The organism is Delftia sp. S65 (assembly GCF_016516495.1).
GTDB classification, from domain to species: domain Bacteria; phylum Pseudomonadota; class Gammaproteobacteria; order Burkholderiales; family Burkholderiaceae_C; genus Comamonas; species Comamonas acidovorans.
This window is the reverse complement of the sequence record NZ_JACVUR010000026.1, coordinates 1-57,257: the sequence shown is the minus strand read 5'-3', so window position 1 is coordinate 57,257 and position 57,257 is coordinate 1. Positions and strand designations below refer to the sequence as shown.

General features: G+C 65.8%; 48 protein-coding genes (1 of these 48 running past the window's edge). 26 read left to right on the top strand and 22 right to left on the bottom strand.

The genetic code is table 11. From position 1 onward, the window contains the following. Together IAE24_RS19500 and IAE24_RS19495 are read right to left on the bottom strand one after the other, a co-directional pair. Positions 1-905 carry the 5' portion of a protein adenylyltransferase SelO gene (locus IAE24_RS19500; RefSeq protein WP_199961518.1) on the bottom strand. Its footprint begins 640 nt before the window's first position, so only the first 905 of its 1,545 coding nucleotides appear in the window; its start codon is at positions 903-905; its stop codon lies beyond the left edge, outside the window. 69 nt (positions 906-974) lie between these two features. After that, entirely contained in the window at positions 975-1,991 is a 1,017-nt protein-coding gene (locus tag IAE24_RS19495) for an AraC family transcriptional regulator (protein WP_043822774.1), read from the bottom strand. Between the two features lie 190 nt (positions 1,992-2,181). Here IAE24_RS19495 and IAE24_RS19490 point away from each other — a divergent pair, with 190 nt between their 5' ends. The 14 genes from IAE24_RS19490 (at position 2,182) to IAE24_RS19425 (ending at position 21,487) form a co-directional block, all read left to right on the top strand. Continuing rightward, positions 2,182-3,894 carry a carboxylesterase/lipase family protein gene (locus IAE24_RS19490; protein WP_199961517.1) on the top strand — a complete coding sequence of 571 codons (1,713 nt, stop codon included), beginning with the start codon at positions 2,182-2,184 and terminating at the stop codon, positions 3,892-3,894. Between the two features lie 78 nt (positions 3,895-3,972). Continuing rightward, a complete protein-coding gene (locus tag IAE24_RS19485) occupies positions 3,973-5,808 on the top strand; it encodes a CocE/NonD family hydrolase (protein ID WP_065346705.1) in 1,836 nt (611 codons plus the stop codon). 111 nt (positions 5,809-5,919) lie between these two features. Next, entirely contained in the window at positions 5,920-7,557 is a 1,638-nt protein-coding gene (locus IAE24_RS19480; RefSeq protein ID WP_043822739.1) for a 3-(methylthio)propionyl-CoA ligase, read from the top strand. 169 nt (positions 7,558-7,726) lie between these two features. Beyond that, a complete protein-coding gene (locus IAE24_RS19475) occupies positions 7,727-8,962 on the top strand; it encodes a branched-chain amino acid ABC transporter substrate-binding protein (RefSeq protein WP_013802774.1) in 1,236 nt (411 codons plus the stop codon). Between the two features lie 241 nt (positions 8,963-9,203). Beyond that, positions 9,204-10,439, top strand: a complete 1,236-nt coding sequence (locus IAE24_RS19470; protein ID WP_012205146.1) for a branched-chain amino acid ABC transporter substrate-binding protein — start codon at positions 9,204-9,206, stop codon at positions 10,437-10,439. 52 nt (positions 10,440-10,491) lie between these two features. After that, positions 10,492-11,445 carry a branched-chain amino acid ABC transporter permease gene (locus IAE24_RS19465; RefSeq protein WP_013802772.1) on the top strand — a complete coding sequence of 318 codons (954 nt, stop codon included), beginning with the start codon at positions 10,492-10,494 and terminating at the stop codon, positions 11,443-11,445. Between the two features lie 4 nt (positions 11,446-11,449). Continuing rightward, a complete protein-coding gene (locus IAE24_RS19460) occupies positions 11,450-12,814 on the top strand; it encodes a branched-chain amino acid ABC transporter permease (protein WP_013802771.1) in 1,365 nt (454 codons plus the stop codon). Between the two features lie 3 nt (positions 12,815-12,817). Further along, on the top strand, positions 12,818-13,645 hold the full coding sequence (locus IAE24_RS19455) for an ABC transporter ATP-binding protein (RefSeq protein ID WP_012205149.1): 828 nt from the start codon (positions 12,818-12,820) through the stop codon (positions 13,643-13,645). Positions 13,646-13,655: 10 nt separating this feature from the next. Further along, on the top strand, positions 13,656-14,351 hold the full coding sequence (locus IAE24_RS19450) for an ABC transporter ATP-binding protein (protein WP_012205150.1): 696 nt from the start codon (positions 13,656-13,658) through the stop codon (positions 14,349-14,351). Positions 14,352-14,450: 99 nt separating this feature from the next. Continuing rightward, the gene (locus tag IAE24_RS19445) at positions 14,451-14,879 is read left to right on the top strand and encodes an SPASM domain-containing protein (RefSeq protein ID WP_082848169.1); all 429 of its coding nucleotides are present in this window, start codon (positions 14,451-14,453) and stop codon (positions 14,877-14,879) included. Then, on the top strand, positions 14,872-16,017 hold the full coding sequence (locus IAE24_RS19440; protein WP_199961516.1) for a radical SAM protein: 1,146 nt from the start codon (positions 14,872-14,874) through the stop codon (positions 16,015-16,017). Before IAE24_RS19445 ends, IAE24_RS19440 begins: the two co-directional genes overlap by 8 nt. Before the next feature lie 170 nt (positions 16,018-16,187). After that, positions 16,188-18,299 carry a 3-hydroxyacyl-CoA dehydrogenase NAD-binding domain-containing protein gene (locus IAE24_RS19435; protein ID WP_199961515.1) on the top strand — a complete coding sequence of 704 codons (2,112 nt, stop codon included), beginning with the start codon at positions 16,188-16,190 and terminating at the stop codon, positions 18,297-18,299. A 59-nt stretch (positions 18,300-18,358) separates the two neighbouring features. Next, positions 18,359-19,534, top strand: coding sequence for an acetyl-CoA C-acyltransferase (locus tag IAE24_RS19430; protein WP_013802768.1), 1,176 nt, complete (start codon positions 18,359-18,361; stop codon positions 19,532-19,534). Positions 19,535-19,642: 108 nt separating this feature from the next. Next, positions 19,643-21,487 (top strand): acyl-CoA dehydrogenase, encoded by a 1,845-nt coding sequence (locus IAE24_RS19425; RefSeq protein WP_199961514.1) that lies wholly within the window; start codon positions 19,643-19,645, stop codon positions 21,485-21,487. A 69-nt stretch (positions 21,488-21,556) separates the two neighbouring features. Here IAE24_RS19425 and IAE24_RS19420 read toward each other — a convergent pair whose 3' ends face one another. From IAE24_RS19420 to IAE24_RS19400, 5 genes are all read right to left on the bottom strand, one after another. Next, positions 21,557-22,057, bottom strand: a complete 501-nt coding sequence (locus IAE24_RS19420) for a hypothetical protein (protein WP_199961534.1) — start codon at positions 22,055-22,057, stop codon at positions 21,557-21,559. Between the two features lie 2 nt (positions 22,058-22,059). After that, a complete protein-coding gene (locus IAE24_RS19415; RefSeq protein ID WP_233626298.1) occupies positions 22,060-22,992 on the bottom strand; it encodes a hypothetical protein in 933 nt (310 codons plus the stop codon). A gap of 555 nt (positions 22,993-23,547) precedes the next feature. After that, the gene (locus tag IAE24_RS19410) at positions 23,548-24,012 is read right to left on the bottom strand and encodes a GNAT family N-acetyltransferase (protein ID WP_199961513.1); all 465 of its coding nucleotides are present in this window, start codon (positions 24,010-24,012) and stop codon (positions 23,548-23,550) included. Between the two features lie 167 nt (positions 24,013-24,179). Continuing rightward, complete coding sequence (locus IAE24_RS19405) at positions 24,180-24,413, bottom strand: hypothetical protein (RefSeq protein ID WP_199961512.1); 234 nt, start codon at positions 24,411-24,413, stop codon at positions 24,180-24,182. A 15-nt stretch (positions 24,414-24,428) separates the two neighbouring features. Further along, positions 24,429-25,127, bottom strand: a complete 699-nt coding sequence (locus IAE24_RS19400; protein ID WP_199961511.1) for a hypothetical protein — start codon at positions 25,125-25,127, stop codon at positions 24,429-24,431. 149 nt (positions 25,128-25,276) lie between these two features. On the opposite strand from IAE24_RS19400, the gene IAE24_RS30345 reads away from it, so the two are divergent. Both IAE24_RS30345 and IAE24_RS30340 read left to right on the top strand, forming a co-directional pair. Continuing rightward, a complete protein-coding gene (locus IAE24_RS30345; RefSeq protein WP_224985960.1) occupies positions 25,277-25,888 on the top strand; it encodes an AAA family ATPase in 612 nt (203 codons plus the stop codon). Beyond that, positions 25,851-26,309, top strand: a complete 459-nt coding sequence (locus IAE24_RS30340; protein WP_233626297.1) for a hypothetical protein — start codon at positions 25,851-25,853, stop codon at positions 26,307-26,309. The genes IAE24_RS30345 and IAE24_RS30340 overlap by 38 nt, the downstream gene beginning before the upstream one ends. A gap of 86 nt (positions 26,310-26,395) precedes the next feature. Here the strand turns inward: IAE24_RS30340 and IAE24_RS19390 are convergent, their stop codons facing one another. Continuing rightward, positions 26,396-28,471: an FAD-binding oxidoreductase gene (locus IAE24_RS19390; RefSeq protein WP_199961510.1), complete on the bottom strand. Its 2,076-nt coding sequence runs from the start codon at positions 28,469-28,471 to the stop codon at positions 26,396-26,398. 46 nt (positions 28,472-28,517) lie between these two features. Continuing rightward, positions 28,518-29,129: a glutathione S-transferase family protein gene (locus IAE24_RS19385; RefSeq protein WP_034392716.1), complete on the bottom strand. Its 612-nt coding sequence runs from the start codon at positions 29,127-29,129 to the stop codon at positions 28,518-28,520. Between the two features lie 201 nt (positions 29,130-29,330). On the opposite strand from IAE24_RS19385, the gene IAE24_RS19380 reads away from it, so the two are divergent. Then, positions 29,331-30,230 carry a LysR family transcriptional regulator gene (locus tag IAE24_RS19380; protein WP_199961509.1) on the top strand — a complete coding sequence of 300 codons (900 nt, stop codon included), beginning with the start codon at positions 29,331-29,333 and terminating at the stop codon, positions 30,228-30,230. Between the two features lie 166 nt (positions 30,231-30,396). Here IAE24_RS19380 and IAE24_RS19375 read toward each other — a convergent pair whose 3' ends face one another. Together IAE24_RS19375 and IAE24_RS19370 are read right to left on the bottom strand one after the other, a co-directional pair. Then, the gene (locus IAE24_RS19375) at positions 30,397-31,146 is read right to left on the bottom strand and encodes a DUF4377 domain-containing protein (RefSeq protein ID WP_199961508.1); all 750 of its coding nucleotides are present in this window, start codon (positions 31,144-31,146) and stop codon (positions 30,397-30,399) included. A gap of 90 nt (positions 31,147-31,236) precedes the next feature. Then, complete coding sequence (locus IAE24_RS19370) at positions 31,237-31,452, bottom strand: hypothetical protein (protein ID WP_233630781.1); 216 nt, start codon at positions 31,450-31,452, stop codon at positions 31,237-31,239. 157 nt (positions 31,453-31,609) lie between these two features. Here IAE24_RS19370 and IAE24_RS19365 point away from each other — a divergent pair, with 157 nt between their 5' ends. Together IAE24_RS19365 and IAE24_RS19360 are read left to right on the top strand one after the other, a co-directional pair. Next, positions 31,610-32,944, top strand: coding sequence for a sigma-70 family RNA polymerase sigma factor (locus IAE24_RS19365; protein ID WP_199961507.1), 1,335 nt, complete (start codon positions 31,610-31,612; stop codon positions 32,942-32,944). A gap of 186 nt (positions 32,945-33,130) precedes the next feature. Then, positions 33,131-35,464 (top strand): TonB-dependent receptor, encoded by a 2,334-nt coding sequence (locus tag IAE24_RS19360; RefSeq protein ID WP_325100557.1) that lies wholly within the window; start codon positions 33,131-33,133, stop codon positions 35,462-35,464. Positions 35,465-35,488: 24 nt separating this feature from the next. Here IAE24_RS19360 and IAE24_RS19355 read toward each other — a convergent pair whose 3' ends face one another. Continuing rightward, a complete protein-coding gene (locus IAE24_RS19355; protein WP_233626296.1) occupies positions 35,489-36,958 on the bottom strand; it encodes an MFS transporter in 1,470 nt (489 codons plus the stop codon). A gap of 171 nt (positions 36,959-37,129) precedes the next feature. Between IAE24_RS19355 and IAE24_RS19350 the strand changes: the two genes are divergently transcribed. Continuing rightward, positions 37,130-38,101 (top strand): LysR family transcriptional regulator, encoded by a 972-nt coding sequence (locus tag IAE24_RS19350; RefSeq protein ID WP_199961504.1) that lies wholly within the window; start codon positions 37,130-37,132, stop codon positions 38,099-38,101. A gap of 55 nt (positions 38,102-38,156) precedes the next feature. Continuing rightward, positions 38,157-38,660 (top strand): flavodoxin family protein, encoded by a 504-nt coding sequence (locus tag IAE24_RS19345; RefSeq protein ID WP_199961503.1) that lies wholly within the window; start codon positions 38,157-38,159, stop codon positions 38,658-38,660. Between the two features lie 58 nt (positions 38,661-38,718). Here the strand turns inward: IAE24_RS19345 and IAE24_RS19340 are convergent, their stop codons facing one another. The 4 genes from IAE24_RS19340 to IAE24_RS19325 all read right to left on the bottom strand — a co-directional run bounded on the left by IAE24_RS19340 (position 38,719) and on the right by IAE24_RS19325 (position 42,300). Then, entirely contained in the window at positions 38,719-40,023 is a 1,305-nt protein-coding gene (locus IAE24_RS19340; protein ID WP_233626295.1) for a hypothetical protein, read from the bottom strand. A gap of 44 nt (positions 40,024-40,067) precedes the next feature. Continuing rightward, positions 40,068-40,529, bottom strand: coding sequence for a hypothetical protein (locus IAE24_RS19335; protein WP_199961501.1), 462 nt, complete (start codon positions 40,527-40,529; stop codon positions 40,068-40,070). Positions 40,530-40,532: 3 nt separating this feature from the next. Beyond that, positions 40,533-41,141: a peptidoglycan recognition protein family protein gene (locus tag IAE24_RS19330; RefSeq protein ID WP_013802750.1), complete on the bottom strand. Its 609-nt coding sequence runs from the start codon at positions 41,139-41,141 to the stop codon at positions 40,533-40,535. A 211-nt stretch (positions 41,142-41,352) separates the two neighbouring features. Further along, positions 41,353-42,300, bottom strand: coding sequence for a DMT family transporter (locus IAE24_RS19325; RefSeq protein WP_012205172.1), 948 nt, complete (start codon positions 42,298-42,300; stop codon positions 41,353-41,355). A 145-nt stretch (positions 42,301-42,445) separates the two neighbouring features. Between IAE24_RS19325 and IAE24_RS19320 the strand changes: the two genes are divergently transcribed. Further along, positions 42,446-43,378 (top strand): LysR family transcriptional regulator, encoded by a 933-nt coding sequence (locus IAE24_RS19320; protein WP_199961531.1) that lies wholly within the window; start codon positions 42,446-42,448, stop codon positions 43,376-43,378. Here IAE24_RS19320 and IAE24_RS19315 read toward each other — a convergent pair. Genes IAE24_RS19315 through IAE24_RS19305 form a run of 3 tightly spaced genes read right to left on the bottom strand, consistent with a single transcriptional unit; the run spans position 43,375 to position 46,659 of the window. Then, positions 43,375-44,940, bottom strand: a complete 1,566-nt coding sequence (locus IAE24_RS19315; protein ID WP_199961500.1) for a PhnE/PtxC family ABC transporter permease — start codon at positions 44,938-44,940, stop codon at positions 43,375-43,377. The genes IAE24_RS19320 and IAE24_RS19315 overlap by 4 nt on opposite strands. Then, positions 44,931-45,755, bottom strand: a complete 825-nt coding sequence (locus IAE24_RS19310) for a phosphonate ABC transporter ATP-binding protein (RefSeq protein ID WP_013802746.1) — start codon at positions 45,753-45,755, stop codon at positions 44,931-44,933. The genes IAE24_RS19315 and IAE24_RS19310 overlap by 10 nt, the downstream gene beginning before the upstream one ends. Positions 45,756-45,774: 19 nt before the next feature. Next, the gene (locus IAE24_RS19305; RefSeq protein ID WP_012205176.1) at positions 45,775-46,659 is read right to left on the bottom strand and encodes a putative selenate ABC transporter substrate-binding protein; all 885 of its coding nucleotides are present in this window, start codon (positions 46,657-46,659) and stop codon (positions 45,775-45,777) included. A gap of 582 nt (positions 46,660-47,241) precedes the next feature. Between IAE24_RS19305 and lldP the strand changes: the two genes are divergently transcribed. From lldP to dld, 4 genes are all read left to right on the top strand, one after another. Beyond that, entirely contained in the window at positions 47,242-48,924 is a 1,683-nt protein-coding gene (gene lldP / locus IAE24_RS19300; protein ID WP_063326344.1) for an L-lactate permease, read from the top strand. Between the two features lie 185 nt (positions 48,925-49,109). After that, positions 49,110-49,916, top strand: a complete 807-nt coding sequence (gene lldR, locus IAE24_RS19295) for a transcriptional regulator LldR (protein WP_063326343.1) — start codon at positions 49,110-49,112, stop codon at positions 49,914-49,916. Between the two features lie 10 nt (positions 49,917-49,926). Further along, positions 49,927-51,066, top strand: a complete 1,140-nt coding sequence (lldD, locus tag IAE24_RS19290; protein ID WP_199961499.1) for an FMN-dependent L-lactate dehydrogenase LldD — start codon at positions 49,927-49,929, stop codon at positions 51,064-51,066. Next, complete coding sequence (gene dld / locus IAE24_RS19285) at positions 51,063-52,817, top strand: D-lactate dehydrogenase (RefSeq protein WP_199961498.1); 1,755 nt, start codon at positions 51,063-51,065, stop codon at positions 52,815-52,817. Before lldD ends, dld begins: the two co-directional genes overlap by 4 nt. 191 nt (positions 52,818-53,008) lie before the next feature. Here dld and IAE24_RS19280 read toward each other — a convergent pair whose 3' ends face one another. From IAE24_RS19280 to IAE24_RS19270, 3 genes are all read right to left on the bottom strand, one after another. Then, on the bottom strand, positions 53,009-54,562 hold the full coding sequence (locus tag IAE24_RS19280; RefSeq protein WP_233626294.1) for a S41 family peptidase: 1,554 nt from the start codon (positions 54,560-54,562) through the stop codon (positions 53,009-53,011). Positions 54,563-54,724: 162 nt separating this feature from the next. Continuing rightward, on the bottom strand, positions 54,725-56,233 hold the full coding sequence (locus tag IAE24_RS19275) for an aldehyde dehydrogenase family protein (protein ID WP_199961497.1): 1,509 nt from the start codon (positions 56,231-56,233) through the stop codon (positions 54,725-54,727). A gap of 50 nt (positions 56,234-56,283) precedes the next feature. Continuing rightward, on the bottom strand, positions 56,284-57,165 hold the full coding sequence (locus IAE24_RS19270) for a transporter (RefSeq protein WP_199961496.1): 882 nt from the start codon (positions 57,163-57,165) through the stop codon (positions 56,284-56,286). Positions 57,166-57,257: the final 92 nt, after the last annotated feature.

Below are 57,257 nucleotides of genomic sequence, written 5' to 3'. Positions count from 1 at the left end.
AAGGCGTAGCGGCCCTGGGTGTCACTGTGGTTGCAGATGTGGCCGGGGTTGAAGGCATCGAGGAACTGGAAGGGCCCGTAGTCGATGGTCAGGCCCAGGATGCTCATGTTGTCGGTGTTCATCACGCCATGGCAAAAGCCCACGGCCTGCCAGTGCGCCAGCAGCCGCGCTGTGCGCTCGCTCACGGCCTGCAGGAAGTTGGCGTAGGCGTTGCCGGCCAGTGCCTCGGCGGTGCGGCATTCGGGGTAGTAGCGGTCGATCACGTAGTCGGCCAGTTGGCGCAAAGGCGCTATCTGGTCACGCGCCGCAAAGTGCTCGAAGTGGCCGAAGCGTATGAAGCTGGGCGCCACGCGTGCCACCACGGCGGCGGTCTCGATCTCTTCGCGGCGAATGGGGGCGGGCGATCCGGTGAGGCTCAGCGCGCGCGTGGTGGGAATGCCCAGGACGTGCATGGCCTCGCTGCACAGGAACTCGCGGATGGACGAGCGCAGCACGGCGCGCCCGTCGCCCATGCGCGAGTAGGGCGTGCGGCCTGCGCCCTTGAGCTGAATCTCGTGGCCCGAAGCGGTCTCACCCAGCAAGATGGCACGGCCATCGCCAAGCTGGCCGGCCCAGACGCCGAACTGGTGGCCGCTGTAGACGCTGGCCAGCGGATGGCTGCCGGGCAGCACGGCATTGCCGGTGAGTGCCTGCAGGGCCTCATCGGAGGCCAGCCACTGCGGGTCCAGGCCCAGCAGCTCGGCTGTGCCGGTGCTGGTGGCAATCCAGTGCGGCTCGGGCAGCGGCGTGGGGCGCAGATGGGTGAAGAAGTCCGGGCCCAGGGCGGCGAAGCCGTCTTGCCAGGAGATGGGAGGGCGTGGTGAGGTCGCCGGAGCCTGGCCTTCGGCGGCAGCATGCAGGTTCATGCGGGAATTGTCCCCCAGCGCCTATGCCCCGTGGGGCGCAAGGTTCATGCGCGCATTCACCGCATGCATTCACGCACGCAGTTGCTGCCGGTACTGGCCCGGCGGCATGCCGAACCACCGGCGGCAGGCGCGAAAGAGATTGCTCTGGTCCACAAACCCCAGCAGGTCGGCCACCTCGGCCAGGCTGCGGCGCGGCTCGCCCAGGTACTGCAGGGCCAGCTCGCGCCGGGTTTCGTCCAGCAGTTGCTGGTAGCTGGTGTCTTCGGCCTGCAGGCGGCGCTGCAAGGTGCGGTCGGTCAGGCCCAGCAGGCTGGCCACGTCTTCGCGGCGCGGCTCGCCCTGGGGCAGCAGGCGCGCGATCTCGTGGCGCACGCGCGCGCCCACGCCGGCCTGGCCCAGGTGGTCGAGTTCGGTCTCGACCAGCTTTTCGTGCAGTGCCAGCAGTTCGGGGTTGTGTGTGGGAATGGGGGCGAGCAGGTCGGCCTCGGACAGCAGGAAGCGGTTCGCGTCCTCGCCGAAGCGCGGCAGCAGGCCGAAGGCCGCGCGGTAGGCGGCCTCGTGAGAGGGGGCGGGCGCCTCGGCCATGAATTCCACGGCCAGCGGCCGGACATCGCGCCGCGTCAGCCAGTTGCACAGCACCAGCAGCGTGAGCACGGCGAACTCCACGCGCTGGCGCGGCACGGGCCTTGTGGCGCCGATGTGATGTATGGACAGCCAGTAGCCGCGCGCATCGCGCTCCAGCGTGAAGGACGTTGCGTCCGAGATCACGGCCATGTGGCGTTCCAGGTCGCGGAAGCCGGCCAGCAGGTGCGGGCCCGAAGCCAGCGAGTAGCCGACCAGATCGATGTTGCCGTGGCGCGCGGCCAGTTGCCGGTCCAGCCCCAGCGTGGGATTGGCGGACTGGGCCACGGCCAGCTCCCAGAGCCGGCTCACGCGGTCCACATCGGTACGGGTCTGCGAATGCTGCAGTGCGGCAAGGTCGATATCGGCTGCGGCGCACAGGCTTTGCGGGGCCAGCCCTTCGGTGGCCATCATGTCCAGGATGCCGCGCACCCAGGCGGCGGAGCTGCTGCGCTGCGTTGTCATGACCGGGTTTTCCTGGGCCATTCGGGGCGCTGTTTGCGTTCTGAAGTCACTGTTTTGGCGTGGTTGCGATAGCGGCGTTTTGCCGCGCTGTTCCTAGAATTTTTACAGCGCGGCGAACGACTGCGCAGTGTGACCCATGGGCCCGGCGCGGCCCATACGGGAAACCCCAAAAACCATTCAGGAGACAAGCATGCGCACAGGACAGCGGTGGATGGCCGGCGGCATACGCCTGGCCGTGGCTTCAATGGCTTTGTGGCTCGCGGCCTGCGGCGGCTCGGGCGGCGGAGGACCCGAACTGCGCGAGACGGCCTACGGCCCCTTGCGCGGCGTGGACGATGGCGCCGCCACGGGCACCTATTACTGGAAGGGCGTGCCCTTTGCCCAGGCGCCCGTGGGCGCGCTGCGCTGGCAGCCGCCGGCCGAGCCCAAGGCCTGGGAGGGCGTGCGCGAGGCGCGCCAGTTCGGCAATGCCTGCCTGCAGATCGGGCGCATGTACGGCCCGGGAGCCAACAACCGCTTCGACGACACCATTGCCTCCACCCTGGGCCAGCCCGTGGGCAGCGAGGACTGCCTGACGCTCAATATCTGGCGCCCGGCCAGCGGCGCCGAGAAGCTGCCGGTGCTGGTGTTCATCCACGGCGGCAGCGCCATCTCGGGCTATACGGCCGATCCGCTGTATGACGGCGCGGCCCTGGCACGCGCCGCCAATGCCGTGGTGGTGACGGCCAACTACCGGCTGGACATCCTGGGCTACATGCACATGCCGCAGATGCAGGCCGGCGCGCCGGCCACGGGCAACTTCGCGCTGCTGGACAACCTGCAGGCGCTGCGCTTTGTGCAGCGCAATATCGCGGGCTTTGGCGGCGATCCGGGCAATGTCACGCTCATGGGCCAGTCGGCGGGTGCCACCAATGTGCTGGCGCTGCTGGCGGCCGAATCGGCGCGCGGCCTGTTCCACAGGCTGGTGCCCATCAGCGGCGGGCTGTCGCTTCCATCCAATCTGCCGGCCGGCGTGCTGGCCACGCTCAAGCCGGCTTCGGCCTACGCCACCCAGTCCGCGCTGCTGCTGGCCCATCTGATGGTGGCCGATGGGCTGGCTGCCGATGTGGCGGCTGCCGCCACGGTGGCTGCCGGCTGGACACCGGCGCAGATTGCGGCCTACCTGCGCGGCAAGGATGCGCGCGTGCTGCTGCAGACCCTGGTGGCCAAGGGCCTGACGGGCGCGGGACCGATTCCCGACGGCCTGCTGCTGCCCACCGATCCCATGGCCGCGCTGGCTGCGGGCCAATACAACCGCATGCCCGTGATGGCCGGCTACACCGCCGAGGAGGGCAAGCTGTTCGCGCCCCTGCTGGCTGCGCTGGGCGGCAAGCCGGGCTTCAGGATCGATGATGCGGCGCGCTTTCGCATGATGCAGTCCTTCGATGCGCAGTCGCCCAACGCGCCGGTCCTGGCCGACATCATCGATGCCGCCTACCTGCCCGTCGATACGCCGGTCACCGGCTACAACGCCCGCATGGCGCAGCTGACCCATCTGTTCGCCGACCCCAGCCGCGACCAGTTGCTCAATACGCTGCGCACCCGGCAGGCCGAGGTCTGGAGCTACCGCTTCGACTGGGCGCGCCAGCCCGCCCCCTGGAACACGGTCTACGGTGCGGCCCATGCCTTCGATCTGCCCTTTCTCTTCGGCAACTTCGGGCCGTCCGTGTTCTCCCGCGTGACCAACAGCACGGCGAATGCCCCGGGCCGGCTGGCGCTGTCGAACGCCATGATGGCCAGCCTCAAGGCCTTCATGCAGACGGGCGACCCGCAGAACGCGGCCCTGGGCCAGACATGGAAGCCCTGGCCGTCCAGCCTGATCTTCGACGCCGAGCCGGGCGCGACCAGCATCCGGCTGCAGTGAGAGAGCAGATGAGCGAGTAGGGGCTTGCCGCGGCAAGCCCCGAGAGACAGCCAACAACAACGAAGGAGACAAGTACCCATGACAGTCAAGACCGTTTTCACACATGCCTGGCGCTGGCCGCTGGCGGGGGCCATTGCCGCCGCCGCCGTGGGCCTGGCCGCCTGCGGAGGGGGATCGTCGGGCATGCCCGCGCCCATGGGGCCGGGCCAGCAATCGGGCTACATCACCCTGCCGGACGGCAGCAGGATGCGCTACTCGCTGCTGCTGCCCGAGGGGCAGGGTCCGTTCCCGCTGCTGGTCGAGTACGACGGCTATATCTCGGGCTCGTACCCCAACATCAGCAGTCCCTGGACCAAGGAAGGCTATGCGGTCATGGGGCTGAATGTGCCGGGCACGGGCTGCTCCACGGGGGATGACAAGGTGTTTGACGCCAGCGTAGGTGCGGCCGGTGCCTTTGCCATCGAATGGGCCGGGCGGCAGGCCTGGTCCAATGGCCGCATCGGCATGATCGGCTATTCGTACTCGGGCTACAACCAGCTGTGGGTGGCGGCACACCGGCCCAAGGGGCTGCTGGCGATCACGCCCAGCAAGAATGTGGGCGATCCCTACCGCGACGTGGGCTATCCGGGCGGCATTGCCAACATCGGCTTTCCGGCGCAGTGGTGGAACGGCTTCCCGCGCATCTGGCGCACGGCTGCCGACCTGGCCGTGAAGAACGGCGGCGACACGGAATGCGCCAAGACCGTGGCCGACAACATCGAGAAGATCAAGCGGCCCGAGCTGGACCTCATCAAGTGGCTGGACAACCCCTATGCCGATGGCCTGTACCTGGAGCGCAGCGCCATGCTGCAAAGCGGCAAGATCAATATCCCCACGCTGGGCACGCAGTCCTGGCAGGACGAGCAGATCGGCCCGCGCTCGGGCTACTACGAGGACACCATTGCGCCCGACAGGATGTGGCTGGTCAGCTCCAACGGCGACCACCACACGAACATCACCTCGGACCATATCGACCAGACGCTGAAGCGCTTCCTGGCGCGCTTCGTCAAGGGCGAGGACAACGGCTTCGACAAGGAGCCGCGCGTGCGCCTGCTGCAGGAGATGCAGACCACGGACGCCAAGGCCCCCAATGGCGGCGCCAAGCTCATGCCCACGGGCGAGGCACGGTTTGACCGGCTGCCTGTCCAGGTCAAGCCCCTGCGCCTGTGGATGCAGCCGGGCCAGGCGCTGGGCGACAGCGCACCCGCCTCCGGGACGGCTTCGTCCAGCTACCGCTATCCGGCCCTGAGTCCGCAGGTGAACAACCCGGCGGCCGAAGGCTGGCCCGCTGTGCCCGCGTCGGAAAAGGATGGCCAGCTGGTCTTCACCACGGCGGCCCTGCCGCAGGACCTGAGCTTCTATGGCGAAGGCTCGGCCGACCTGTGGCTCAGCGCCACTGCCGCCAATACCGACATCCAGGTCACCGTGTCCGAGGTGCGGCCGGATGGGCAGGAAATGTTCGTGCAGCGCGGCTGGCTGCGTGCCTCCAAGCGTGCGCTCGATGAGAGCCGATCCACGGCGCTGCGTCCCTGGGGTGCCTACACACGGGACAAGGATGTGCCACTGGTTGCCGGCCAGCCCCAGTTGATGCGGGTGGAGATCCAGAAATTCGCGCATGTGTTCCGCGCCGGTTCAAGCATTCGCGTGACAGTGGATTCGCCATCGCAGACCGGATACTGGATCTTCGGCAACGACAAGACGCCGTCCACGAACACGCTGTGGCATGACGCGGCGCATGCCTCCAGCATCGTCCTAGGGTATATCCCATACGAGCATGCGAAGACGCTGCCGAGTTGCGACAAGACAATGCGTCAACCATGCCGGAAAAACGATGCGCCTGTCCCTGCCGGGATCGGACCCAGGGCGCCGGCCTGAGCCACCCTCCATGCGGGCAGCGGCATCGCGCACCAGGGCCTTGGCCTTGCGCGAATCCGCGGTCCGCAGTTCACGACGTTCACGAAGTTCAATCACCTTAGGAGCCTATAGATGCTGGGTCTGATGCAAAGCCAACCACTGTTGATCTCGTCGCTGATCGACTTCGCCGACCGCCACCATGGCGATGCGGAGATCGTCTCGCGCAGGGTGGAGGGCGATATCCATCGCTATACGTACCGCGACCTGGCACGGCGCTCGCGCCAGCTGGCGAACACGCTGGACGGCCTGGGCCTGCAGCCTGGCGACCGCGTGGCCTCGCTGGCCTGGAACGGCTACCGCCACATGGAGATGTACTTCGGCGTCAGCGGCTCGGGCCGCGTGCTGCACACGGTCAACCCGCGCCTGCACCCCGACCAGGTGGCGTGGATCATCAACCACGCGGAAGACCGCGTCATGTGCTTTGACCTGACCTTCCTGCCCATCATCCAGGCCGTGCATGCCAAGTGCCCCACGGTGCGCCAGTGGGTGGCGCTGTGCGACGCGGACCGCCTGCCCGCCGACAGCGGCATTCCGGGCCTGGTCAGCTACGAGGACTGGATTGGCGGCCAGCCCGACCAGTACCAGTGGCCCGAATTCGACGAGAACACGGCCTCCAGCATGTGCTACACCAGCGGCACCACGGGCAACCCGAAGGCCGTGCTGTACAGCCACCGCTCCACCACGCTGCACGCCTACGCGGCCGCGCTGCCCGATGTGATGTGCATATCGGCGCGCGACTCGGTGCTGCCCGTCGTGCCCATGTTCCACGTCAACGCCTGGGGCATTCCCTACTCGGCCGCGCTCACGGGCTGCAAGCTGGTGTTCCCCGGCCCGGCGCTGGACGGCAAGTCGCTGTACGAGCTGATCGAGGCCGAAGGCGTCACCTACGCGGCCGGCGTGCCCACGGTCTGGCAGATGCTGCTGGGCCACATCAGGCCGGGCGGCCTGCGGTTTTCCACGCTCAAGCGCACGGTGATCGGCGGCTCCGCCTGCCCGCCGGCCATGATCACGGCCTTCCAGGACGAGTTCGGTGTGGAGGTGCTGCATGCCTGGGGCATGACCGAGATGAGCCCGCTGGGCACGCTGTGCACGCTCAAGAACAAGCAGCTGCAGCTGCCCAAGGACGAGCAGATGAAGATCCTGCAAAAGCAGGGCCGCGCCATCTACGGCGTGGACATGCGCATCGTCGACAGCGACGGCACCGACCAGCCCTGGGACGGCAAGAGCTATGGCGACCTGCTGGTGCGCGGCCCCTGGATCGTGGACAGCTACTTCAAGGGCGAGAGCCCGCTGGTCAAGGACGCGCAGGGCCGCGGCTGGTTCCCCACGGGCGACGTGGCCACCATCGACCCGGACGGCTTCATGCAGATCACCGACCGCAGCAAGGACGTGATCAAGTCCGGCGGCGAGTGGATCAGCTCCATCGACATCGAGAACATCGCCATGGCCCATCCGGCCGTGGCCATGGCCGCCTGCATCGGCATGCCGCATCCCAAGTGGGACGAGCGCCCCATCGTCGCCGTGGCGAAGAAGCCCGGCGCCGAGGTCACGCGCGAGGAACTGCTCAAGTTCTACGAGGGCAAGACCGCCAAGTGGCAGATCCCCGACGACGTGGTCTTCGTCGATGCCATTCCGCTGGGCGCCACCGGAAAAATGCTCAAGACCCGGCTGCGCGAGCAGCTGGCCGGCTACCGGCTGCCGGGGCTTTGAGCCGTTGCGGGCGGCCACCGGGCCAGGGCATGCGGGGGCATGTCCTGGCCGGGGCGGCCGGTCCGAGTCTCGTCGGCGATAGCCGCTAGGGGCAATCACCGATCAGGGCAGGGCACAGGGGCCATTACCCTGGGCCTCGCCCAGAAACCACCACAAGAGGAGACGCTTCATGAAGTTTGCGATCAAGGCATTGACGGCATCCCTGGCCCTGGCTTGCGCCACGGGCGCCATGGCCCAGAAGGGCGAGACGGTGAAGGTTGCGTGGATCGACCCGCTGTCCGGCCTCATGGCCGCGCTGGGGTCCAACCAGCTCAAGAGCCTGCAGTACATCGCCGAGGAGCTCAACAAGGGCACGGCCTCGGGCGTGAAGTTCGAAATCATCGGCATCGACAACAAGCTCAGCCCGCAGGAAACCACGGCGGCCCTGCGCTCGGCCATGGACCAGGGCGTGCGCTACGTCTTCCAGGGCAACGGCTCGGGCCCGGCCCTGGCCATCATGGATGCGCTGGAAAAGCACAACGCGCGCAACAAGGGCAAGGAAGTCGTCTACCTCAACTACGCGGCCGTGGACCCGGACCTGACCAACAGCAAGTGCAGCTACTGGCACTTCCGCCTGGATGCGGACACCTCCATGAAGATGGAGGCCCTGACCACGTACATGAAGGACGTGCCCGAGGTCAAGAAGGTCTACCTGATCAACCAGAACTACTCGCACGGCCAGCAGGTCTCCAAATACGCCAAGGAGATGCTCAAGCGCAAGCGCCCCGATGTGGAGATCGTGGGCGACGACTTCTCGCCGCTGGCCCAGGTGCGCGACTTCGCACCCTACATCGCCAAGATCAAGCAGTCGGGTGCCGACTCGGTGATCACGGGCAACTGGGGCTCGGACCTGGCGCTGCTGATCAAGGCCGCCAGCGACGCGGGCCTGAACAACGTCAAGTTCTACACCTACTACGCCATCGCCACCGGCGCGCCCACGGCCATGGGCGCGGCTGCGGCCGACAAGGTCTACATGGTGGGCTACGGCCACATGAACCTGCCCGGCCCGCTGGACCGCATCACCAAGGGCTACAAGGCCAAGTTCAACGACGACATGTACACGGGCTCGCTGTACTCGGGCCTGACCATGCTGGACCAGGCCTTCCTGCGCGCCAAGACCACGGACCCGGCCAAGGTGGCGGCCACCATGGAAGGCATGAAGTTCAACAGCCTCAACGGCGAAGTGGAGATGCGCAAGAGCGACCACCAGCTGCAGCAGGGCCTGTTCATCGCACGCTGGGAAAAGGCCGGCGGCAAGTACCCGATGGATTCGGAGAACACCGGCTACACCTTCGTTCCCGTGAAGTACTACGAGCCCTATGTGGCCAGCACGCCGACATCTTGTGAGATGAAGCGACCCTCATGACGGCATAACTGGCCATTGAACTTCGCAAAGGGGCGCGAGGCGCCCCTTTTTTTGCCCGAAATCAGGCAAAACACGGTTTTCTGGCCTGATCGATGGCGATCTGTCGCCAATGTGTCCAGGGCCGCAGCCAAGTCGCATGCGCGATAGTTTCTAAGGCATTCCCCAGAGGGAAATTGTCATTCAGGCGTTAGTCTGGCGCCAATACAGATATCCGAATCAACCGGAAAAAGGAGACAGAAAAATGAAGTGGATCGTGCATTCGGTGGCCGCCTCGGCCATGCTGGCCTGTGCATCGGGCGCCTGGGCGCAAAAGGGCGAGACGGTGAAGATCGGCTGGATCGATCCGCTGTCGGGTCTGATGGCCGCCGTGGGCACGAACCAGCTCAAGACCTTCCAGCTGATGGCCGAGGAGTTCAACAGGAAAAATGCCTCGGGCGTGAAGTTCGAGATCATCCCGCTGGACAACAAGCTCAGCCCGCAGGAGACCACGGCCGTGCTGCGTTCCGCCATGGACCAGGGCGCACGCTACGTGGTGCAGGGCAACGGCTCGGGCCCGGCCCTGGCCATCATGGATGCGCTGGAAAAGCACAACGCACGCAACAAGGGCAAGGAAGTCGTCTACCTCAACTATGCGGCCGTGGACCCGGACCTCACCAACAGCAAGTGCAGCTACTGGCACTTCCGCCTGGATGCGGACACCTCCATGAAGATGGAAGCGCTGACGACCTATATGAAGGACGTGCCGGAGGTCAAGAAGGTCTACCTGATCAACCAGAACTACTCGCACGGCCAGCAGGTCTCCAAGTACGCCAAGGAAATGCTCAAGGCCAAGCGGCCCGACGTGCAGGTGGTGGGCGACGATTTCGCGCCGCTGGCCCAGGTGCGCGACTTCGCTCCCTACATCGCCAAGATCAAGCAATCGGGCGCCGACACGGTGATCACGGGCAACTGGGGATCGGACCTGTCGCTGCTGCTCAAGGCCGCCAATGACGCGGGCCTGAACAACGTCAAGTTCTATACCTACTACGCCTTCGGCTCGGGCTCGCCCACGGCCATGGGCGCGGCCTCCGACGGCAAGGTCTACACCGTGGGCTATGGCCACTACAACATGGGCGGCCCCATCCAGCCGCTGATGGCCGAGTTCAAGAAGAAGATGAACGACGACCTCACGCAAAGCTCGATCTACCACGTGTTCGCGCTGCTGGATGCGGCCTTCGTCAAGACCGGCGGCACCGACCCCGTGAAGGTGGCGGCCGCGCTGGAGGGCATGAAGCTCAAGAGCTTCAACGGCGAAGTGGAGATGCGCAAGACCGACCACCAGCTGCAGCAGGGCCTGTACATCACGCGCTGGGAAAAGGCCGGCGGCAAGAACCCGTATGACGCAGAGAACACGGGCTACACCTTCGCCCCGGTGAAGTACTACGAGCCCTACGTGGCCAGCACGCCCACCTCCTGCCAGATGAAGCGCCCGTCCTGAGAGCGGCCCGCACCGCCTCCTGTCCCCAACGCACCGAGACCAAGGCCTTTCGATGACGCTTGAGTTCTTCACCATATCGCTGCTCAACGGCGTGAGCTATGGACTGCTGCTGTTCATGCTCAGCTCGGGGCTGACGCTGATCTTCAGCATGATGGGCGTGCTCAACTTCGCCCACACCAGCTTCTACATGCTGGGCGCGTACTTCGGCTACACGCTCAGCGGCATCATCGGCTTCTGGGGCGCGCTGTTCGTCGCGCCCCTGCTGGTGGGCGCACTGGGCGCCATGTTCGAGCGCTACAGCCTGCGCCGCGTGCACAAGTACGGCCATGTGCCCGAACTGCTCGTGACCTTCGGCCTGTCCTACCTCATCCTCGAGGTGGTGCAGCTGGTCTGGGGCAGGGGCACCGTGCCCTACGGCCTGCCGCCCGCGCTGCAGGGCCCGCTGTTCACGCTGTACGGCACGCAGTTCCCGCGCTCGCGCTCCTTCGTGATGCTGCTGGCGCTGCTGATGCTGGTGGCCGTCTGGCTGCTGCTGACGCGCACGCGCATCGGCCTGGTCATCCAGGCCGCGCTCAAGAACCCCGAGATGGTGGAGGCGCTGGGCCACAACGTGCCGCGCGTGTTCATGATGGTGTTCGGCGGCGGCTGCGCGCTGGCGGGGCTGGCCGGCGTCATCGGCGGCAACACCTATGTGACCGAGCCGGCCATGGCCATGTCGGTCGGCTCCATCATCTTCGTGGTGGTGGTGGTCGGCGGCATGGGCTCGCTGGCGGGTGCCTTCGTGGCCTCGCTGCTGATCGGCGTCGTGCAGACCTTTGCCGTGGCCATCGACTGGTCGCTGGCCAGCCTGCTGACCTCGCTGGGCAGCCCGGTCGGCGAGCAGACCTTTGGCTGGCCGCTGCTCAAGCTCACCATCTCCCAGGTCGCGCCCATCCTGCCCTACCTGTTCCTGGTGCTGATCCTCATCTTCCGGCCCAAGGGCCTCCTGGGCACGCGGGGAGATTGACACCATGTCCTCGATCACCAAAACGACCATGACATCCACTGCCGCAAAAGGCGTTCCGGGCGCTTCGGGGGCTGCGGGCGCAGGGCGCCACTACAGCTTCCAGCCGCTCAACATCGGCCGCATCCTGATCTGGGGCGCCTTCGCCCTGGCGCTGATCGTCGCGCCGCTGGTGTTCACCAGCAGCCTGGCGCTGACCATGCTCAGCCAGATCGGCTATCTCATCATCATCTGCCTGTCCTACAACATCCTGCTGGGGCAGGGCGGCATGCTGAGCTTCGGCCATGCGGTCTACACGGGGCTGGGCTCGTTCATCGCCATCCATGCGATGAACCGGGCCAGCTCCGGCGACTGGGGCATTCCGCTGGTGCTGATTCCCATCATCGGCGGCCTGGGCGGCATGTTCTTCGCGGCCCTGCTGGGTTATGTGACCACCAAGAAGTCGGGCACCACCTTCGCCATGATCACCATGGGCATCGGCGAGCTGGTGGCGTCCATGGCGCTGATGTTCCCCGAGTTCTTCGGGGGCGAGGGCGGCATCACCACCGACCGCGTCTATGGCAAGCCCTTCTTCGGGCTGACCTTCGGCTCGGGCATGGAGGTGTACTACCTGATCGCCGCCTACTGCTTCATCTGCACGGCCGCCATGTTCGCCTTCACGGGCACGCCTCTGGGCCGCATGCTCAACGCCGTGCGCGACAACCCCGAGCGCGTGGAGTTCGTGGGCTACAACACGCAGCGCGTGCGCTACTTCTCCTTCATCATCGCGGGCTTCTTCGCAGGCGTGGGCGGGGGGCTTGCAGCCATCAACTTCGAGATCATCACGGCCATGGACAGCGTGAGCGTCATGCGCTCGGGCTCGTACCTGCTGTTCACCTTCCTGGGCGGCGCCACCTTCTTCTTCGGGCCCATCATCGGCGCCGTGCTGCTGGTGCTGGCCTCGGTGCTGCTGTCGGAGCTGACCAAGGCCTGGCTGCTGTACCTGGGCCTGGTGTTCCTGCTGATGGTGATGTACGCACCGGGCGGCGTTGCCAGCCTGATCATGATGAACCTGCGCGTGGCGCGCTTCGGCAAGTGGCGCCGGCTGGCCCAGCCCTACCTGGCCATCGCGGCCAGCGCACTGGTCATGATCGTGGGCGGCGCGGCCATCGTCGAGATGATCTACCACCTGCAGCTCAATGCGGCCCTGGGTCCGCAGGTCTCGTTCATGGGCGTGCAGCTCGATACCAGCTCGGCATCGACCTGGACCGTGGCCGTTGCCATCTTCGTGGTGGGCCTGGGCCTGCTGGAAGTGGCCAGGCGCTGGTGCCTGCGCCGCTGGGAGCGCATCCAGGAAGAAATCGAAGAAGCCATCAAGCGCGGGGAGGGCTGAACCATGTCCAGCATTGCAATCGAACGTCCGGGCACCGCGGCCGCCGCCGCGGCTGGCGAGGCCACCTACGCGCTGGAGCTGCGCGACCTGTACAAGCGCTTCGGCAAGGCAGAGATCATCCGTGGCGCCCAGCTGGCCGTGAAGCCCGGCGAGCGCGTGGCCATCATCGGCCCCAACGGCGCGGGCAAGAGCACGCTGTTCAACCTGATCAGTGGCCGCTTCGAGCCCACCAGCGGCCAGGTGCTGCTCAACGGCCAGCGCATCGACGGCAAGAAGCCCTACGAAATCAACCGCATGGGGCTGTCGCGCAGCTTTCAGATCACCAACATCTTTCCCAAGCTCAGCGTGTTCGAGAACCTGCGCTGCAGCGTGCTGTGGAGCCTGGGCTACCGCTACAGCTGCTGGCGCTTCCTGTCGAAGCTGCGCGACGCCAATGCCCGCGCCGATGAGCTGATGGAGATGATCGGCCTGCACAGAAAGCGCGACACGCTGGCGGTGAACCTGACCTATGCCGAGCAGCGTGCGCTGGAGATCGGCATCACCATCGGCGGCGGCGCCGGCGTCATCCTGCTGGACGAACCCACGGCCGGCATGAGCAACAGCGAAACGGCCCACTTCATCCAGCTGATCAAGAAGGTCACCGAAGGCAAGACCCTGCTGACCGTGGAGCACGACATGGGCGTGGTCTTCGGCCTGGCCGACAAGATCGCCGTCGTGGTCTACGGCGAAGTCATCGCCTACGACACGCCCGAGGCCGTGCGTGCCAATCCGCGCGTGCAGGAGGCCTATCTGGGCTCGTCCGTGGCGGATCAACAAGCTGGTGCACATTGAGGAAGCGCGGATGCTGAACATCAACAACCTGCATGCCTACTACGGCAAAAGCCATGTGCTGCATGGCGTGGACTTCTCGGTGCAGCCCGGCGAGATCGTCGCGCTGCTGGGGCGCAACGGCTCGGGCCGCTCCACCACGGCCAAGGCCATCATGGGCCTGGTGCACTGGGAGGGCTCGCTGGACTGGAAGGGCCAGAGCCTGACCGGCCGCAAGGCCTACGAGATCGCCCACCTGGGCGTGGGCTACGTGCCCGAGAGCCGCGATGTGTTCCCCAACCTCACCGTGCACCAGAACCTGCTGCTGGGACAGAAGGGCAAGGGCCGGGACAGCCGCTGGGGCTTCGACGACATGTATGCCATGTTCCCGCGCCTGAAGGAGCGCCAGCACACCGAGGCCGGCGTGATGTCGGGCGGCGAGCAGCAGATGCTGACCCTGTGCCGCACGCTGATGGGCGACCCCGACCTGATCATCATCGACGAGCCCACCGAGGGCCTGGCTCCCAAGATCGTCGAGCTGGTAGGCGAGTACCTGCAAAAGATCAAGCAGCGCGGCGTGTCCGTGCTGCTGATCGAGCAAAAGCTCACCATTGCCATGAGCATCTCGGACCGGGCCCTGGTCATGGGCCATGGGCGCATCGTCTTCGACGGCACGCCCGACGGGCTGCGCGCCGATCAGAAGGTGCGCAAGGAGTGGCTGGAGGTTTAAGAAAATCGCCTTGCGCCGGGTCTTCAATTGATGGCTTATGATGGATTTTCTGAAATGACATCCCCATGTCTATCAGTTCAACTTTAAAAAATCGACATCATGCTTTCAATTGAAGACTTGAAAAAGCTGCACGATGAAGCCAAGGCGGTTGCAGTGGATAGATCAACGGCGGAACCGGCTGAATGCATATTCATACACCGGACAGCGGTAATCATGGCCGATGGAGAGGTCGTGACTTGTGCGAACATGTACGCTGAAAATGTGGGCCATCTGAAGAAGGATGTCAATTTTTCTTCGCTATGGAACAACGAGCGCATGCAGTCGGTGCGCGGCACGCTCAATACGGAAAAAGAATGGGAGCAATGCAAGAAATGCTGGTTTCGTGAAATCAGATATGCCGAACAGAGAAATATCTGGGCGAACTTTGGAGGGGAAAGAACACAAGCTTCGTTAGCCAAGAAGGTTGAATATCAACCGATTGCCTGGGACTTCATAAAGGAGCAGGGGGAGAGAAATAAAAATGAATAAAATACAACCTCAGCTGAAGAATCTAGGATTGTTCCGTGTCAAAAAAGAGGATTTATACATAGAATTGGCGTTGCGCATAAAAAAGGCTCCCGTCAATCGATATGATTTCAGCAAGCTGTATTTTTCAACCGGCATTCTGGGACGTTACAGCGAAGAGCGCGCCATTTGCTTTCGATTGCAAAACGTCCACCAGGTGGAGCGAATACGCGTATTGATTCCCGATGAAGCGCGTGAGGCGGGCTGGGTAAAGTTGCGGCTGGAAGCCTTTGTTCAGGGGCACGGAGAATTCGATGTGGTTTCAGCTGCACTTGTTCCTGAGGATGGAGACGAACTGTCAAGGCAGGCCTATCTGCTGGGGTTGAAGGAATGGGTTCGCGCCCAGGTGGTGAACAGTGAGTCTCGCCAGCTGGCACAGGTGCCGCATCTGCCAGAGTCCCTGAGTCTCGAACTGACTGCCGCATGCAATCTTCACTGCTCGCATTGCAGCAGCCATGGAGATGAGAATGAGCACCGTATGAACAATCGGCGCCCGGCTTTTTCGCAAGATGTGCTGGAGTCTCTGGCACATGAAGTTTTCCCCTATCTGACGTTGATCAACCTGGTGGGCCGCGGCGAGCCGAGCATGGTGTCCATGCCCCTGTGGAATCGTTTGTTCGAGCTGTGCGAGGCATACAACGTGCTGGTCACCTGCGTAACCAATGGGACATTTGTGAAGCAGCGGTTTGACGAACGAAAGATTCGCTTGGTGGATACGCTCACCTTTTCTATAGACGGGATCACGGACGAGGTTTTTGCCGCCAATCGCACAGGCGCCGATTTGCCTACATTCAAGAAAAATCTGGACTATTACCAAACGCTGCGCCGCGGATCTGATCTGCTTCGCCGGCCACGGCTTGGATTGTCCTGGACACTGAAGCGCAACAATATCCACGAGTTTCCGGATTTCATCCGTTTCGCCATCGAGTCCGAGGCCGACCTGCTGTATGTGCGCCATCTGTTGCTGTTTCGGCCAGAAGATGCGGAGCAGTCTTTGGTTGGCGAACCGGAGTTGTGCAACCACTATCTGTCAATAGGGTATGCCATGTTGGAGGGGCAGCAAATCAAGCTTGATGTACCTCCGCTGGCCGTGGCGGCCTAGGCCTGCACACGGAATTTCTGAAGTGAGTCAGACCGTGGTGAACAGGTGCCTATTCGGCGTCTCGACACAATTTGTCCCGCCCGAGACAAGGGTGGATGGCAAAGGCGGAAGAACTCCCTACAATCAAAAACGCACGATCGTTCTTTTTCTATCGCATAGGGGACAACAGCATGACTGCTGAATACAAAGTGGACGGTGCCATCGCCGTCATCACCTTGAACAATCCGCCGGTCAACGGCCTGGGGCTATCCACGCGGCGGGGCATCGTCGAGGGGCTGGACAAGGCCTATGCCGACCCGGCCGTCAAGGCCATCGTCATCACGGGCGCAGGCAAGGCCTTCTCGGGCGGCGCCGACATCAACGAGTTCGGCAAGGAAGAGGCGTATCGCGAGCCTCACCTGGTCTCGCTGATCAACTCGCTGGACCAGGGCAGCAAGCCCGTGGTGGCCGCCATCCATACCGTCTGCATGGGCGGCGGGCTGGAGCTGGCGCTGGGCTGCAACTACCGCGTGGCCGCTCCCGGCACCCTGGTGGCCCTGCCGGAAGTCAAGCTGGGCCTGCTGCCAGGCGCAGGCGGCACGCAGCGCCTGCCGCGCGTGCTGGGCGTGGAGACCGCGCTGAACATGATCGTCAGCGGCGAACCCGTCAAGAGCGAGCTGCTGGCCTCCATCCCCGGCCAGAAGCTGTTCGACAAGATGGCCGCTTCGCCCGAGTCCCTGCTGGACGAGGCCAAGGCCTTTGCGCTGGAAGTGGCTGACAAGCACGCAGCGGGTGGTCCGCTGCCGCGCGTGCGCGACCTGCCTTGCAAGCACCCCCAGGGCGATGCCTACTTCCAGTTCGCGCGCAACATGGTCAAGGGCATGGCCAAGAACTACCCGGCCCCGGCCCGCTGCGTGGACACGGTGGAGAACGCCGCGCGCAAGAAGTTCGACGAGGGCATGGCCCTGGAGCGCGATGCCTTCATGCAACTGATGTGGTCGCCCGAGTCGCGCGCGCTGCGCCACCTGTTCATGGCCGAGCGCGCGGCCTCCAAGATCGCCGACGTGCCCTCGGACACGCCAGTGCGCGAGATCAAGACCGTGGGCGTCATCGGTGCGGGCACCATGGGCGGCGGCATCTCCATGAACTTCCTGAACGCGGGCATTCCCGTGACCATTCTGGAGACCAAGCAGGAAGCGCTGGACCGTGGCGTGGCCACCATCCGCAAGAACTACGAAGCCCAGGTCAAGAAGGGCAAGCTCACCCAGGAAAAGTACGACCAGCGCATGGCGCTGCTGAGCACCACGCTGTCGTATGACGCGCTCAAGAATGCCGACCTCATCATCGAGGCAGTGTTCGAGGAGCTGGGCGTCAAGGAAATCGTGTTCAAGCAACTGGACGAGGTTGCCAAGCCCGGCGCCATCCTGGCCTCCAACACCTCCACGCTGGACGTGGACAAGATCGCCGCCTTCACCAAGCGCCCGCAGGACGTGGTGGGCATGCACTTCTTCAGCCCCGCCAACGTGATGAAGCTGCTGGAAGTGGTGCGCGGCAAGCACACCGCCAAGGACGTGCTGGCCACCGTGATGAAGCTGGCCAAGAAGATCAAGAAGACCGCCGTGGTCTCGGGCGTGTGCGATGGCTTCATCGGCAACCGCATGATCGAGCAGTACTCGCGCCAGGCCGGCTTCCTGCTGGACGAAGGCGCCACGCCCGCCCAGGTGGACAAGGCCATCGAGAAGTTCGGTTTCGCCATGGGCCCGTTCCGCATGGGCGATCTGGCCGGCAACGACATCGGCTGGGCCATCCGCAAGCGCCGCGCCGTCGAGCGCGCCGACATGAAGTACAGCCGCACGGCCGACAAGCTGTGCGAGCTGGGCCGCTTCGGCCAGAAGACCGGCGCGGGCTGGTACGACTACCAGGCGGGCAAGCGCGACGCCATCCCGTCCGAGCTGGTCAACCAGATGATCGAGTCCCACCGCAAGGAGCTGGGCATCACCCCGCGCAAGATCTCCGATGAGGAAATCGTCCAGCGCCTGGTCTTCGCCCTGGTCAACGAAGGCGCCCACATCCTGGAAGACGGCATCGCCGGCAAGTCGGGCGATATCGACATGGTCTACCTGACCGGCTATGGCTTCCCCATATGGCGCGGCGGCCCCATGCACTACGCGGGCGAGGTCGGGCTGTTCAACGTGGTCCAGGCCATGAACCGCTTCGCCAAGAACCCCAACGACGACGCCGATTTCTGGCAGCCGGCCCCGCTGCTGGCGAAGCTGGCGGCCGAAGGCAAGCAATTCAGCTGAGACGTGCGGCGCACGAACTTTTTGCGAACCACCGCAAACCCGCCATACAAGGAATATCCATGACATCCGCCGTGATCGTTTCCACCGCCCGCACGCCCCTGGCCAAAAGCTGGAAGGGCTCCTTCAACATGACCCATGGCGCCACGCTGGGCGGCCATGCCGTGCAGCACGCCGTGCAGCGCGCAGGCGTCGACCCTGCCGCCGTCGATGACGTGATCATGGGCTGCGCCAACCCCGAAGGCGCCACCGGCATGAACATTGCGCGCCAGATCGCGCTCAAGGCCGGCCTGCCCATCACCGCATCGGGCATGACCATCAACCGCTTCTGCTCCTCGGGCCTGCAGACCATCGCCACCGCATCGCAGCGCATCATCGCGGGCGAGGGCGATGTCTACGTGGCCGGCGGCGTGGAGTCCATCTCCTGCGTGCAGCAGGAAATGAACCTGCACATGATCCAGGACCTGGCCCTGGCCAAGCAAAAGCCCGAGATCTACTGGAGCATGCTGCAGACCGCCGAACAGGTCGCCAAGCGCTACGGCATCGGCCGTGACGCCATGGACGAATACGGCGCCGCCAGCCAGCAAAAGGCCTGCGCGGCCCAGGCCGCCGGCCTGCTGGATGCCGAGATCGCGCCCATCACCGTGACCATGGGCGTGGCCGACAAGGTGCGCGGCCTGATCACCAAGGAAGTGACCTGCAGCAAGGACGAGGGCGTGCGCGAAGGCACGACCAAGGAAGGCATCTCGGGCATCCGCCCCGCGCTGCCCGGCGGCGTAATCTCGGCCGGCAATGCCAGCCAGTTCTCCGATGGCGCAGGCGCCTGCGTGGTGGTGAGCGAGGACTATGCCTCCCGCAACAACCTCAAGCCTCTTGGCCGCTTCCTGGGCTTTGCCGTGGCCGGCTGCGAGCCCGACGAAATGGGCATCGGCCCCGTCTTCGCCGTGCCCAAGGTGCTCAAGAAGCTGGGCCTGACGGTGCAGGACATCGACCTGTGGGAGCTCAATGAAGCCTTTGCCGTGCAGGTGCTGTACTGCCGAGACAAGCTGGGCATCCCCAACGATCGCCTCAATGTCAACGGCGGCGCCATCGCCCTGGGCCATCCCTATGGCGTGTCGGGCCAGCGCCTGACGGGCCATGCCCTGATCGAAGGCAAGCGCCGCGGTGCCAAGCGTGTCTGCGTGACCATGTGCATCGGCGGCGGCATGGGTGCCGCCGGCGTGTTCGAAGTGCTGTAAGTGCAGGTGGCGGCTGCGGCCGCCACCGCCTGTTCCCGTTACTCCTGTTGGCCGCACGCGCTCCCTCTGGCGGCGCCTGCGGCTTCTTTTTTGATTCCGGACATCACCATGCGCCTGCGTTCCACCATCGATTTCCTGCTCTATGAATGGCTGCGCGCCGATGCGCTGGGCGAGCGTGAGCGCTTTGCCGACCATTCGCGCGACACCTTCGATGCCGTGCTCGACACCTGCGAGCGCATCGCCCGCGAGAAATACGCCCCCTTCAACCGCACCGTGGACACGCAGGAGCCGCAGTTCGACGGCGAGAAAGTCATCCTGCCCCAGTGCACCCACGATGCGCGCCAGGCCTATGCCGACTCGGGCATGCTCAGCGCCGCCCAGGACTACGACATCGGCGGCATGCAGCTGCCCTACACCGTGGAGGCAGCAGCCAACAGCTTCTTCGCGGCGGCCTCCATCAGCATCGGCTCCAACATGCTGACCTCGGGCAATGCCAACGCCATCATGGCCCACGGCACGGACATGCAAAAGCAGGTCTTTGCCACCAATGAATTCAATGGCCGCTGGGCCGGCACCATGTGCCTGTCCGAGCCCCAGGCCGGCTCCTCGCTGAGCGATATCGCCACGCGCGCCGAGCCCGATGGCGCCGACTTCGAGAGCGATGCGCTGGGCCCGCGCTACCGCCTCAAGGGCAACAAGATGTGGATCAGCGCGGGCGACCATGAGCTGACCGAGAACATCGTCCACCTCGTGCTGGCCAAGATCCCCGGCCCCGATGGCAAGCCCGTGCCTGGCGTGCGGGGCATCTCGCTGTTCATCGTGCCCAAGAAGCTCGTGGACACCGAAGGCCAGCTCACCGGCGAGCGCAACGACGTTGCCCTGGCCGGCCTCAACCACAAGCTGGGCTGGCGCGGCACCACCAACACGCTGCTGAACTTCGGGGAAGGGCGCTTTCCCGTGCGCGGCGGCGCCGGGGCCGTGGGCTACCTGGTCGGCAAGCCCGGCGAGGGCCTCAAATGCATGTTCCACATGATGAACGAGGCCCGCATCTCCATCGGCATGGCCGCCACCATGCTGGGCCTGGCCGGCTACCACGCCAGCCTGGACTATGCGCAGAACCGCCCGCAGGGCCGGCCGATCAAGGGGGCGCCGGGTGCAGCCGGCAAGGATGCCACGCGCCCCCAGTCGCGCATCATCGAGCACGCCGACGTCAAGCGCATGCTGCTGGCGCAAAAGTCCTATTGCGAAGGCGCGCTGGCGCTGAACCTGTTCTGCGCGCGCCTGGTCGATGAGCAGCACACCGGCACGCCCGAATCCGTGGCCGAGGCCCGGCTGCTGCTGGAAGTGCTTACCCCCATCTCCAAGAGCTGGCCCAGCGAGTTCTGCCTGGAGGCCAACTCCCTGGCCATCCAGATCCATGGCGGCTACGGCTACACGCGCGACTTCCCCGTGGAGCAATACTGGCGCGACAACCGACTGAACATGATCCACGAAGGCACGCACGGCATACAGGCCATGGACCTGCTGGGCCGCAAGGTGCTCATGGACGGCGGCAAGGGCCTGCAGCTGCTGGCCACGCGCATCAACGACACCATCCAGCGCGCCATGGCCCGGCCCGAGCTGGCCGGCCATGCCAATGAACTGGCCAAGGCCCTGCAGGAAGTCGGCGCCACCACCAAGGCCGCATGGGCCACCGACGACCCGCAACAGGCCCTGGCCAATGCCGTGCCCTACATGCAGGCCTTTGGCCACACGGTACTGGCCTGGACCTGGCTGGACGTTTCCCTGGCCGTACTCGCCAAGGACGCCACCTTGGCCGAACCCGCCAACGCTGGCCGCATGGCCGCCATGCGCTACTTCTTCCGATACGAACTGCCCCGGATAGGCGCATGGCTCAAGGTCGTGCGTGAGCGCGACATGACCTGCGCGGAGATGAGTGAAGAGGCGTTCTGAGGGAGTTGGCAGCACGGCTGCCGTAGATGCAAAAAAGCGCGGACCATGTGGTCTGCGTTTTTTTTTATTTCAGGGATTTTCAAGGTTGCCGGAGAGCCGGGCCTGCTCTTTGACCCATTCTCTAGTTTTTCCACGAACGCACCATTCGGGGTTTTTGACCCAGTCTGAGAAATACATGTTTGGATGGCCTTGTAGGAGGTTGCAATGGGTGTAGCCGAGTTTTGGCATTGCCTTATATTGAAGCGGGGCTAGGAATAAAAGACAGAATAGTGCCGAGATAAAGCATAAAATAAGCGATTTGATTAATATGCCTTCTATATTTGTTTGAATGCGTGGCTTGCAAGGAATGGCTTTTACGATATATAGTAAAATCAATGATAAGAGAAATGGTAAGCAAAGAACCGGAAAAGGTGCCATTGGCCATATTCGAACGACTGGCGCCAGTGTTTTGATTTCATGGGTTGTTGTTATAATTGTTTCATTAATTAAGAAGACGCACGATAATAATACCAGGGTGGTCAGTAAGATCCCGAGGTAGGCGTTTTTTCTGATTCTTTGAATATCATGCATTTTTATCTTCTGTGGCTTAATTTGCACAATAGGTCTTCACTATTCTTTTCGGGAATGTAGAGTGTTTCGTTATTTTTGTTTGAAGGATTCCTTGACTGAATGTTGCTCCAATCTGGATGGCTTGTGTTAATCCGGTAAAATCCCTGCGCTGTATCATTTGGCGTGGATTTTATAGCCTTGATAACGTTTTGCTTTATCTGCCAGCGCTCGTCAGCGGAATTCAGTGCGAGACTGGTAATAAGAATCATTGCAGCCATGATTGCTAAGGGCAGTACGGCAACAGATATCATGCTTGCAGTCGTCATTCCCGCGGTCAAACCCGCTATTGTCGCCAATCCCGCCTTGACCGCCTCCACTCCAATCCCACCCACAAGATCATGCATGGTCTTCTCGTCATTGAAGATGAAGTCCAGTGTCTCTATCCCGGTGCCCACCACCAGGCTCAGAAGGAACCCGCCCTTGGCCACATTCTGCAGACCGCGAATACCCAGGCCCATCTGGACCATGCGTGGATTGGCGGCAAGGAATCGCGTGCCTTGCAGCAACTTGCGGCGAAGTCCCGCGTAGCCCGTGATGATGATATAGGTGCCTGTGGCGGTTGTCTTGATATAGGAGCGGGCACCGGCCAAGCCCAATGCAATCAGCGTTTTGGTGATGAGGTACGCGTCGCTGACCATCAGGGAGGCGGGAGCGACCCAGGGTTTGCCTGCATTCGGGCTGGCGGTGTGTGTCCAGTATCGCCCAAGCGCACTGTGGGCCAGCATGGCATGCAGCGTGCCCGCCAGGCGAGGATTGTTGCGCGCCTTGTCACTCAGTATGTCTGCGTATTCCTGTGGCGTGAGCACAATGGCATCGATCTGTTTTTGCTCCATTTGGCGAGCAAGCATGTCGGCATAGCCGATCTGATAGAAGGTGGCGGCAATGGAGGCTGGCATGGTGTATGGAGACGCTGGATCAGAAGCGGAATCGAGAATTCCAGTCAATGCGCCTTGATCAATAAAGGCAATTTGACGGAAATGAGTGGTTGCAAGCAGGCGAATAATCCGCTGTCAGTGTCCAGGCGGGTTTCTGATGTTTGCTGTGCGAAGAGTCCTCATTTGATTTCATGGCCTGCACGAGGTCAATCAAAGAAGTCGCCCACAGATCATTTTCAGAATTATCCTTAGGACAATTCCTAAAATCAGGTTTGAAATGCCAGGTGAATAGAGATGCTGCCAATGAGCGTTTGGTCCCAGGCAGCGCCATTCGCCATGGGTGGTATTCACGGGGCACAAGCGCAGGCCGCCCGGCTCGGCCACGGGCATTTGCGGATGAAGGATGCGGGGAGAGGTGGTCCGTACCGCCGCTGCGCTTGCGGGCAGGCTGTTGGACCGGGGTATGGGCTACGGTCTCACCGTGCTGAATGCTTGCAGATGAGGACTCAGGGACCGGGTGTCAGCGCATCGGAAGCCGTGCAGGCGCTGAAGGCCGCCTGCCGGAGGGTGCATGCCTCAAAGATCCAGTCCGAGATAACGCGTGCCCGGCACGGGATTGAAGCTCACCGGCTCTGCATCCGTAAAACCCAGGGACTCATACAGCCGCTGCGCAGCCTGGAACTCGGGCAGCACGTCCAGGCAGATGCGGGTGTAGCCCGCGTGGCGCGCAGCGTCCAGGATGCCTTCCACCAGGCGGCGACCCAGGTTCTCGCCGCGTACCGTGGGGCGCACGTAGACGCGCTTCATTTCGCCTGTCTGCGCATCCACCTGGCGCAGGGCGGCGCAGCCCACGGGCTGGCCGTCTTTCCAGGCCAGCAGCACGCAGCCCTCGGGCGCGGCGTACTTGCCGGGCAGGGCGGCGAACTCGGTCTCGAAGTCCTGGAAGTCCAGGCTCACGGTGGGGCTGGCCACGTACTCCCGGAAGATGCGGACCACGGCGTCGAGGTCTTCGGGAAAGCGGGCGGGGCGGATATCGGTCATGGGTGGCAAGGGGTCAAGCCCTGTTCAAGGGCGCTGCTCAGTTGGAATGAAAGCGCACAAGGATAGGGCAAGACGCCCGGGCCGCCGCCGATCCGCTACAGCATGGACACCACGCCCAAGCACAGGGCATCGTCGTGCGCCAGGCTGGCAACGGGATAGCCCGCAACTCACTCCTTCGGGGGCGCCTGTTCAGGGCGTTCGCACTTGCCGGTTTGCCTGGAGATCTGTGCTCCAGCTTTCAGGCATTTGTCTTTCTCCACATGGTTCAGGATCAGTGGCGCCAGCCACGCTGCCAGCAAGGCAAGCGCCAAGGGCAGCACGCCAAGCACCCACAGCATCCACTTCGCCTCACGCCGGAAATGCCCGGAGATTCCTGCGTTGGGCGATGCGGGATCTTTCATGGCGATGGCACCGCCTCAACTGCACAAGCGCAGATTGGTGCGCGCAGCCTTGAGCATGGGCAGCACCACATCGGCATCGGTGGGTGGATAGGCCTCGCGCAGTTCCTGATCCGTCTTGCCAGCTTCCTCGGCCAGCGGGGCCAGGGTCTGGCGGCAGGCGGCTGCGTCGCCCGAGCGAAGCTGCGCCAGCGCCAGGTCGTTGCGCAGCCAGCCCTTGGTAACCCCGGTCAGCACCTCATCGCAGTCCTGCAGCACCGGCGCCAGCGTGGTCAGCGCCAGGCGGTAGTCCTTGGCGTCGTACGCGCGCTTGAAGTTTCTGCGCGATGCGGCAATGGCCTTGTCCGTGCAGCCGGGTGTGGGCCGAAGGTAATCGCCACCGAACCAGGCCCGCATGCCGCAGAAGTCCCGGCATGCCTCGGCGGTGGCCGTGTCGACCCCGACGCGCTGGCCTGCAGGCGTGAAGTCCACGGCGCAGGCCGAATTCGCCATCCTGGCCCGGCCGTTGGTGATGGTGCCTTCCAGCTCACAGGTATGGCCGTTGGCACCGACGGTCTGGATATGGAACTTGCCATTGGCCCGCACCACCAGATCGCCACCCCCGCCCTTGCGCACATAGGTGCCTGCTGAGGGCGTGGTGATCTGTGCGCAGGCCAGGCCGATGTGGCAGGTGAGGACCAAGGGCGACAGGCGGAGCAGGCAGTTGGTGAGTTGCATGGGCAGGGCTTTGGATTTGCGGCGTGTACGAGGGCGCAGGAATTGCAGCGAGTGTATCGATCAAGGCCGTTTTGCATGGCGGGTTCGTTTGTCTGCGGACGGTACGGCGCAGTGCCCAGCTACAGTGATCCAGAATCTTGCAGCTCACCATGGACACTACAAAGCACATCAATCCAGACCACTATCTGGAAACAGAACAAGGTCGCCTGTTCACCACGGAACGCAGTGCTGCCGCATGGGAGTTGGCGTACCGGGACTTGGACAAAGCACTGTCTGTCAGCTCGCCCGCGACCAAGCTCTATGTGGTGGTGGGGGTGCAAGCTGCAGGCAAGAGCAGCTGGATTCAACAGAACGCCGCAGCGTTGGGTGGTGATGCGGTGTTCTTTGATGCCGCCCTTCCGAAGACGGTGCATCGTGAGCGTGCCATTCAGATCGCCAGATCTCATGGCGTGCCCGTAGTCTGTATTTGGCTCAAAGCCGATTTGCAGACCGCCTTGCGGAGGAACACGCAGCGGCGAGCCGATCACCAAGTGCCGGAGCAGGCCATTCGCAGCGTGTTTGCCATGTTCGAGCCGCCGAGTGAGCAGGAAGGGTTCGCGGTAGTCCATATCGACGACACCGAGCCGGCCCCCCGGGAGCTCCATCCAGCCCATGGGGCAGCGCCAGTTCCCGTCCCTTCAGGATCTCGACCAGCAGATGATTGTGGGCTGGCGAGCTTGCGAGATGGCGTTGGCCGAAGGCGGCCGCTGGGATATGGATGAATCAGGTCGGCAGCGCTGGGTACCTGGCGAAGCAGTCTGGAGCCATCCGCAGGTGCCCTATCTCCAGTTCATCGAGATTTGGATTCAACTGGTGGACGGACGTGTCTGGTCAATGCTTTCCCGTATCGACGATGGCAGCGGTTTTCACGGCCTGTACCTTGTGACTCCAGAGGCGTCTGAGTCGGGTCCCGGCGTGCCTGCATCCATTGGTTACCGTGACCGACTGCTGGCTGAGTTGCCCTTGGGCCTTGTGCGGATAAAAGACATGCGCCGGGATGCAGATGGCTTTGTCGTGGAGATGTGCATGCTCATCGGCCAGAAAGTGGTTCGGTTCCTGTCAGGGGAGGTCTATGAGCGCGGTCAGGGCCTGTTTGAAGTCATAGAGCTTGATGAATCGATACTTGTCCAGATAGAAAGCTAGATGCAGCCAAGCATTGGGCAGCAATCGCTGATGTGCCTTTTGCCGTCGGTATGTCCTGATGTGGAAAGCGCGCAGAGACAGGCTCCTCACAACGCCAGATGCAAAGCCTCCCCCGTCCCCTGCGCAGGCACGGCGCAGCAGATCAGGGCCTCGCCCGCTGGCACGGCGAAGGAGGGTGGCGAGGCATAGGTCACCCCGCCCTGCAGCACACGCGTGCGGCAGTCGCCGCAGCTGCCGCCCCGGCAGCCGAAGGCGGGTTCCAGCCCCCGGGCCTCGGCTACTTCGAGCAGGCTGCCGTTGCCGGGCTTCCAGCGCGCTTCCTTGGCCGAGTCGGCAAAGATGATGCGGACAGGCTGTGTGGCGGGTGCCGGCAGTTCGGCGGCGGGGGCTGCACCGGCCATGGATCGCTTTAGGGCCGAGGGACCGAAGGCTTCTGCGTGGATGCGCTCGTCGGGCACATTGCGTTCGCGCAGGCCGTCATAGGTGGCCTGCATGAAGGCGTCCGGGCCGCAGAGGTAGAAGTCGTAGTCGTCCCAGGGCAGGGTGGCCTTCAACAGGGCCATGTCGATGTGGCCCTCATGGTCGTAGTCGCGGCCGGCCTTTGCCGTGCCGGGCTGGCTGAGCGTTCGCACCCAGTGCACCTCGGCATTGCCGGCCTTCACCAGTTCGGCAATCTCCGTGTCAAAGGCCCGTTCGCTGCGCGTGCGAGCCGCCTGGAACAGCCAGGTGGGCCGCAGGCTGCGGGTGCGCTGGCCTTCGTGGACGATGTGGCGCAGCATGGCCAGCAAGGGCGTGATGCCTATGCCCGCGGCCAGCAGCACGGCGGGGCGGCGCAGGGCCGCATCGGCGGTGAAGCTGCCAGCGGGCGGGCGGGCCTCGACCAGATCGCCGGGCTTCAGGCCATGCAGATGGCTGGACGCACGGCCTTGCTTCTTGACGCTGATGCGCAAGCGCCCGTCCGAAGGCGCCAGCGACAGCGTATAGGTGCGCTGCAGGTGGCTGCCGTCCGCCAGTGTGAGGCGCAGCGGCAGGTGCTGGCCGGCCAGGGGAGCCACAGCGGCCATGCCATCGGCCGGCTCCAGGTAGAGCGAGCGTATGGTGGAACTCTCGTCCACGGCCTGCGCCACCCGGAACGGCCGCCACTGCCGCCCCAGCCGGGCGGCGGCCAGGCGCTGGTTGGCATCGGCCCAGCTTCCGGTCATCTGCAGGTGGGGTGACCAGCCGTCGGCCGCCATGCTCCAGCGCAGCGGCAGGGCGTCGGGCCGGCGCACGATGCGGCGGGGCTTGAAGGTCCACAGGCGCTCGGCGCCCTCGAAGGCGGCGATTTCCGGGGAGTCGAGGATGACGCTGGCCTCGCCCGTCATCTGCAGCATTTCCCCGGTTTCGGAGTCGATGAACAGCAGGCCCGCCTTGGGATTGACCAGTAAGTTGCCCAGGGTCATGAAGAACAGGTTGCCCGAGAAGTCGGGGATGGTCAGCGTTCCATCGGCGTCGATCCGCACAAAGCCCGGCTTGCCGCCACGGTGGGAGACATCGACCTGGCGCGAGCCGTCCCCGCCCTCAACGTAGGACGCCACGTAGAACGTGTCCGCCTGCGCAATCAGCCCCCGCGCGCGCGGGTCCAGCGATGCCAGTTCGACCGCCGGCACCTGCGTGGGCTCGTCCGCAGGCCGGACGAACCGGACGCTGCGGTTCTGGATATAGCGCGGGCAGTTGCCGAAGCTCTGGACCACGCCGATGTCGAAGGCGCCCGTCCCATCAACGCCTGTCTTGCGCCTCACGGTGCCGTTGAGCCGGTTGCGCCGGCGCGTCATGGGGTCCATGCCCAGCAGGCCCACGGCACGGCCGTCTGCCAGGCCCGGCTCGGCCGGGTCGGCCGCATCGTGGCCCACCGCCACATGCAGAGTCGATGGATCGGGAGAGCGCAGGAAGCCCGGCTCGCCGGCCCGTACCGTGGCCCAGGCATCGCCTTGCGCATCCACGCTGCCCAGCACCACGAAATGCAGCAGAGGATAGAACTCGCGGTGCTGGTCCAGCAGGAAGGGGCGCAGGAACTTGCGGCCCGGCATATCCATGCGGCCCACGACGCCAACGCTTTGCTGGATCGCCAGTTCGCCCGCATGCCAGGGCGAGGCGGGGTTTTGCAGGGGTTGCGGTTGCATGGTGCGCTCCTTTGCCGGGGGGTCAGGGGAGGTGTGGCTCAGGCACTCAGGCCCGCAGGCCGGCCGGTGTCTGGGCGAATGCCACGAAGCCCGGCAGCGCCTCGATGCGGCCCAGCCAGGCGCGCACTTCGCGGTAGGGTTGCAGGTCCACATTGCCCTCGGGCGCGCTGGCGATGTAGCTGTACAGGGCCACGTCGGCAATCGTGGGCGTGGCGCCGGTGAGGAAGGGGCGGGTGGTCAATTGCGCCTCGATCTTGCCGAGGATGGCGTGGGCGCGGGCTATCACTTCCTCGGCCTGGAAGGGGGCCTTGAACACCGTGACCAGCCGGGCCGCTGCCGGGCCGAAGGCGATGGGGCCGGCGGCGATGCTCAGCCATTTCTGGATCTCGGCCTCGGCCTGTGCGCCCAGGGGCATCCAGTCCTGGCGGTCCAGCTTGCGCGCCAGGTAGACCAGGATGGCGTTGGAGTCGGCAATCACCGTACCGTTGTCGTCCAGCACCGGCACCTGGCCCAGCGGGTTCAGCGCCAGGAATTCGGGCTTCTTCTGCGCGCCGTTGGCCAGGTCCACGTGGACCAGCTCATGCTCCACGCCCAGCAGGCCGAGGAAGAGGCGGGCGCGATGGGCGTGGCCGGACAGGGGAAAGTGGTAGAGCTTCATTGCGGTTCCTTGGGGTTGGTGAAGGCGCCGGTTGTCGGCGCCACGGGACGTATCCTCCTTCTCCGCCCGCATCTTTAGAATCCCTGGCGGCGGCAAGTCACTCTTGCGGGAACGCGAACAAAGCGCCGGCGCAAACCTGGGCAGTCCTGCGCGGGCCGCCCGCAGCCGGGCAGATACACGACACAGACAAGGCAGGCACAGATGGATCGCTTCCAGTCCATGACGGCATTTCTCGCAGTGGTGGACACAGGCGGCTTCGCCTCGGCTGCACGCCGGCTCAATGTCTCGCCCTCGGTGGTGACGCGGGCCGTCTCCGACCTGGAGGAGCGCCTGGGCGTGCGCCTGCTCACGCGCACCACGCGCTTCGTGCGCGTGACCGAGGCCGGCACCGCCTACGCCGACAGCTGCCGCCGCATCCTGGCCGAGCTGGAAGAGGCCGACGAGCATGCCGCCAGCGCCCACGCCGCACCGCGCGGCCGGCTCACGCTCACGGCGCCGGTCAACTTCGGGCGCATGCACGTGCTGCCCGTGGTGCACGACTACCTGGGCCGGTTTCCCGAGGTGGACGTCAACTGCTGGTTTGTGGACCGCGTGGTCAGCCTGGTGGACGAGGGCGTGGACGTGGCCGTGCGCATCGGCGATCTGCCCGACTCCTCGCTGCAGGCCATCCGCGTGGGCAGCGTGCGACAGGTGCTGTGCGCCTCGCCCGCATACCTGGCCAGCCACGGTGTGCCCCAGCGGCCCGAGGAGCTAGCGCAGCACACCACCATCACCGCATCCGGCCTCACCTCCACGCCCGAATGGCGGTTTCTCGAAGGCGACAAGGCCCTGGCCGTGCGCCTGCAGCCGCGCCTCATGTCCATGACCAACGAGGCTGCGGCGGACTGCGCCCTGGCCGGGCAGGGCATCACGCGCCTGCCGCTCTACCAGATCGCCAAGCCCGTGCAGGAGGGCGCACTGAGCCTGGTGCTTGAGCCCTTCGAGCGGCCACCGTTACCGATTCATGTGGTGCACCGGGAAGGGCGCCATGCCGCGCATCGCGTGCGGGCGTTCATCGATATGGCGGTGGATGCGCTGCGGGTGGCGGCGTTGAGGTGGTAGCGGCCATTGCCGGGAAGCCATCTCCCGCGCATTGCAAACCATGTGCACCAGCGCCGAATCGCTGGATTGCGGCTTTGTCGATCAGGCCGAGGTCAGGCGCAGGGAGGCTACGCAGGTGGCTCGGGAAATGACTCTGGGGTTGGGCGCGTAGGCAAGCATGGCGTTTCTATTGGGAGAATCGGGTTGTTTCTCCCTGCAATAGATAGGCAAATGCCATTTCGCCGGACGGCGGATTCTTCAACTTGAAGCGAGTGACATTCAGAACACCGTGCCAGCCCGGTGGATGTGAATAGCCTTCAATCTCCGTCAATTTGAAAGTCTGCCATTTCCCATGGTTGTGGAATTCGCCTTTCCCGTTGCGAACATGCCAATTGACCTCTCGAACGCGTAGGCACTCGGTGCCATTGGCTGTGTTGTCATTGCATGGCACATGTTGTGCTTCGACTTCCAGAAGAATCGCCTCTCCCTCACTTCCGTACTTGGTTTTTGGAAGGGGTTCGCCTTTCAATTCCCAGCGGCTGCCATCGGCAAAGCGCAGTTGCAGATGGGGCGGTGCGTTGGCGATTGCCGTTGTCAATGTGTAGTGAAATTTCCTTGACAGCAAGTCACTTGCCCATTTTTGCAGCTCCATCAATGGCTCGGGACACCCGGCCATCGTGTAGATGCCGGGCTTGATCTGGAGGCTTCCATCGGCATCCATCTCATATTTCCAGTTCATGGAATTGCATATCTGTGTGCCGAAATCTCCATCTTTGGAGAACCACAGCTTTATTGAGGGGCTGTCTGGTGTTTTCCAATTGTTTTTCTCTTTGCCTACGGCATCGAAAGCCTGCTGCAGGTTCCACTCGTAGGCAGATAAATACTCCGCGTCCTTGTTTTGATGCGGTAGCGCACTTTGGCTGGCAATGTGTTCCATGCCGTGGCTTGCAGTGGACAAAAGTATGGCTGCCAGGAATTGAAGAAAAGCTTTCAATTGAAGCCCTCAAGGTGGTGACCAGAGAACCCGCTATCGCAGGGAAGATGCCTCGACCCAGATCGTCTGCCCCGGATCGTGCTCCTCAATGGTGGACACGGCATCGTCGATCAAAACGCGGTCCTCCAGCGAGTAGGCAAAGCGGCTGAGGTTGGACCATTGTCGGGCGGCGTAGTCGGCCTCGGAAATCGCGTCGCTGCCGCACCAGATGGCGTCGCTTTCGGTGGCGGCGCGAAGTGCCTGTGCCAAGCCGGTAGGTGTGATCGCCAAGAAGATCATGGGCATGTGGTCCGGGTGTTGATGATGGACAGTTTGCCTTGGATGGCCCGGCGGGTGGGCCTGCCTGGATCAAACAAAACTAGAATGATAGTCATTCTCGTTGTCGATTTCTCACCTCCCTCCGGCCATGCCCACCCCTTCCGCCTCCTGGACCGCTGCGCGCTGGCACCAGCTTTTCTGTGCCTGCCAGCAGCAGCTGGTGTCCTATCTGGTGGGCAAGACCGGCAGCCGTGACGAGGCGCAGGAACTGGCCCAGGAAACCTGGCTGCGCCTGGCCGATGCGCCGCCGCAACTGCCCGATGGCAGCTCGCCCACGCTCGAAGCCGCGCGGGCCTACCTGTTTGCCACGGCCAAGCATCTGGCGATAGACAGGCTGCGCCAGCGCGGTGCGCAGCAGCGCTGCATGGACGACTGGGCGCATTTGCAGCCCGAGGCCGAAGGCGATGTGGCCGACCGCGCCATGTACCGGCAGGCACTGGCCGTGGTGGAGCGCACGATTGCAGACCTGCCCGAGCGCATGCAGGCCGCCTTGCTGGCCCACCGCCTGCATGGCGAGCGGCAGGCCGACATCGCCCAGCGCCTGCAGGTCTCCCTGAACACCGTGGAGCGTGACCTGATGCAGGCCGACGCCTGCCTGGAAGCCGCCTTGCTGCGCTGGCGCGGCGGGGTGGAGGCGGGCTTGCAGGCCTCTTCCAGAAAGCGGCGGCGGCGTGCCCTGGGTGCACTGCTGGGCGTGGCCGGCATGGCCAGCGCGGCCTGGCCCGCCTGGCAGATGTGGAGCCGCCGCGTGCTGTGGCAAGGTGAACTGGCCAGCGCCACGGGCGTGCAGCGCAGCCTGGAACTGCCCGATGGCAGCGTGCTGCGCGTGGACGCCGCCAGCCGCGTGGCGCTGACCTACCGTGCCGACCTGCGACAGGCGCAGCTGCTGGAAGGCGCCGCCTTCTTTGCCGTGGCGCGCGATGCGGCACGGCCCTTTGTGGTGGAGGCCGGCCCCTTGCGCGTGACCGTGCTGGGCACGCGCTTTGGCGTGGAACTGGAGCCCGATGCGGTGCGCGTGCAGGTGGAGTCGGGCCAGGTGCGGGTGGAGCATGCGGCCACCGGACGCAGCCAGTTGCTGCAGGACAGCCAGTCGCTGCGCATTCCCCTGGACGGCGGGGCAGGAGATGCAGACGGCGCTGCCTGGCAGCCGCAGCTCCAGCAACGGCCCGCGGCCTGGCGCGAGGGCGAGCTGGTCTTCGAGCAGGAACCGCTGGGCCGCGTCGTCCACCGTCTGGGCCGCTACACGCGGCGCCGCCTGGTGGTGGAGGAGGGCGCGGCGCAACTGGCCATCAGCGGCCATGTGCGCATTGCCCAGACCGAGCGCTGGCTGCGCGGGCTGCCGCAGTTCGCCCCGGTGCAGGTCAGCGTGCTGGACGACGGCGGCCTGCGGATTGCGCGGCGCGGCGGGCGCGCGGAGCCGTGAAGTTTTTTTCAGGGTTTTTGGGAGTGACTCGTATTTGCATATGAAAGGCCGGGCGCCCTGCCTGTGCCGGCGATTCGCAATGAGCCTGTCTTCCAGAAAGTCCTTATGTCCGCTCCCAAGTCCTCCCGATTCCCATTCCGCCTCCGTCTCCGCCGCACAGCGGTTTTTCATGCATGTGCAGGCCTGGTGCTGGGCCTGCAACTGCAGTTGGCCGCTGCGCAATCGGTGTCCTTCGACGTGCCGGCCCAGCCGCTGGCCCAGGCGCTGAGCCAGTTTGCGCGCCAGGCGGGGCTGCAGCTCACCTACTCCTCCGAACTGGTGCAGGGCCGGCAGGCCCCGGCGCTCAACGGCAGCCACGATGTGCGCCAGGGCCTGGCGGCATTGCTGCAGGGCAGCGGCCTGCAGGGGCGCATCGAGGGCGGCACGCTGACCCTGCTTCCCGCTGCGGCCAACGCGCCTGAGAACGCGCACCGCCTGTCCGAGATCACCGTCACGGCCGGCGACCAGTATGTGAGCCTGCTGCCCGCGCCCTACGCCGGCGGGCAGGTGGCCAAGGGCGTGCGCCTGGGCGTGCTGGGCAATACCGGCAACATGCAGGCGCCGTTCAGCACCACCAGCTACACGTCCGAGGCCGTGCGCAACCAGCAGGCCGGCACCATTGCCGAGGCGGTGAACCGCGACCCTTCCGTGCGCTACACCGTGCTGCCGGGCGGCAACGTGGACAACCTCTATATCCGGGGCTTTCCGATCTGGGAGGGCAACTCGGGCGAGATCGCCTTTGACGGCATCTACGGCATTGCCCCCAACTACCGCGTGCGCACCGAGTACGTGGACCGCATCGAGGTGGTCAAGGGGCCCGGCGCGCTGCTGTTCGGCATGTCGCCCAACGGCTCGGTGGGCGGCGTGATCAACATCGCTCCCAAGCGCGCCAATGAAGATGTGGCGCGGCTGACCACGGGCTGGACTTCGGACAGCCTCTGGCGCGCCCACGCCGACGTGGGCCGGCGCTTTGGCGACGAGGCCCAGTACGGCATCCGTGTGAACGCCAGCAAGTACGGCGGCGATACGTCCATGGACCATCAAAGCACCGACGGCCATGTGCTGGCCGTGGCGCTGGACTACGAGGTGGAGCGCTTCCGTGCCACGCTGGACCTGCTCTCGCAGGACGAGCGCATCGACGGCGTGGGCCGGCCCATCATGCCCACGGGGCTCACCTCCATGCCTGCTGCGCCGGATGGCCGGCGCAACGTGACCCAGCCCTGGGAATGGTCCAAGAACCGCGAGCGCGCCGTGCTGCTGCGCACCGAACTGGACCTCACGCAGCAGCTCACGCTGTTCGCCAACATCGGCCAGTCGCGCGCCGATGTGGACCGCATCTACGACTCGGCCCCGCGCCTGACCAGTGCGGCGGGCGCCACCAGCATCACGCCCACCTACGCGGTGTTCGACGTGGACCGCAGCACCATCGACGCGGGCCTGCGCTCGCGCTTTGCGCTGGCCGGTGTCAAGCATTCGGTCACGCTGCAGCTGGCCAGCTACCGCGAGGATTTTCACCGCGCGCTGCAGGCGGGCTCCACTGTGGTGTCCAACATCTATGCGCCCATTGCCCACGCGCCGCAGAGCATTGCGCGGCCTTCGGCCATTCCGCGCATCCATGACAACCGCAACACCAGCCTGGCACTGGTGGATACGCTCTCGCTGCTGCAGGACAGGCTGCAACTGTCGCTGGGCCTGCGCCACCAGGCCATCAAGTCCACCAACTACAACGTGCTCACGGGCGGCACCGCCAATGTCTACGACGAGAGCGTGACCACGCCCGCCGTGGGCGTGGTCTGGCGCCAGGCGCCCGACTGGAGCCTCTACGCCAACTACATCGAAGGCCTGAGCAAGGGCGACATCGCGCCGCCCGCGGCCAGCAACTACGGCGAGGTGCTTCGCCCCTACAAGAGCCGCCAGTACGAAGTGGGCAGCAAGTACGACTTCGGCAGCTTCATGGCCACGGCCGCCCTGTTCAGCATTGAAAAACCCAGCGGCGGCCTGGACCAGGGCGTCTACAAGACCAACGGCGAGCAGCGCAACCTGGGCATGGAGCTGTATGCCTACGGCGAGGCCGCGCGCGGCCTGCGCCTGCTCGGTGGCGTGACCTGGCTCAAGCCCGAGATCACGCGCTCGGCCACGCCTGCGCTGGTGGGCAACCGGCCCATCGGCACCTCGCGCCTGCTGGCCAACCTGGGCGTGGAATGGGATGTGCCCGCTCTTGAAGGCCTGACCCTGGTCGGCGACCTGGCCTACACCGGCGCCCAGTTCGTGGACCAGGCCAACCGCCTGCGCATCCCGGGCTGGACACGCACCGATCTGGGCCTGCGCTATGCCACCCGCATCGCAGGCCGCAAGACCACGCTGCGCGCCACGGTGCAGAACGTGGCCGACCGCAAGGCCTGGGCCGGTGTCACGTCCTGGGGCGCCGTCTCGCCGATGATTCCGCGCACCTTCGTGGTATCGGCTTCGGTGGATTTCTGAGGCATTTCTGAGGCACCTGGCGGCCTAGGCGCCTTCCGTAGCCGAACGAATGGCGGCGCTCTGCGCCGCAGGGGCTGCCTGGCCGTCACGCGCTGCGGCTTTGCGTGCCGGCAGCCATCGGCAGGCAGCCAACGCCGCCAGAACCGCCAGCGCCGCGCAGCCGAAGATGGCCTGCAGCCCGTGGCCCAGCGCGGCGGTGACGGCATCGGCGTGTGCTGCCAGGGGACTGGCCGCAGCCAGCTCCTGTTTCATCAAATGGCTGAGCAGGGCTGCCAGCAAGGCCACGCCGGCGGCGCCGCCCAGGCTGCGCAGCATGACGGGTGCCGCCGTGGCAATGCCCAGGTGCCGGGCCGGCGACACACGCTGCGCCACCACGGTGATGATGGGAAACATCAGCCCCAGTCCCAGGCCCAGCGGCAGCAGTCCTGCGGACAGGGCCAGCGGCGCCTGCGGCAGCCAGTGCAAGGCCGCGGTGATCAGTCCGAACGACAGCAGCATCAGCACGCAGGCCACCCGGGCGAGCGACGCGGCTGGCGTCTGGGCGCGCAGGCGCCGGCCGCTGCCAATGGCCCCTGCGGTGATGCCGGCCATCAGCGGCGCCAAGTGCCAAGCGGAACCGGTAGGCGACAGGTGCAGGCCGATCTGCAGATACTGCGGAAGGAAGACAACGGCCGCATACAGCGCAACGCCCGTGGACAGGGCCAGGAAACTGACCGCCGCGTAGGCCGGGTGGGCAAACAGCGACAGGGGCAGCAGCGGATGGGTGGCGCGGCGCTGGCGCACGAAGAATGCCAGGGCGAACTTGGCGCCCAGGGCCAGCAACACCCACAGCGACAGCTGCTCGGGTAGATTCAGATGGCTGTGCTGGGTGGCCAGCAGCAGGCTGACCAGGGCTGCGGCCAGCAACACGGCACCCAGCCAGTCGATGCGCTGGCGGGGCCGGGGCTCGGCGGCAGCCTCCGGCGCAGCCGCCCTGGCGGGCAGCGCCCATGCCAGCACTCCCCAGGCCAGCCCTGCGAGCGGCACATTCAGCCAGAACGCCCAGTGCCAGGACAGATGCTCCACCAGCGCCCCGCCCAGCAGCGGGCCGACCATGGTCGATACGCCATAGGCGGCGCCCAGCAGGCCCTGGTAGCGGGCTCGTTGTTCAGGCGCAAACAGGTCGGCAAGGGTCAGCATCGTCAGCGTCATGAGCCCGCCGCCGCCCGCGCCCTGCAGGGCACGCGCCAACACCAGCTGCTGCAAGTCATGGCTTGCGCCACAGGCCAGGGAGCCGGCCAGGAACAGGCCGATGGCCAGCAGCAGCATGGGCTTTCTGCCCAGCACATCGGCCAGCCGCCCGTACAGCGCAATCACCACGGTGGCCGCCAGCAGATAGGCCGAGAACACCCAGGCCAGCGGCCAATGGCCCGGCAGTTCGCGGGCCATCACGGGCAGGGCGGTCGAAAGAATGGTCTGGTCCAGGGCCGCGAGGACGAGCGTCAGCACGAGCATTGCGAAGCAAAGCCGGGGCAGGTTCCGCCGACCGGGCGGGGAAGTCAGCGAGGTTGTGGGCGTGGGCGTCATGGGCGTGCAGCGGCGAGGGCTTGGGTTGAGGCAACGGCCGCCAGTGTCGGGAGCGGTGTGGGTTTTGTACAGTGCAATGTATTGAACGTATGATTTCGCATGGCGAACACATACGACCTCAACCTGCTGATTGCACTGGATGCCTTGCTCAGCACGGGCAGCGTGACGCAGGCGGCCGGGCGCATGCACCTGAGCACTCCCGCCATGAGCCATACGCTGGCACGCATCAGGGAGGCGTTTGGTGATCCCATCCTGGTGCGTGCGGGCCGTAGCCTCGTGCCCACGCCGCGCGCCCTGGCCCTGGCGGAGCCGGTGCGCGCGCTGCTGGCCCAGGCGCGGGCGCTGCAGGACCCTGTCGATGCGGGAGGACTGGCGGGCCTGCGCCGCCGCTTCGTGGTGCGGGCGCCCGAAGGCATTGCCGTCGTCTTCGGTGGCAGCCTGTCGCGTGCGCTGGAGGCGGAAATGCCGCTGGCCAGCCTGCAGTTCCTGCCCGAAACCCATGCCGACCCCGGGGCCCTGCGCGAAGGCCGCATCGACCTGGATGTGGGCAGCTTTCGCAGCATGGACCCGGAAACCGAGAGCCTGGTGATATCGGAGCAGACCCTGGTGGGCGTCGTGCGCGCCGGCCATCCCCTGTTGAAGTCCGCCAGAAAGTCGCAAAGGCTGAGCGCCGCGCAGTTCGCCGCCGCGCGCCACGTCGGCATCACCCAGCGCCCGGGTGAAAGCTCGCCCGTGGACGCTGCCCTGGAGGCGCTGGGCCTGCAGCGGCAACTGGCGCTGCTGGTGCCCAGTTCGTTCTCGGCCCTGATTGCGGCTTCCCGCACCGACCTGGTGGCCTGCGTGCCGACACGCACGGCGCATGGCATGGCCGCATCGCTGGGGCTGGTGGTGTTTGCCTTGCCCATCGACGTGCAGGTGCAGCCCATGCGCATGGCCTGGCATCCGCGCCATCAGGCGGATCCCGCGCATCAATGGTTGCGCGACTGCATTCAACGGCAGCTCGATGATCCGCAATGGATCAGGCCTTCCGTGGCATCGCTGACGGATGGGGCCGGCAGAGGGGTTACCTGAGCCGCACCGTGGCGGGAGCGGCCCGGTTCTCCCACCATCGGTCTATGCTCGCGGCATGAACGCAAGCAAGACCCTGCTGATCGTCTACCACTCCATGACCGGCGGCACCCGCCAGATGGCCGAGGCCGCGCGCGACGGCGCAGCGGCCGAAGGCCAGGGCGTGCAGGTGCGCCTGCTGCATGCCTCCGAGGCCGGCCCCGACGATGTGCTGTCCGCCGACGGCTACCTCTTCGCCACCCCGGAAAACCTGGCCGCCATCAGCGGCCAGCTCAAGGACTTCTTCGACCGCAGCTACTACGCGGCGCTGGATCACCTCAATGGCCGGCCCTATGCCAGCCTCATCTGCGCGGGCAGCGACGGCCAGAACGCCGCCCGCCAGATCGCCCGCATCGCCACCGGCTGGCGCCTCAAGCCCGTGGCCGAGCCCCTGATCATCTGCACCCACGCCCAGACCACCGAAGCCATCCTGGCGCCCAAGCGGATTGCCGCAGCTGAGCTGGAGAAGTGCCGGGCGTTGGGGGAGGCGATGGGGGCCGGGCTGGCGCTGGGGGTCTTTTGAGGGCTGCCAGCATCTTGGGCGGCCTACATTTCTTGGTGGCCCGGTCGCCCGGTGTGGCTCAGCCGAACAGGCGCGACCAGAATCCGCCTTTTCCACCCACCTGCTGACGGGCTCCCTGCATGTGAGCGCGTATGCCGAGCAGCTGGGCATTGTCCGGATCGTGGCGCAGGGCGATCTCGACCAGTTCAGGCTGAAGGTGCGAGGCCTTGAGCTGGCCCAGGGCCCTGAGGGCGGTGACCTTGTGCGCATGAACGAAGCTCATGCTGCGAACTTCCCATTGCGCTTGCTGTTGCTGCGGCGAAAGCTGCGCATAGCGGCGCTCGGCTTCGGCCACGATGTCGAGGACGTCCTGGTGGTGGCTGGTCTCGTTGAGATAGGCGCATGCGGTCTGCGCGCAGTCCAGATACAGGCCGGTATCAAGCGCGTAGTCCTCCATCAGCAGCAGTGACAGGTCGGTGGCTTGCTTGCGGTTCCCCAGTTGCCGATAGGCATGGCGCAGGTTTTCCAGCAGGGCCTGGAAACAGGTCTGCTGCAGCCCGGCTTCGAGGACGGCGGCCGCCTGCTCGAACTGTTCCTGCGCGTTGTACAGCACGCCCAGGTTGTTGCAGCACATGGCATAGGTGTGGATGTCCAGCGCGGCGGGCGCGGCCTCCTGGCCGTTTGCCGGCGTGCCGGCGCTGGTGAAGCGCTCCAGACAGCGTTCGTAGAGTGTGGTCTGCAGGCGCTCGATTTCCTGCAGGGCCGCTGCATCCGTGTCGGGGCGCTTCCACTTGCCCACGGTCACGCCGGCCGTGTAGTAGTCGGGTGCCGCCGGGCTATCAGCCAACTCGGGATAGGAAAAGATGCTGCGCCAGGGCACGGCATGCTCCATCTCGAAAATGCGGGCTTGCAAGTCCACCTGAGGCTGCAAGGCATGAGACTTGCGGTAGGCGGCCAGCGCGGGCTCGGGTTCGTCCAGCCAATAGTGGGCACTGCCCAAATAGCGGTGTCCATAGGCATTGCCTGGTGACATTGCCAGTGCGCGCTGCGCCCATTCGCCGACTTGGCGCAATGCCGCACTGCGGTCCTCGGTGAATTGGTCACTGGAATCGAGATACACCAGGCACAGCATCAGCCATGACCATTCGCTACCCTGGCCTGATTCGGCAGTGGCCTGAATGCTGGTCAAGAGGCTGGCAATCGCTTCGTTGTCCAGATGGCTGAAAACCGTGGTGCCGGACCATAGCGCATGCATGCGCGCGTGGTCGCCCTGGCTGAAGGAATGCATTCCTTGGGAAATCAGTCGGTCCATGGTCTGTTGGGAATATTGTGGGAGGCGCCATCGTATCCGCTGTGTTTGACAGGAGGATGGGGCATCACTCAATCGGAGTGATTAGACGCCTTTGTAGACAATGTCTGAACAACAGGTCAAAGCCCCGTCAACTGCGGCAATGCCTTCTCGCAGGCCTTGCGGCACAGGTAGCGCAGGTCCTGTTCACCATCTTCACTGCGCAGGTAGCCGGCACCGGCGGCGTTGATGTTCCATTCATAGACTTTGCCCGAGCGCAGCAGCCGTCCGCTGAAACTGCAGGGCAGGATGATGGATTCCTCATGGAAGCTGCCAGCCGAGACTTGCTTTGCCGTCGCGAAATAGCGGGCCACGTCGGCGGCGTCCAGGCTGACTTTCTCGCATCCCATGGTCTCGCCCGTACCCACGGAACGGGTGACCGGGCCGATGACGGAAATGGGTGCCGCCTTGGCCACGTGTTTGGGCGTGGATGTGGAAGTAGATGAGGCCTGCAGCGGCGCATGCAGGCACAGCATCACGGCAGCCCAGGCGGCAATGCGCAGGCTGCGAAAGGGATTGTTGAAAAGCTGGCTGGATGGCATGGCTCAGGCTCCCGTGAAGATGTAGCGCAGCAATTGGGCGCCTTCGGTCGCCTCCTTGCGGGCAATGGCACCGTGGGAGTAGACATCGGACAGAAGCTTGAGCTTGTAGTGGTCCACCAATTGCTGGGTCAGCCATTTGGTCTGGAACAGCTGCGATTGGGTGGGCGCCTCGTAGTCCTTGGTCGACGGCAGGAAACGGCCCACTACCTCGATGCCCACGGAGTCGCTGTTGGCCGGATAACGCAACGGATAGGCCTTTGTGTTCTCGTGCGATGACACATTCTTGGCCCGCTTGCTGAAGCTCAGGCCCTTTTGGTGCAGCAGGGCATTGATGTTCTTGAGTTCCGTGGGATCGCAGGTGCTCTCGTTGACGCAGCGCGGCTGAAGAATTCCCACATGCCAGCAGATCTTTTCCAGACTGGCGGTTTGGTAGATCTTCCCGTCCTTCTCGATCAGAAAGTGCGCCCCCGTCTTTTGGCCGCTCTTGTAGGCATTGAGCACGCTGGCGGCCGTGGACGAGTCAGTGCGGTGCAGCACGATGGATGTGACGGACAGCAAGGCGCCGTGCTCTATGGACGGATAGGTCTTGACTTCGACGCTTTTGTCTACCATCAATCCTTTTTCGATAGTGGCCAATTATTTCTCCCTCTGTATTCCGGCTGAATGAATGCGAATGGCGGAAAGCCGGGAGAGCATACGGGCGGAAAGGGGAAAAATAATTCGAAATGTACTGTGCACCTCTTTATTGGAAATATCTTGAAACAATTGGGTGGAGTTCATGAAGGATGTATGAATTCCAGAAATCTCCGGAATTCACAGGGGCTCAATGGCGGCGCAATGCAATGCCTGCGCGATGGCCCACGACTGCAACGAGGATGAAGCCCATTCCCGCCCACTGTGCGGCTGACGGCACGGCGCCAAACCAGACCAGGTCCACCAGCAAGGCCATGGCGGGGTAGACGAAGGACAGTGCCGCAATGGCCGGCGCCGGCAGCCGCTGGAATGCGGCATACATCACCGTGTACATGAAGGCCGTATGGACCAGTCCCAGGGTCAGCACCATGGAGGCGGCCCGCGCTGACAGCAATTGAGGGCTGGCTGCTGCGATATGGGTGAGCAGGGGCAGGGCCCACAGGCTCAGCACCAGTCCGCCCGCCAGCATCTGCAGCATGGCGATCTGGGCCGAGGGCATGTGGCCCAGGCGGCGCGTGGCCACCGTGGTGCCTGCGTAGAGTGCGGCGGCCAGCAGGGCCAGGGCCACGCCGACCCACGCGCCTGTTCCAGCATGCGATGCATCCATGCCATCCAGCCCGACCAGGCCGCTGCTCAGTGCCACCCCCAGCAGGGCCAGCAGCAGCCATGGCAGCTTGCGGCGTTCAACGGGCTCGCCCTGCAGGGCCGACAGAGCCAGCAGCATGAAGGGCTGCACGTGGTAGACCACGGTGGCCACGGCGATGGAGCTGTAGTGGTAGGCGCTGAAGAGGGCGACCCAGTTCAATACCAGGGCGATGCCGCCGCCGGCCAGCCACAGCCATTCACGGCCTTGAGGGGCGACCCATTCGCGCCGCCAGGCCAGCCACAGGCCCAGGCCCAGTGCGCCCAGCACGCAGCGGGCGAATACGACCAGCAGCGGCGGCAGCGCGCTTTCCACGACGAGCAGGCCAATGGTGCCCGACAGCGCCATGGCCAGCAGCATGCGCCAGGTGCCGCCCTGGCTGGTTCGGGGCCGTGTGGGTGAGGTTGCAGAGGTGAGGCTGGGGCTGTGGGACATGGTGTCGATTCCTGGGCGCGCTTCGGTATGGAGCGCATGGCCGTATCTTGCGGACCTTGCAATCAATCAACAATCCGCCAGTCATTCAAATTAATATTGCTTTCCATGCAACAAAGACCGGAGTAGCGCCTTGCCCGATACCGCCATGCCCCTGGATGAAATGCTGGTCTTCGCCCGCGTGGTGGAGCACCAGAGCTTTGCGGGAGCGGCCCGGCAGCTGGGGCTGACGACCTCGGCCGTGAGCCGCAGCGTGGGGCGGCTGGAGGCGCATTTCGGGCTGCGGTTGCTGCAGCGCACCACGCGCTCGCTGTCGCTGACCGAAGCGGGAGCCGAGATCCACCAGGCCTGCCTTCGGCTGGTGGCGGATGCCCAGGCCGTGCAGGCGCTGGCCGGCCAGCTGCGCCAGCAGCCGCGCGGGCTGCTGAAGATCAGCGCGCCGGCCGTGCTGGGCGATCTCTGGCTGTCACCACTGCTGCCGGGCTTTTGCGCGCGCTGGCCCGAGGTTCAGGTGCAGGTGGACATGACGGACCGCATGGTGGACCTGGTGGCCGAGGGGCTGGACCTGGGCCTGCGCATCAGCATGCCGGGCCAGATCGCGCCGGGGCTGGTGGCGCGGCCGCTCAAGACCATCCGCTATGTGCTGGTGGCCACGCCCGGCTATCTGGCGCGGCATGCGCAGATCACGGAGCCCGGGCAACTGCTGGCGCATCCCTTCATCAGCCTGGGCTACGGGCAGTTCCAGAACGAGGTGGAGTTGCGCCCGCTCCACCCTGCGGCCGCGTCCGCCACGCGTCTGCTGGTGAATACGCCCATCACCATTGCCAGCAGCCTGGGCATCATCCACGCGCTGCAGCAGGGGCCGGGCATTGGCGTGGTGGCCGACTTTGCCGCGCAGGCGGCGCTGCAGGCCGGGCAACTGGCACCCGTTCTGCCGGGCTGGGCGCTGTGCGGCAAGTACGCGCCGCGCGTGGTGCATGCGGTCTATGCGCCCACGCGCCATGTGCCGCTGAAGCTGCGGGCGCTGATCGACTACCTGGTCGAGGTGGAGGGTGAGGGCGCCACGGCCTCCACCACCTAACCCATGCGCCTTCGCAGCGCCGCGCTGGCCCAGTCCACTGCCACGGACAGCGCCAGCATGGCGATGATGACGGTGCTGGCCTGGGCATAGTGGAACAGCGACAGCTCGAAGTACAGCAGCTGCCCCAGCCCGCCCGCGCCCACGAAGCCCAGGATGGCGGCCATGCGGATGTTCATCTCCCAGCGGTACAGCGTGTAGGCCAGCAACTGCGGCGCGGCGCCGGGCAGCGTCGCGTAGAGGAAGGCCATGGTGCGGCCGCTGCCGGACAGGCGCAGCGCTTGGGTGGGGGCGGCGGGCTGGTTCTGCAGGGCCTCGGCATACAGGCGCCCCAGCACGCCCGCCGTGTGCAGCGCCAGCGCCAGCGCGCCTGCGAACGGGCCCAGGCCCACGGCCAGGGCGGTGATGGTGGCCCAGACCAGCTCGGGCACGGAGCGCAGCACGTTGAGCACCAGGCTCCAGGGAGCGCGCCAGCGCGGCAGTGCCAGCAGCAGGCCCAGCACGGCCGCCAGCAGGGTGCCGACCACGGAGATGGCCAGCGTCTCCCACACGCCCACGGCCACCTTGCGCAGCCATTCGGCGCTGGTGTCGGGCGGGAAGAAGCTGATGACGAACTCCAGCATGGACCGGCCCGCCGCGCCCGTGAACAGCGAGGGCAGGTCCATCTCCAGCATGGCAAAGCTGGCGGCCACGCTCAGCGCCAGGGCGGCGCAGGTGAGGGCGCTGCGCCAGCCCCAGGCGCTGGCACGCGCGGCAGGTGGCGTGTCCAGCGCGCGGCGCAGGCCGCGCGAGAGCAGGTCGGCGCCCCAGACCAGCAGCATGAAGGTCAGCAAGATGGTGGAGGCCTCGCCGCCGTTGAGCATCTTCATGGCCTGGTCCATGAGTTGGCCCAGGCCGCCCGCGCCCACAAAGCCCATGACCACCGAGGCGCGTATGGCGCACTCCCAGCGGTAGACGGTGTACGAGGTCAGTTCGCGCGCGGCCTGGGGCAGCAGGCCGTAGAGCATGGCCAGCGGCCGGCGCGCGCCGGCCTGCGCCAGGGCACGCGCGGGAGCGGGGTCGGCCGACTCCAGGATTTCCGCATAGACCTTGGCCAGCATGCCGCCATAGGTCAGTCCCAGGGCCAGCACGCCAGCGGCCGGCCCCAGGCCGAAGACGCGTACGAAGACCAGGGCCCAGACCAGCTCGGGCACGCCGCGCAGGATGGTGAGCAGGCCGCGCGTGACGGGATTGAGCGCCCGCCGCTCGCGCGCGGCGCCCGTGACCAAGTAGGCCAGCGGCAAGGCCAGCACAAAGGCCAGGGCCATGCCGGCCGTGGCAATGGCCAGGGTCTCCAGCGTGGCGCGGCCCAGGTAGCCGAGGAAGTCGCGCCCGGTCTCGGGCGGCAGAAAGGTGGCCAGAAAGCGGCCTATGACCTGCAGGTTGCCGGGATCGAACAGCGCACCCAGGCTGAAGCCCGCGCCCTGGGACAGCGGCCACAGAACGACGGCGGCCAGCACCAGGGCGCCGAGGCGGCGGGGCGCGGCGGGGTCACGCAGCGCGTGCAGATCGGAACTCAACGGCATGCGGATGCGGACAGCGGTGCGGCAAAGGCGGCGGGCGCGGGTGTCCACGCAGGGCGGGAGGGATCATCGCCAGGATGCTCGGACCCATACAGCGCACGCAGGTGTTCCTGCGTGACTTCAGCCGCCGGCAGGTCGAAGGCGATGGCGCCATCGCGGATGCCCACGATGCGCGCAAAGCAGGCCAGCGCCAGGTCCACGGCATGCAGGCTGGCGACCAGGGTGGCGCCGCGCGCGGCGGCTTCGTGCACCAGCAGTTGCACGGTGGACAGGGCCAGGGCCGGGTCCAGTGCGGCCACGGGCTCGTCGGCCAGGATGAGCTCGGCCTGCTGGTAGAGCACGCGGGCAATGCCCACGCGCTGCAGCTGCCCGCCAGAGAGCTGGTCGCAGCGCGCGAACAGCTTGTCTGCCAGCTGCACGCGGGCCAGGGCCTCGCGCGCGCCGGCGGTGTCCTGTGGGTACAGCAGCGAGGCCAGCGCCTTCCAGGCCGGCCACCGGCCCAGCCTCCCGGCCAGCACGGCCGTGACCACGCGCTGGCGCGGCGGTATGGGCGGCGCCTGGTGCACCGTGCCGATGCGCGCGCGCAGCAGCCGGGGAGCCCCCGCGCTGGATGCAGGCACCTCGTCGCCCAGCACGCTGCGCCGGCCCTGGCTGGGCGCCAGCGCCGTGCCGATCACGGACAGCAGCGTGGTCTTGCCCGCGCCCGAGGGGCCGATCAGCGCAATGGCCTCGCCCTGGCGTGCGGCCAGCGTCACGCCGCGCAGCGCAATGCCGCCGCCGGCGTGGGTCAGGCCCACGCCTTGCAGTTCAAAGCTCATGGATTGCGCCTGCCGCGGCTTACTTGAGCAGGCCGGCCGACTTGGCGGCAGCCTCGATGCCTTCGTAGTTCGAGGCCTGGGTGGGCACGAAGCGCGCGGCGCGCTGCAGCTCCAGGATGGCCTTGTGCTCGGGCTTGGCCGGGTCCAGCGCCAGGAAGGCGTCGGTCAGCTTCTTGACCAGGGCCGGGTCCAGATCGCCGCGCACGGTCCAGTTGTAGTCGAAGTAGGGCGGCGTGGTGGCGAACACGCGCACCTTGCTGGTATCGACCTTCTTGGTCTCCACCAGCTTGTCCCAGACCGATGCGTTGAGCACGCCGGCCTCGGCCTTGCCCGCGGCCACGAAGGCCACGGTGGCGTCATGCGCGCCGGAGAAGGCCACGGTCTTGAAGTCCTTCTCGGGGTTGATGCCGTCCTGCTGCAGGAAAAAGCGCGGCATCAGGCTGCCCGAGGTGGACGAGGGTGCGCCAAAGGCAAAGCTCTTGCCCTTGAGGTCGGCCAGGGTCTTGATGGCGGGGTTGGCCGTGATGAACTTGGAGGTGAACTTGGCGTCTTCCTCGCGCTGCACGATGGGGATGGCCGTGCCGTTGGTGCGGATCTTGGCCTGCACGAAGGTGAAGCCGCCCAGCCAGGCCAGGTCCAGCTTGCGCGTGGCCAGCGACTCGACCACGGCGGCGTAGTCGGTCACGGGCGTGAACACCACCTTCATGCCGGTCTGGGCCGAGAGGTACTTGCCCAGCGGCTCGAACTTGCGCTGCAGCTCGGTGGGAGCTTCATCCGGGATGGCGGAGACGCGCAGCACGGCGGGTTCGGCGGCCAGCGCGGGCAGGCTGGACAGGGTGGAGGCGGCCAGCACGCAGGCAGCCGCCTGGCGCAGCGCCGAGCGGCGCGCAGGAATGTGGTTCATGGATGGGCTCCGTTCAATCAGCCACCGCCGTCCGGATACACGGCGATTTAATGGGCGCCCGGGATGACCGGGCGCCGAAGGTACAAGGGCGGTACACCGACCGCTGAGGCTGCATTGTAGGGAGCGGGCTTTTCCGTTGGGGACGTCAGGCATGAGCGCCGGACCTGCGGGCACAGCGCTGCCGCCGATCTTTTTCCTGCGTGCGCTGCGTTTGTGCACCGCCTGGGGCCTTGCCTGGCGGGGACTTGAACATGCGTTGCACCAAAACATCCAAGATTGGTCTGACCAATAAACATCGTGGTGCATTATCTGCACTCTTTTAGGTGTTTACCCTGTTCATCTGCTCACTTGAAAGCTCTGAGAATCGCACCACTTCGCGCAATGGTCTGAATTTTGGCTTGATTGGTTGGACCAATTTACCAATGGCCCACAAGGCGCCAGCGCGGGGAACACTCCCGGTCACCGTTGCGGCCAGCCAGCAGACATCCTGTGCGGATCGCACCGCATGCCAACGCTGCAACGAGAGGGAGTGGCCGACAAGGGGCGCTTACCGCGCCCTCCCCATCATCTAGAGACACGGTCATGCAAACCATCTGGCAGCAGAACTACGATCCCGCCGGGAACATCTGGATCTCGGCGCTGATCGCGCTGATTCCCATCATCTTTTTCTTCCTGGCGCTGACCAGGTTCCGTCTCAAGGGCTACCAGGCCGGCACCGTCACCGTGGCGCTGGCGCTGGGCGTGGCGCTGCTGTTCTACAAGATGCCCGTGAGCGCGGCACTGGCCTCGGCCGTGTACGGCTTCTTCTACGGCCTGTGGCCCATCGCCTGGATCATCGTGGCGGCCGTGTTCCTCTACAAGATTTCGGTCAAGACGGGGCAGTTCGACGTGATCCGCTCGTCCATCCTGTCGGTCACGCCCGACCAGCGGCTGCAGCTCATCCTGGTGGGCTTTTGCTTCGGCGCCTTCCTGGAAGGTGCTGCCGGTTTCGGCGCGCCCGTGGCCATCACGGCCGCGCTGCTGGTGGGCCTGGGCTTCAAGCCGCTGTACGCGGCCGGGCTGTGCCTGATCGCCAACACGGCGCCCGTGGCCTTCGGCGCCATGGGCATTCCCATCATCGTGGCGGGGCAGGTCTCGGGCGTGGATGCATTCGCCATCGGCCAGATGGCCGGGCGCCAGCTGCCCTTCATGACGGTGCTGGTGCTGTTCTGGCTGATGGCCATCATGGACGGCTGGCGCGGCGTCAAGGAAACCTGGCCTGCGGTGCTGGTGGGCGGCGGCTCCTTCGCCGTGGTGCAGTTCCTCACCGCCAACTTCATCGGCCCGGAGCTGCCGGACATCACCTCGGCCATCGTCTCGCTGGTGGCGCTGACGCTGTTCCTCAAGGTCTGGCAACCCAAGCGCATCTTCCGTTTCGACACGGAAGGCGAGGGCGGCAAGGCTGCGGCAGTTGCAGCACCGGCCATCACCTCCGGTGCACCGCTGACAGCAGGCGCCGTCATCAAGGCCTGGTCGCCCTTCATCATCCTCACGGCCATGGTGACGATCTGGAGCATCAAGCCCTTCAAGGCGCTGTTCGCCGCAGGCGGCCCGCTGGCCTCCACCGTCATCAACATCCCCGTGCCCTTCCTGCACAACCTGGTGGAGAAGACGCCGCCCGTCGTGGCCGCCGCTGCGCCCTACGGCGCGGTCTACACCTTCAACTGGCTGCTGGCCACCGGCACGGCCATCCTGATCGCGGCGCTGATCACCATCACCTTCACGCGCCTGTCGCCGGCCAAGGCCGTGGCCACGCTGGGCGAGACCTTCAGGGAACTGGCCGTGCCGATCTACTCCATCGGCATGGTGCTGGCCTTCGCCTTCGTGGCCAACTACTCGGGCCTGTCGGCCACGCTGGCCCTGGCGCTGGCGCATACGGGCCAGGCGTTCACGTTCTTCTCGCCTTTCCTGGGCTGGATCGGCGTGTTCCTGACGGGCTCGGACACCTCGGCCAACGCGCTGTTCGCCGCGCTGCAGGCCACCACGGCGCAGCAGCTGGGCCTGCCCCAGGTGCTCACGGTGGCGGCCAACACCACGGGCGGCGTGACGGGCAAGATGATCTCGCCCCAGTCCATCGCCATTGCCTGCGCGGCCGTGGGGCTGGCAGGCCGCGAGTCGGACCTGTTCCGCTTCACGGTCAAGCACAGCCTGATGTTCGCCGTGATCATCGGGGTGATCACGACGCTGCAAGCCTATGTGTTTACGTGGATGATTCCTGGGTATTGACATGAAACACCCCCTGAGTCGCTGCGCGCCTTCCCCCTCTCTACCCGCTTCGCGGGGGAGGGGGACGACACCCTCGCGGCGGGGCGGCCCTTGCTCGGTGTCCCTGGCTTGGGCAGTGCGGGTTTCATGCGATGAGGCTGGCGCATAGCGCCGTGAATCACTGAAAACCAATTCTGAGAATCCCCATGCGCGTTGCCGATCAAGTTGTCGAGAAATTGCTTGCCCTGGTGCAGGCCAGCGGAGTGCAGCCCGGACAGCGGCTGCCCGCGGAACGGCAACTGGCGGCTGAGCTGGGTGTCTCGCGCACCTCGGTGCGCGAGGCCATACAGAAACTCACCAGCCAGGGCGTGCTGGCGGCGCGGCGCGGCGATGGCACTTACCTGCAGGAGCCGGCGCCGGCTGCCGAGCCTGCGGACTGGCTCAAGGACGCCATGCGGCCGCTGGCCGGCCTGATGGAGTCCGACTCCCACTACCGCTACGACGTGCTGGAAACCCGCCATGCGCTGGAGACCAGCACGGCCTGGCTGGCCGCCCAGCGCGCCACGGAGCGCGACAAGGACCATATCCAGCGCTGCTTCGAGGTGATGATCCAGCACCAGCAAAGCGGCCACGCTGAGCTGGCGGCGCGTGCCGATGCGCAGTTCCACCTGGCCATTGCCGAGGCCTCGCACAACCTGGTGCTGGTGCAGGTCATGCACAGCCTGTTCACCGTGGTGCTGTCCACGGTGGAGCGCAACCGCCACGACATGTTCCGCCTGAGCGCGCCCCAGACCCTGCAGGAGCTGACCGTGCAGCACCAGAGCCTCATGCAGGCCATCCTGGACGGCGACCCGCAGCGCGCCCGCGAATGCATCGGTGAGCACCTGGAGCATGTGCGCACCACCATCCAGCGCCTGGACGAGGACCGCGCGCGGCGCGAGCGCTCCATGCGGCTGCCTCTGGACGCCGCGCCCGCGCTGCTGCCCACTTCAGACCTGATACGAAAGACATGAGACACCCATCATGATCATCTCCTCCACCTCCGACTACCGTGCGGCGGCGCAAAAGCGCCTGCCGCCTTTCCTGTTCCACTACATCGACGGTGGCGCCTATGCCGAGCAGACGCTGCGCCGCAATGTGGAAGACCTGGCCGCCGTGGCGCTGCGCCAGCGCGTGCTCAAGGACATGAGCCGGCTGGACACCAGCATCGAGCTGTTCGGCGAGAAGCTGTCCATCCCCGTGGCGCTGTCGCCCGTGGGCCTGACGGGCATGTACCGCCGCCGCGGCGAAGTGCAGGCCGCGCGCGCGGCCGACGCCCATGGCATTCCGTTCACCATGTCCACGGTCTCGGTCTGCCCCATCGAAGAGGTGGCGCCCAAGATCAAGCGCCCCATGTGGTTCCAGCTCTATGTGCTCAAGGACCGGGGCTTCATGCAGAACGCGCTGGAGCGTGCCCAGGCGGCCGGCTGCTCCACCCTGGTCTTCACCGTGGACATGCCCGTGCCCGGCGCGCGCTACCGCGATGCGCATTCGGGCATGAGCGGCCCGAATGCCGCCATGCGCCGCTACTGGCAGTCGGTCACGCACCCGGCCTGGTCCATGGACGTGGGCCTGCTGGGCCGCCCGCATGACCTGGGCAACATCTCGGCCTACCGGGGCAGCCCCACGGGCCTGGCCGACTACATCGGCTGGCTGGGCGCCAATTTCGATCCCTCCATCTCCTGGAAGGACCTCGAATGGATACGTGCCTTCTGGAAGGGCCCCATGGTCATCAAGGGCATCCTGGACCCCGAGGACGCCAAGGACGCCGTGCGCTTTGGCGCCGACGGCATCATCGTCTCCAACCATGGCGGCCGCCAGCTCGACGGCGTGCTGTCCTCGGCCCGCGCGCTGCCGGCCATTGCCGACGCGGTCAAGGGCCAGATCAAGATCCTGGCCGACTCCGGCATCCGCAACGGCCTGGACGTGGTGCGCGCCATCGCCCTGGGCGCCGACTGCGCCATGATCGGCCGCGCCTTCATCTACGCCCTGGCCGCCTCCGGCGAGGCGGGCGTCAAGCACCTGCTGGAACTATTGGAGAAGGAAATGCGCGTGGCCATGACGCTGACCAGCGTGAGCAAGGTATCCGACATCACCGGCGACCTGCTGGTGCGCCAGCCATGAGCGCGCTGCAGACTCCGGTCGTCTCTCGCGAGGCCCTGCTGCTGCAGTTGCGCGAAGCCGTGGGCGCCGCCCATGTGCTCACCGACGACCAGGCCACGCGCCGCTTCCGCAAGGGCCACCGCACGGGCGAGGGCCCGGTGCTGGCCGTGGTGCGGCCCGCGACCCTGCTGGAGCAGTGGAAGGTGGTGCAGGCCGCCGTGGCGGCCGGGCGCATCGTCATCATGCAGGCCGCCAACACGGGCCTGACGGGCGGCTCCACGCCCGACGGCGCGGACTACGACCGCGAGATCGTGCTCATCAACACCTTGCGCATCACCGGCGTGCAGGTCATTGGCGGCGGCGCCCAGGTGGTCTGCCTGCCCGGCGCCACGCTGGACCGGCTTGAGCAGGCGCTGGCGCCGCTGGGGCGCGAGCCGCATTCGGTGATCGGCTCGTCGTGCATCGGCGCCTCGGTGCTGGGCGGCATCTGCAACAACTCGGGCGGCGCCCTGGTGCGGCGCGGCCCGGCTTACACCGAGCTGGCGCTGTACGCGCGCGTCTGCGACGACGGCTCGCTGGAACTCGTCAACCACCTGGGCATCGCCTTGGGCCGCACGCCCGAGGAAATCCTCACGCGGCTGCAAAACGGCGACTACACCGAATCCGACATCGCACACGATGCGCAGCGTGCCGCCTCCGACCCGCGCTATGCCGAGGCCGTGCGCGCCGTGGACGAGGACACGCCCGCGCGCTTCAACGCCGACCCTTCGCGCCTGTTCGAGGCCTCGGGCTCGGCCGGCAAGCTGTGCCTGTTCGCCGTGCGGCTGGACACCTTTCCCAAGGAGCCCAGCACCGTCTTCTATATAGGCAGCAATGCGCCCGACGACCTCACGGCCGTGCGCCGCGAGCTGCTGACCGCGCTGCCGCGCCTGCCGATCGCGGGCGAGTACATCCACCGCACGGCCTACGACATCGGCGAGAAATACGGCAAGGACACCTTCCTGCTGATCGACCGCTTCGGCACGGCCAGGGTGCCGGCCGCCTTCGCCCTCAAGAGCCGCGTGGACGGCTTCTTCGAGCGCTTCGGCCTGCGCGGCGTCACCGACCGCGTGATCCAGGCGCTGACCAACCTGCTGCCCAGCCACCTGCCCGCGCGCATGCGCCAGTGGCGCGACCGCTACGAGCACCACCTGCTGGTGCGCGTGTCCAACGACACGGCCGAGGCCACGCGCAACTTCCTCACGCAGCACTTCAGCGGCAGCGCCACGGGCGGCTGGTTCGAGTGCGATGCCGACGAGGGGCGCAAGGCCTTCCTGCACCGCTTCGCCATCGCGGGCGCGGCCATCCGCTACCGCGAGGTGCACCGCGCCCAGGTGGAGGACATCGTGGCCCTGGACGTGGCCCTGCGCCGCAACGACCGCGAATGGGTGGAGCAACTGCCTGCCGACGTCGAGCGCGACATGGTCCACAAGCTCTACTACGGCCACTTCTTCTGCCATGTCTTCCACCAGGACTACATCGTCAAGAAGGGCGTGGACCCGCTGGCCATGGAGCACCGCATGTGGGAACTGCTGGACGCGCGCCGCGCCGAGTACCCGGCCGAGCACAACGTGGGCCACCTCTACGTGGCCAAGCCCGCGCTGGCGGGCTTCTACCGCGAACTGGATCCCACCAATACCTTCAACCCCGGCATAGGCCACACCTCGCGCAAGCTGGGCTGGGAGGAATGCTGCGACCGGCCAGGGGGATGGCCCAAGGGGTATTCGGAGTAGGGGGAAGCTGTGTGGGCAGGTACGCCAGGCCAACTGGCGCATCACGATCCGCAGCTCTGCCGGGTCGCCATTGGCCAGGATGGCGTTGACGGTCTCGACGGCCATGACCGGATCGCTGCGGTACAGCTCGGCCATGGCGTCGTCATGGGACCTTCTTCGCATCATCCGATCTCCTCAAAGCCTGCCTCTGTTCAATCCAGCTGGATGTTTCCTGCCGTGGGCAGGATGCTGTCCAGCACCCAGGCCTGCACGGCGGCGGTGTCGGCAAGGTCGCCGTCGAAGACGAACTGCGGCAGGTAGGGCTTGCCCTCCTTGTCCTGGCGCCCGTGGTTCTTCCAGACCTTGAGGGGGACGCGGAACGTCACTGTGGGCGAAAGTGCCTTGTCGGCCACGTCGGTGTACTGCGTGTCCGTTCCGGTCATGCTGCCCACGTGCACGATGCCCGGAATCTGCAGCGCCGCACTCACGAAATCCAGGCAGGCGCTCTGGCATTGTGCATCCGTGACCAGCACCAGCTTGCCCTTGAAGGGGTTTGCGCGTGCGGCGGCGGTGTCTTGCTGCAACTCCTTGTGCGTTTCATCGACCTGCGGCTGCTCGACAAAATCTTCCCCGCGCGATGCGGCATCCCCCATCAGCGAGGCCATCTCCTGTGTGAACTGGTAGACCAGGCTGCCGGCGCCTTCCGTGCGCAGGAGCTGTGTCCTGCGCTCTTCGAACGCCTCCAGGGCCATGGCGGAGACACGCCAGTAAGCCCTGGCTTGGGAGTGCTGCGTGGCGCCTGCCGTGATGGCATCTGTCAGCAGGGCCATCAGGATGCGGTAGCCGAGCAGGGAGTTGCCCCCGCCATTGCCGCGCACATCGAGCACCACGGCCTGCGCATCTCCTGCCTGCCGGATGCCCTCCAGCATTTTCTCGAAGGCGGCCATGGCCTTCTCGGACGATGGCATGAAGTTGGACGCTTGGACCCACTGCACTCCCGGTCGCACTTCCTTGATGCCCTGGCGCGGTGCCCGGGGCCGCGCCAGGGCACGGGCGTCCTTGTCGTCCAGCGGCTGCCATGCCAGGTTGAAACTCCGGATTTCGCCAGCGGCGGAGCGGGTCGTGCATTGACGCACCCTGAGCGGCTCCCACAGCGGGGCGCTGGGCGATTCGCGGGTCAGGTGCCATGCCAGATCGGACTTCGTTCCCTCCAGGTGCACGAGCCGGTTCACGAAGGGCGCCACTTTGTCAGTGAGCAGATCGTCGATGGGGATGCCGTCGCACGACAGTACCTGCTCCCCCACCTGCGGCGTATCGATCGGCCATTGCGCAGCGCGGCCCGAGACGCGGTAGCGGCCTGCCTGGCGCTGCACGGCCCAGCCTGCCCAGGTCGTGCGCACAGGCGTGGCGGCATGGTGGTTGCGCCATATGGCCAGATGGCCGTCCCGGTATCCGGTGGTGTAGAAGCGCAGCGCGGCAAAGGCCTGCTGCTCCGTGGCTGCGCGCCCAGCCAGCGCCATGGCCTGGTCGTATCCCTCGCTGAACCACTGGTGGAAAGCACTTGCGCTAGGGTCGAGAACGGCGGGATGTGCCTCCCGGATCATCTGGTGCATTCGCTGGATGTCGGCCACGGCGGTGTGGCTCCAGCGCGCTGCCTCCTGGCGGGCCTGTTCGGGTGTGGGCCTGTCGGCCTTGCCCCCGTCCTGCGCCTGGCAGGACCAGGCGATGAAGAGCCATGACAGCCCTGCGATCCAACGACGATCCATGGTCTCCCTCTCTTTCTGTGCCGCACTGCAGGCGGCATGGCGTGGAAAGCGGGGAAGTGTGCAGGGGTGCGCAGTGAAAAGATATCGGAATGATCTGAATCCGTGCTTTCCGACAAGCCCCCGCTGCCGGCCTGCACAAAAGCTGCAGGCCGGCAGCAGCCCTCACAGATTGATGAACACCGACTTGGTCTCCAGATAGGCATCCAGCGCCGTGCGGCCCATGTCGCGGCCCATGCCGGACTGCTTGTAGCCGCCGAAGGGCATGCCCGGGTCCAGGGTGCTGTGGCAGTTGACCCAGACCGTGCCGGACTGGATCTTGGGGATCAGCCGGTGGACCTTGGACAGGTTGTTGGACCAGATGCTGGCGCCCAGGCCGTAGGGCGTGTCGTTGGCCCAGGCGGCGACTTCGTCGAGGTCGTCATAGGGCATGGCCACGAGCACGGGGCCGAAGATTTCCTCGCGGGCCACGCGGTGGTCGTGCTGCACGCCGGTCATCACCGTGGGCTGCACGAAGTAGCCGCGCTGGCCTGAGCGGGCGCCGCCCGTCACCACCTCGGCGCCCTGGCTGCGGCCTATGTCGATGTAGCTGCAGACGCGCTCCATCTGCTCCTGCGAGACCAGCGGACCCATCTGCGCGCTGGGGTCCAGGCCATGGCCCAGGGTGAGCCGGGCGGCCTGGTCGGCCACGTCGGCCACGACGCGGTCGAACATGCTCTTGTGCACGTACAGGCGCGAGCCCGCGCAGCAGACCTGGCCGTGGTTGAAGAAGATGGCATTGGCCGCACCCGCCGCAGCCGTGGCGGGATCGCAGTCGTCCAGCACGATGACGGGGGACTTGCCGCCCAGCTCCAGCGTGATGCGCGTCATGTTGTCCATGCAGGCATGGCCGATGAGCTTGCCCACCTCGGTCGAGCCCGTGAAGCTGACCTTGTTGACCAGCGGGTGCGAGACCAGGGGCGCACCCGTGCCGGGGCCGTCGCCCGTGACCACGTTGAACACGCCGGGCGGAAAGCCCGCTTCCTGGATCAGCTCGGCCAGCATCAGCGCGGTCAGCGGCGTCTGCTCGGCGGGCTTGAGCACCAGGGTGCAGCCGGCAGCCAGCGCGGGCGCCAGCTTCCAGGTGGCCATGAGCAGGGGGAAGTTCCAGGGTACGACGGCGGCGACCACGCCCACGGGCTCGCGCCGGGTGTAGGTGAACATCTGGGCCTCGGGCGCGAAGGGCACGGAGTGCTCGTGCGTCATGCCCTCGATCTTGGTGGCCCAGCCGGCCATGTAGCGGATGGAGTCGATGGCCATGGCGATGTCCACGGCGCGCGCAATGGCGGCGGACTTGCCGTTGTCCAGCGATTCGACCTCGGCCAGGGCCTGGGCATGGGTCTCCATGAGATCGGCCAGGCGCAGCATCAGGCGCTCGCGCTCCACGGGGCGCATGCGGCCCCAGGGGCCCAGGTGCAGCGCGCGGTGCGCGGCGCGCACGGCCAAGTCCACGTCGGCCGGGCCGGCGCTGGCGACTTCGGCGATCACGGCCTCGGTGGCCGGGTTGACGGTGGACAGGCGCTGGCCGGTCTGGGCCGCCACCCATTGGCCGTCGATGAAGAGGTCATGCGTGCCCCGGTTGAGGAAGGCGCTGGCGCGTTCGGTGATCTGGTGCTGGATGTCGCTGAGGTTCATGGTGTGCTCCTTGGTGGTGGACAGGGGACAGGGGACAGGGGGTGTGGGATTCAGAAAACCTGCAGCAGGCGCAGGTTGATGCGGGCGTTCTCCTTGAAGCCCTGGCGCACATGCAGGTCGCGGCCCACGGTGGCCAGCAACTGCGTCTTGGGTGCGACAAAGACCGCGCCGCCGAAAGAGACCTTGGTGGTGGACTGGCGGTCGCTTTGCGACACGCCGTTGACCTGGGTCTCGCCGCCCGTCAGGTGCGACAGGCCCAGGCGCAGGTCCGAGGTATCCGACAGGTGGTAGCGCAGCAAGCCCTGGAACTGGAACTGCGCCTTTTGCTTGAGCGTGGTGCTGTGGGTGCCGAAGTCGTCGTTCTTGCCGAAGACGGTGACATCGGCCGCCAGGTCCATGGTCACGCTCTTGCCCAGCGGCTTGATCCAGCCGGCCTGCAGGGCGGCCTTCCAGCGGTTCTCGCCCAGGCTCAGCGGGTCGTTGCGGTTGTACTGGCCCGTGGGCAGCCAGACAAAGGGGGTGATGCCGAAGTGCTCCTTGTCGCCGGGCTTTGTCAGCCACAGGGTGGCGGCCAGCATCAGGTCGCCCACGCCGGTATTGCTGCCCATGGCCGCGATATCGCGCGAGGCCGACAGGCGCCCGAAGGGCAGCAGGAACTGCGGGTCGATCACATAGTCGCCCAGCTTCATGAAGTGCACGCCGCGCGCAATGCCGATGTCCGAGGTCAGCCTCGGCCGTATGGGCGCCTGGTCGCCATTGGCATAGAGGCTGTCGCGCGTGGCGTGCTGGTAATAGACCATGCCCAGCGTGGTGCCCGGAGGCAGGGCGGTGTAGTCGCCCGCGTCGATATCGACGGCGTGGGCATTGAAGGTGGCGCAGGCGGCCATGGCTGCCAGGGCCAGGGATGCGCGGGTGAAGGGCTTGGATGGCATGGCGAAGAGTCCGGTCCGGTGTTTTCAGGCAAAGCCCTGCCCAGGCCTGCTGCAGGACAGCAGGGCCGGGGAGGGGATTGGGAGGTTGGGGG

Excerpts from the sequence above, each read along its gene's own strand:
- IAE24_RS19270 (WP_199961496.1), bottom strand. The coding sequence starts at position 57,165 with ATGCCATCCAAGCCCTTCACCCGCGCATCCCTGGCCCTGGCAGCCATG.
- IAE24_RS19335 (WP_199961501.1), bottom strand. The coding sequence starts at position 40,529 with ATGCCATCCAGCCAGCTTTTCAACAATCCCTTTCGCAGCCTGCGCATT.
- IAE24_RS19445 (WP_082848169.1), top strand. The coding sequence starts at position 14,451 with ATGCTTTCAATTGAAGACTTGAAAAAGCTGCACGATGAAGCCAAGGCG.
- IAE24_RS30340 (WP_233626297.1), top strand. The coding sequence starts at position 25,851 with ATGGCGTTGGCCGAAGGCGGCCGCTGGGATATGGATGAATCAGGTCGG.
- IAE24_RS19410 (WP_199961513.1), bottom strand. The coding sequence starts at position 24,012 with ATGACCGATATCCGCCCCGCCCGCTTTCCCGAAGACCTCGACGCCGTG.
- IAE24_RS19480 (WP_043822739.1), top strand. The coding sequence starts at position 5,920 with ATGCTGGGTCTGATGCAAAGCCAACCACTGTTGATCTCGTCGCTGATC.
- IAE24_RS19435 (WP_199961515.1), top strand. The coding sequence starts at position 16,188 with ATGACTGCTGAATACAAAGTGGACGGTGCCATCGCCGTCATCACCTTG.
- IAE24_RS19310 (WP_013802746.1), bottom strand. The coding sequence starts at position 45,755 with ATGAGCTTTGAACTGCAAGGCGTGGGCCTGACCCACGCCGGCGGCGGC.
- IAE24_RS30345 (WP_224985960.1), top strand. The coding sequence starts at position 25,277 with ATGGACACTACAAAGCACATCAATCCAGACCACTATCTGGAAACAGAA.
- IAE24_RS19350 (WP_199961504.1), top strand. The coding sequence starts at position 37,130 with ATGGCGAACACATACGACCTCAACCTGCTGATTGCACTGGATGCCTTG.
- IAE24_RS19280 (WP_233626294.1), bottom strand. The coding sequence starts at position 54,562 with ATGGATCGTCGTTGGATCGCAGGGCTGTCATGGCTCTTCATCGCCTGG.
- IAE24_RS19345 (WP_199961503.1), top strand. The coding sequence starts at position 38,157 with ATGAACGCAAGCAAGACCCTGCTGATCGTCTACCACTCCATGACCGGC.
- IAE24_RS19485 (WP_065346705.1), top strand. The coding sequence starts at position 3,973 with ATGACAGTCAAGACCGTTTTCACACATGCCTGGCGCTGGCCGCTGGCG.
- IAE24_RS19320 (WP_199961531.1), top strand. The coding sequence starts at position 42,446 with ATGCCCCTGGATGAAATGCTGGTCTTCGCCCGCGTGGTGGAGCACCAG.
- IAE24_RS19415 (WP_233626298.1), bottom strand. The coding sequence starts at position 22,992 with ATGCCAGCCTCCATTGCCGCCACCTTCTATCAGATCGGCTATGCCGAC.
- IAE24_RS19405 (WP_199961512.1), bottom strand. The coding sequence starts at position 24,413 with ATGAAAGATCCCGCATCGCCCAACGCAGGAATCTCCGGGCATTTCCGG.
- IAE24_RS19365 (WP_199961507.1), top strand. The coding sequence starts at position 31,610 with ATGCCCACCCCTTCCGCCTCCTGGACCGCTGCGCGCTGGCACCAGCTT.
- IAE24_RS19455 (WP_012205149.1), top strand. The coding sequence starts at position 12,818 with ATGTCCAGCATTGCAATCGAACGTCCGGGCACCGCGGCCGCCGCCGCG.
- IAE24_RS19305 (WP_012205176.1), bottom strand. The coding sequence starts at position 46,659 with ATGAACCACATTCCTGCGCGCCGCTCGGCGCTGCGCCAGGCGGCTGCC.
- IAE24_RS19440 (WP_199961516.1), top strand. The coding sequence starts at position 14,872 with ATGAATAAAATACAACCTCAGCTGAAGAATCTAGGATTGTTCCGTGTC.
- dld (WP_199961498.1), top strand. The coding sequence starts at position 51,063 with ATGAGCGCGCTGCAGACTCCGGTCGTCTCTCGCGAGGCCCTGCTGCTG.
- IAE24_RS19490 (WP_199961517.1), top strand. The coding sequence starts at position 2,182 with ATGCGCACAGGACAGCGGTGGATGGCCGGCGGCATACGCCTGGCCGTG.
- IAE24_RS19495 (WP_043822774.1), bottom strand. The coding sequence starts at position 1,991 with ATGACAACGCAGCGCAGCAGCTCCGCCGCCTGGGTGCGCGGCATCCTG.
- IAE24_RS19380 (WP_199961509.1), top strand. The coding sequence starts at position 29,331 with ATGGATCGCTTCCAGTCCATGACGGCATTTCTCGCAGTGGTGGACACA.
- IAE24_RS19385 (WP_034392716.1), bottom strand. The coding sequence starts at position 29,129 with ATGAAGCTCTACCACTTTCCCCTGTCCGGCCACGCCCATCGCGCCCGC.
- IAE24_RS19475 (WP_013802774.1), top strand. The coding sequence starts at position 7,727 with ATGAAGTTTGCGATCAAGGCATTGACGGCATCCCTGGCCCTGGCTTGC.
- IAE24_RS19315 (WP_199961500.1), bottom strand. The coding sequence starts at position 44,940 with ATGCCGTTGAGTTCCGATCTGCACGCGCTGCGTGACCCCGCCGCGCCC.
- IAE24_RS19375 (WP_199961508.1), bottom strand. The coding sequence starts at position 31,146 with ATGGAACACATTGCCAGCCAAAGTGCGCTACCGCATCAAAACAAGGAC.
- IAE24_RS19450 (WP_012205150.1), top strand. The coding sequence starts at position 13,656 with ATGCTGAACATCAACAACCTGCATGCCTACTACGGCAAAAGCCATGTG.
- lldP (WP_063326344.1), top strand. The coding sequence starts at position 47,242 with ATGCAAACCATCTGGCAGCAGAACTACGATCCCGCCGGGAACATCTGG.
- IAE24_RS19470 (WP_012205146.1), top strand. The coding sequence starts at position 9,204 with ATGAAGTGGATCGTGCATTCGGTGGCCGCCTCGGCCATGCTGGCCTGT.
- IAE24_RS19355 (WP_233626296.1), bottom strand. The coding sequence starts at position 36,958 with ATGCTCGTGCTGACGCTCGTCCTCGCGGCCCTGGACCAGACCATTCTT.
- IAE24_RS19430 (WP_013802768.1), top strand. The coding sequence starts at position 18,359 with ATGACATCCGCCGTGATCGTTTCCACCGCCCGCACGCCCCTGGCCAAA.
- IAE24_RS19275 (WP_199961497.1), bottom strand. The coding sequence starts at position 56,233 with ATGAACCTCAGCGACATCCAGCACCAGATCACCGAACGCGCCAGCGCC.
- IAE24_RS19325 (WP_012205172.1), bottom strand. The coding sequence starts at position 42,300 with ATGTCCCACAGCCCCAGCCTCACCTCTGCAACCTCACCCACACGGCCC.
- IAE24_RS19400 (WP_199961511.1), bottom strand. The coding sequence starts at position 25,127 with ATGCAACTCACCAACTGCCTGCTCCGCCTGTCGCCCTTGGTCCTCACC.
- lldD (WP_199961499.1), top strand. The coding sequence starts at position 49,927 with ATGATCATCTCCTCCACCTCCGACTACCGTGCGGCGGCGCAAAAGCGC.
- IAE24_RS19420 (WP_199961534.1), bottom strand. The coding sequence starts at position 22,057 with ATGCATGATATTCAAAGAATCAGAAAAAACGCCTACCTCGGGATCTTA.
- IAE24_RS19425 (WP_199961514.1), top strand. The coding sequence starts at position 19,643 with ATGCGCCTGCGTTCCACCATCGATTTCCTGCTCTATGAATGGCTGCGC.
- IAE24_RS19460 (WP_013802771.1), top strand. The coding sequence starts at position 11,450 with ATGTCCTCGATCACCAAAACGACCATGACATCCACTGCCGCAAAAGGC.
- IAE24_RS19465 (WP_013802772.1), top strand. The coding sequence starts at position 10,492 with ATGACGCTTGAGTTCTTCACCATATCGCTGCTCAACGGCGTGAGCTAT.
- lldR (WP_063326343.1), top strand. The coding sequence starts at position 49,110 with ATGCGCGTTGCCGATCAAGTTGTCGAGAAATTGCTTGCCCTGGTGCAG.
- IAE24_RS19330 (WP_013802750.1), bottom strand. The coding sequence starts at position 41,141 with ATGGTAGACAAAAGCGTCGAAGTCAAGACCTATCCGTCCATAGAGCAC.
- IAE24_RS19390 (WP_199961510.1), bottom strand. The coding sequence starts at position 28,471 with ATGCAACCGCAACCCCTGCAAAACCCCGCCTCGCCCTGGCATGCGGGC.